A 55,728-nucleotide genomic window follows, 5' to 3' on the forward strand; every position below is an offset into this window, starting at 1 on the left:
AGAGGGTGGCGGGAATGTACGACTTCTGATCAGAGAGCGCCGGTGGACGAAAGAAAGCCGGCAGACAAGACGCCGAAGTCAAAAGGCGGCAGTCTTGCTTTTTCTGGATCAGATCAAGCGCGAAAAGGGCGTTTGGTGGATGCCTTGGCAGTAAGAGGCGATGAAGGACGTGATACTCTGCGATAAGTCCTGGGGAGTTGAGAATAAGCTTTGATCCAGGAATTTCCGAATGGGGCAACCCACCTGACAGTCATCTATTGTTTGCTTCGGCAATCAATAGGCGGCTGAACCAGGTACTTCTAACCTGAATACATAGGGTTAAAAGAGCAAACCCGGGGAACTGAAACATCTAAGTACCCGGAGGAAAGGAAATCAACAGATACTCCCCTAGTAGCGGCGAGCGAACGGGGACCAGCCGAGCCTTGAGTGTGACTAGAACCGTCTGGAAAGTCGGGCCATAGCGGGTGACAGCCCCGTATAGGAAGCATGATAGGACGCATTAAGTAGGGCGGGACACGTGAAATCCTGTCTGAAGATCGGAGGACCACCTTCGAAGGCTAAGTACTCCTTACTGACCGATAGCGAACCAGTACCGTGAGGGAAAGGTGAAAAGCACCCCGACGAGGGGAGTGAAACAGTACCTGAAACCGAACGCCTACAAGCAGTCGGAGCCTCCTTGAGAGGTGACGGCGTACCTTTTGTATAATGGGTCATCGACTTGGTCTCACAAGCAAGCTTAAGCCGTTAGGTGTAGGCGTAGCGAAAGCGAGTCTTAATAGGGCGCATGAGTTTGTGGGATCAGACCCGAAACCGAGTGATCTAGCCATGACCAGGTTGAAGGTGAGGTAACACTCACTGGAGGACCGAACCCACACCTGTTGAAAAAGGTCGGGATGAGTTGTGGCTAGGGGTGAAAGGCTAATCAAACTCGGAGATAGCTGGTTCTCTGCGAAATCTATTTAGGTAGAGCGTCAGACGAATGCCCTCGGGGGTAGAGCACTGGATGGGTAATGGGGTCCCACAGACTTACTGATCCTAACCAAACTCCGAATACCGAGGAGCACTATCTGGCAGACACACGGCGGGTGCTAACGTCCGTCGTGGAGAGGGAAACAACCCTGACCTACAGCTAAGGCCCCTAATTCATGGCTAAGTGGGAAAGCAGGTGGGACGACCAAAACAACCAGGAGGTTGGCTTAGAAGCAGCCATCCTTTAAAGATAGCGTAACAGCTCACTGGTCTAAACAAGTTGTCCTGCGGCGAAGATGTAACGGGGCTCAAGCCATGAGCCGAAGCTTAGGACTGCGTATGCAGTGGTAGCAGAGCGTGGTGTGACATAACGCCATTCCTCCTTACCGGGCTCGCCCGGATTGGAGGAGAGGCGTTTTCTGTGAAGCCGGGGCGTGAGCCATCCGGTGGAGAGATCACCAGTGAGAATGATGACATGAGTAGCGATAATGAGGGTGAGAGACCCTCACGCCGAAAGTCCAAGGGTTCCTGCTTAAAGCTAATCTGAGCAGGGTAAGCCGACCCCTAAGGCGAGGCCGAAAGGCGTAGTCGATGGGAACCAGGTTAATATTCCTGGGCCAGGAGATGGTGACGGATTGCGAAGATTGTTCGACCTTATCGGATTGGTCGGGCCGTTTAGCAGTCCCTGGAAATAGCCCTCCATATGATCGTACCCTAAACCGACACAGGTGGACTGGTAGAGAATACCAAGGCGCTTGAGAGAACGATGTTGAAGGAACTCGGCAAAATACCTCCGTAAGTTCGCGAGAAGGAGGCCCGGTTTTTACGCAAGTAGAGGCCGGGGGCACAAACCAGGGGGTGGCGACTGTTTACTAAAAACATAGGGCTCTGCGAAGTCGCAAGACGACGTATAGGGTCTGACGCCTGCCCGGTGCTGGAAGGTTAAAAGGAGGGGTGCAAGCTCCGAATTGAAGCCCCAGTAAACGGCGGCCGTAACTATAACGGTCCTAAGGTAGCGAAATTCCTTGTCGGGTAAGTTCCGACCTGCACGAATGGCGTAACGACTTCCCCGCTGTCTCCAACATCGACTCAGCGAAATTGAATTGCCTGTGAAGATGCAGGCTTCCCGCGGTTAGACGGAAAGACCCCATGCACCTTTACTACAACTTCACACTGGCATCAGGCCAAGCATGTGCAGGATAGGTGGTAGGCTTTGAAGCAGGAACGCCAGTTTCTGTGGAGCCTCCCTTGAGATACCACCCTTGCTTCGCTTGATGTCTAACCGCGGTCCGTTATCCGGATCCGGGACCCTGTGTGGTGGGTAGTTTGACTGGGGCGGTCGCCTCCCAAACAGTAACGGAGGCGCGCGAAGGTTGGCTCAGAGCGGTCGGAAATCGCTCGTTGAGTGCAATGGCATAAGCCAGCCTGACTGCGAGACTGACAAGTCGAGCAGAGTCGAAAGACGGCCATAGTGATCCGGTGGTCCCGAGTGGGTGGGCCATCGCTCAACGGATAAAAGGTACGCTGGGGATAACAGGCTGATACTGCCCAAGAGTCCATATCGACGGCAGTGTTTGGCACCTCGATGTCGGCTCATCTCATCCTGGGGCTGGAGCAGGTCCCAAGGGTATGGCTGTTCGCCATTTAAAGAGGTACGTGAGCTGGGTTTAGAACGTCGTGAGACAGTTCGGTCCCTATCTGCCGTGGGTGTAGGATACTTGAGAGGAGTTGCCCCTAGTACGAGAGGACCGGGGTGAACGATCCACTGGTGGACCTGTTGTGGCGCCAGCCGCAGTGCAGGGTAGCTATGATCGGAAAGGATAACCGCTGAAGGCATCTAAGCGGGAAGCCCCCCTCGAAACAAGGTATCCCTTGAGGACCGTGGAAGACCACCACGTCGATAGGCCGGAGATGTAAGCGCGGTAACGTGCTCAGTTGACCGGTACTAATGGTCCGATAGGCTTGATCTGATCCAGAAACAGCAAGACTGGAGACAGAAGCCGTACACTGACAGTGATGACTTGGACATGCGCTCCGAAACGAGCGCATGATGAACATGTTCCTTCCTTGATCTGGTGGTCATAGCACGAGTGAAACACCCGATCCCATCCCGAACTCGGCCGTTAAGCACCGTTGCGCTGATGGTACTGCGTCTTAAGACGTGGGAGAGTAGGTCACTGCCAGATCTAGTAAGGAACATGTCTTCTCTCTTAACGATGTCTCCCTTCCCTCTACTGATAGCTTACGCTTTGCCCGGCCCGCACGTTGTGCTGGCGGTTCTTTGCGTTGTCTGAGGACATGGCGAGGGCATGCGTTTCGGCCTTGGTAATGCTGCAACAGGATCATTTGCCTCGCGTCTCTGGCAGCACCCGACGGCCGAGGCGATGCGCCAGCTGACCGCCTGAATCCGCTCAAAATCTGACGCCAAATTTTCCTCTGATTCCTCTGCTCAGAGGGTTGTGGCCGTCGCTGAACTGACATAAATCACCGGAACTTGGCGCGGGGTGGAGCAGCCCGGTAGCTCGTCAGGCTCATAACCTGAAGGTCGTAGGTTCAAATCCTACCCCCGCAACCAAGATGGATCAGGCCGACCCCGCCAAACAGGCGGGGTTTTTTGCGTATTGTGGGAAGGTCTCTCTCTATTGCTTGATCAAGCGCCGGGCGAGATCTTTCATCTTTGTTCAGCGGATGGGACTTCTGAAGAGACGTTGTCTCGTTCTTACCTGCCGAACAGCGGTATACGCGGCTGCTCACCTGACCAACTTCTCAGGACAACGCGCGGGTTTTGATCAACTTCAGATGGCAGCGGGCCCGACTTCTCGGCGCTCCTGAAAGAGCCTCCCGCTCAGCGCAACCGCTTCGTGATAAGCCGGTTGGAACATGAGATGCGCGTCCCTTCTGCCACAGCTGTCAGTTTCGCGCTGGAGTGCTGGTTTCGGCGAGATCCGATTTGCTATCATCGCGACATTGCCGGGGAATGGAGCGACAGGTGCCAGAAAAGATGACAGGTGCAGCTGGTTTCGGCCGCACGGGGAAGGTAGCGAGGCGCCTGCTTCGGGGAGCCGCTATGGCGGTGCTGACGAGCTCCGCCGCATTGGCCCAAGAAAGCCGCCCGTATCTCAACACCTTCGGTCTTCCCGGCCTCATCGACATGCCAAGCGGAGAGGCTCTGCCGCCTGATTCACTGGCACTGACGCTCTCCTACTTCGAAGGCGAGTATCGCGCGACCATGGCCTTCCAGGTTTTGCCGCAGGTGACCGGAGTCTTCCGATACATTGCTCTACCCGATGCCGGCTATTTCGATCGCAGTTTCGACGTCCATATCCTGATCGCCGAGGAGGGGGAGTACCTTCCCTCGTTGCGCCTAGGGCTCATAGATGTTGGCGGGACAGGGCTCTACAGTTCGGAGTACATCTCGGCGACCAAGGAGATCGTTTCGGGTGTCCAGGTTACCGGTGGCATTGGATGGGGGCGGCTCGCGGGGCGGAATGCCTTCGACAACCCCCTTGCCGTGTTCGACGACTACTTTGACAACCGCCCAACCGATGGCCGGGGCATCGAAGGGACTGGCCGCATCCGTCCGGATGTCTTCTTCCGCGGCGATGCGGCGCTTTTCGGCGGCGTCCGCTGGACGCCCAGCGACAACCTTTCGTTCGCCGCCGAGTACTCCAGCGACACCTATCCTTTCGAAGCCCGTCGCCTCGGCTTCACCCAGGACTCCCCGATCAACGTCTCCGCCAGCTACCGCTTCGACGGCGGCACCGAGGTCACCGGCTACTACCTCTATGGCAACACCGTTGGCTTGACGGTCGCCCGCACCTTCTTCCCCGGCAACCTCATCAGCCCCGGCGGCCGGGCCGCCTCGCCGCCGCCGCTGGCGCCCCGGCGCAGCGCGGCCGAGCTCGGATGGTCGGCGCAGGGCTATGAGCCCGCCGCCACCGCCCGGATCGAGCGCGAGCTGAACGCGCTCGGGATGGCGTCGCAGGGCGTCACCATCTCGGGCAACGCCGCGGTGCTGCGGCTCGACAACCCGACGTACCAGCCGGAGTCGCAGGCCATCGGCCGGGCGGCGCGGGTGATGGCGAACGCGCTGCCGGCCGAGATCGAGACGCTGGTGATCGTCCCTGTCGTCCAGGGGATGCCGACCTCGGAGATCCGCTTCCGGCGGAGCGACCTCGAGGCGCTGGAGTTCGATCTCGAAGGCACGTGGTCGAGCTTCGTACGTGCCGACATCTCGGACGGCAGCGACGTGCCGGTGCCAGAGGGCTCGGGCTTCGCATGGTCCCTGCGCCCCTACACGCAGACCTCCTACTTCGACCCGGACGCGCCTGTCCGCGTGACGCTCGGCGCGGCGCTCACCGCGTCTTATGAGCCCCTGCCGGGCTTCGTCCTCTCCGGCCAGCTCCGCCAGCCGATCGTCGGCAACCTCGACGATCAGGAGCGTCGCTCCGAATCCGTGCTGCCGCGGGTGCGCTCCGACTCCGCCCTCTATGACGCCAACTCCGATACCGAGATCGCCTGGCTCACGACAGAGAAGTTCTTCCGCCCCGGGCCGGAGCTCTACGGCCGACTCACCTTCGGCATCCTCGAGCGGATGTATGGCGGCGCGTCGGCGGAGGTCCTCTGGGCGCCCGTTGCCAGCCGTCTCGCGCTCGGCGCCGAGGTCAACTACGCCGTCCAGCGCGACTTCGACGGGATCGGCTTCCAAGACTATGACATCGTCACCGGCCATGGCTCGGTCTACTACGATTTCGAGAACGGCTTCGTCGCGCAGATGGACGCCGGCCGCTACCTCGCCGGTGACTGGGGCGCGACTTTCTCGCTCGACCGCGAGTTCGACAATGGCATCAGCATCGGCGCCTTCTTCACCCTGACGGACGTCCCCTTCGACGATTTCGGCGAGGGTGCCTTCGACAAGGGCATCACGATCTCGCTGCCGATCTCGGCGCTGACCGGTGAGCCGACGCGCGACACCTTCACCGAGACGCTTCGCCCGGTCCTCAGGGACGGCGGTGCGCGCCTGAACGTGCGTAACCGGCTCTACGATCTGACGCATGATTACACGGAGCCGGAATTGGGCGACAGCTGGGGGAGGTTCTGGAGATGATCGCGCGACTTGCGGGCCTCGGCGCCCTGCTGCTCTCCTTGGGTGCCTGCACCCTGCCATCGGGCGGCACGCCCTCCATCGCGCCGCCCTTCCGCGGCATCGCCGCCGACCAGGCGGGGGCGCCCCGCCTGATTGTGGGGCTGGAGGAGCTCGGCTTCACGGGTGTCATGGCGCTGGTGCAGAGCCGTGCCGGCTACCGCACCTACATGAGCGCCGACGACATCTCGGTGACGCTGAACAACGGCATGCTCGTCGCCACGCGCGGCTTCGGCGACGACCTCGCCTCGACGGATGCCTCGCAGACCGCCGCCTACCTCGCCTCCGGGCGGACGGGTCAGGTGGAGCGCTACCACGGTTTCTACACCGGCGGCGAAGATGTGCTCCTGCGCGCCTATGTCTGCGAGATCACGCCGGGGCAGGGGACGACGATCCAGACCGCCTCCGGCCCGGTGCCCGTTCGCGCGGTCGTCGAGAGCTGCCGCAACCCGGAGCAGGCGTTCACCAACTACTATTACTTCAATGCGAGCGGGGCGCTGGTGGCCTCCGCTCAGTGGGCGGGCGAGGGACTGGGGCGGCTGCTGCTGCAGCCGCAGTGAGGGCTGGCGAGGCGAGGGCCTGCGCCGTCGCCTCGCACGCTTGCCGCTCATGAGACCGCGACGACAGCTCACGGCGAGACGTATCTCTCGATGACCTCCCACCCGCTCTCCGCCGTCAGGCTTCGCAGCAGCGCGACGTCCAATGGCGCGGTCAAAGCAGAATCGCGCGGCAACGCCAGAGCAAGGTAGTGCGGATCAAGGCGCGTGGTGCGGACCGTGAAGCTCAACGCTCCGTCCTCGTCGATCGCGTGAGACAGCACCGGCGCCGCCGCGGCCGCCATGTCGACCACGTCCTCGTCGAGCGCCGCCAAGGCGCTCGCGACGTCGGGATAGCCCCGCGTCTCGACGCCTTCGTGGCCGAGGTAGAGGGCCGTCGTGCTCCCCTCCACGACGCCGACGACGCTCTCCGCGAAGACTTCCGGCGCCTCGATCTGCCGGTTGATCCCGGAGAGCGCCACGACGGAGGCCGTCAGCGCGGCGCTCACCGCCAGGCCGACCAGCATCCAGAACATCGCCACGGCCCGGCCGGCCAGTGTCTGCGGGGCCTTGTCGCCGTAGCCGATAGTTGTCAGCGTCACGCCGGCCCACCAGAAGCCGTCGCCGAGGCCGCGGATCGGGCTGCGGGCGAACTGCTCTGAGTTGCGGCCCCGCTCAAGGAGCCAGACGAGCGCGCCCACGACCAGCAGGAGCGCCGCGAGGCCCAGCACGAGGCGGGCGAACTGCCATGAGGCGAAGCCCTCCAGGACGGAGAGCACGCGGCCTTTCGTCGGGGAGGCGACGCCCATCGTCGCCGTGTAGATCGGCTGGCTGAGGTCGAAGCGGGCGGCGAGGTCGGGCGTGGCGTAGACTGGCATGACGAGGTCGACCTCGCCGCGCTCCAGCGCGCCCGTGTCCTCTACCGGGACATATTCGTAGGCCACCCCCAGATCCTCCGCCGTGAAGCGCCAGAGGTCGATGGCCATGCCTGACCAGGCGCCATCGGACGTTTGCATCGCGAAAGGAGGGCGCTCGATGACGCCCACGGTGACGCGATCCTGCGCGAGTGCGGGGGAGGAGAGCGTGAGGAGGGCCAGAAGGGCCAGGATTGTGCGGATCATGCTCCTGAAGGATAGGCCTGCGGCAGGCCCCGTCCAGCAGAGGAAGGGCCGCCCGCAGCCTGAGCCGCGGGCGGCCGTCGTCTCAGCCCAGCTCTTCCAACCCGGCCAGCACCTTGTCGGGCGTCGCCGGCAGGTCGCGCAGGCGGACGCCGCTGGCGTGGTGGATGGCGTTGAGGATCGCGGCCGCGGCGCCGCAGATGCCGAGCTCGCCGATGCCCTTCACCTGCATCGGGCCGGTCCACGGGTCCCGCTCCTCGAGGAAATGCACCTCCAGCGGCGGTACGTCGGCATTCACCGCCACATGGTACTCCGCGAGGTCACGGTTCACCATGTGGCCGTCGCGCCGGTCGTGCACCAGCTCCTCCGTCAGCGCCATGCCGATGCCCCAGGTCATGCCGCCATGGCACTGGGAGCGCGCCGTCTTGAGGTTGAGGATGCGCCCGGCGGCGAAGCTGCCGAGCATCCGCCGCACGCGCACCTCACCGGTGACGTCGTTGACAGCCACCTCCGCGAAATGGGCGCCGAAGGTCGCCTGCTTCACCTTGCTGGAGGCATCGCCGGGCTGCACGTGGCCGTGCCCCTCGAGGCTCTCGCCGCTGATCAGCTCGGCTATGTCGCGGCTGATATTGCCGCAGGTGGCGCGGCCGTCCTTGAGCGTCAGGTCGTCAGGCTCGCAGCCCATCTCCTTCGCCAGGGCCGCGCGAACCTCCTGCGCGGCGAGCCAGACGGCGGTGCCGGTGGAGGCCGCGCCGATGGAGCCGCCGGAGCCGGAGCCGGGTGGGAAGGCGGTGTCGCCGAGGCGCACCTCCACCTTCTCCTGCGGCAGGCCGAGGAGCTCGCCGGCGATCTGGCCGAGGATGGCGTAGGTGCCGGTGCCGATATCGGTCATGTCCGTCTCGACGATGGCGCCCTCCGGCCCCAGCACCACGCGCGCCTCGGCCTCCGAGAGCATGTTGACGCGGAAGGCGCTGGCCACGCCGCTGCCGATCCACCACTCGCCCTCGCGCCGGGCGCGGGGCTCCGCAGCGCGATCCGCCCAGCCGAAGCGGGCGGCGCCGTCGTTCAGCGATTCCGCCAGCATGTGGGAGGAGAAGGGTTTGCCGGTGCCGGGCACCTCGGCGGGGATGTTGCGCAGGCGCAGCTCCACCGGGTCGATCCCCGCGGCGACGGCGAGCTCGTCCATCGCGATCTCGAACGCGGTGACGCCGACCGCCTCCCCCGGCGCGCGGACGGAGCCGGCGGCGGGGCGATGGATGCGGGCGACGCGGTGGCCGATGGTGCGGGCCGCGCCCTCGTAGTTGAAGGGCGTCGCCTGCGTCACCGGCTCGGAGAAGGGCTCCTCCGGCAGGTTGGAGACGAGCGCGTCGTGGCCAACGCCGGTCAACCGTCCCTCGCCATCCGCGGCGAGGCGAATGTGCTGCTCCGTCTCCGACCGGCGGGTGATCGTCTCGAACACCTGCCGGCGATTGAGGACGACGCGCACCGGCCGCCCCAGCTGCTGCGCGGCGATGGCCGCGGCCACCACCTCCGGCGAGACGCCGAGCTTGGAGCCGAAGCCGCCGCCCACGTAGGGCGAGAGGATGCGCACGTTCTCCAGCGGGATGCCGACGGAATCGGCCAGCTCCGCCCGGTTGTACTTCAGCATCTGGAGGGAGGCGCGGACGGTCAGCTTGTCCCCCTCCCACCACGCGAGGGCGGCATGAGGCTCCATCGCTGCACTGCTCATGGCAGAGGTGGAGTAGGTCGCATCCACCTTGTGCACTGCGGCCGCCATGGCGGCGTCGAGGTCGCCCATGCTGCTCTGCTTCTTCTCCGGCACCTCCGGCTCCACCGCGCCCGGGGAGACGGGGCGGATCTCGCCGAGGCAGCGCACCTCCATCACTTCCGCCGCGTGACGGGCCTGCTCGAAGCTGCCGGCCACGACGAGGGCGATGGGCTGGCCGACATAGTCGGCCTCCGCCACCCCCTGCACCGGTGCCTCGCCGGCCATGCCCTGGGCTGGATTGCGCAGCATCCGCTTGTCATGGATCACGGCCAGCACGCCCGGCAGTTTTTCCACCGCCGGGGCATTGCCCAGCTCCACCCGGCCCATGGCCGGCGCGCGCACGAGCACGCCGAAGGCGGTGCCCTCGGGCATGTCCTCGGCGGCATAGGTGGCACGGCCCGTCACCTTCAGCACGCCCTCGGGCCGGTCGGCGGCGGTGCCGAGCAGCCCTTGCGAGAGGCCGGCGGCGCGGTCTGTCGTTTCCTTGTCGTCGACTTTCAGCTCGTAGCTCATGCCGTGGCCTCCTCGAGAACGGCGCGCAGCACGCGGCGCGCGAGGGGAAGTTTGAAGGCGGTGCCGTCGGTCACCTCCGCCTCGCGGAGGAGGAGGTCGGCCGCCTTGTCGAAGAGCGCGCGCGAGGGCGCCTCGCCCGTCAGAGCTGCGTCCACCTCGGGGTCGCGCCACGGCATCGTGCCGAGCCCGCCGAAGGCGACGGCGGCATCGGCGATGCGCCCGTCCTCCATCTTCACCACCGCGGCGGTGGAGACGAGCGCGAAGGCATAGGAGGCGCGGTCGCGCACCTTGCGATAGACCTGCCGGTCACCGCGCGGGGCAGGCAGGTGCACGCCGGTTATCAGGTCGCCCGACTCGAGGATCGTCTCGATATGCGGCGTGTCGCTCGGCAGGAGGTAGAACTCCTCCATCGCGAAGCTGTTGGTCTCGCCGCCGGCGCCCTGCACCTCCACCTTGGCATCCAGCGCACGCATGGCGACGGCCATGTCGCTGGGGTGCAGGGCGATGCAAGTCTCGCTGGTGCCGAGCACAGCGTGGTTGCGCGTCTCGCCGCCCATCGCCGCGCAGCCCTCTCCGGGGCTGCGTTTGTTGCAGGGCGTGTCGGTGTCGTAGAAATACGGGCAGCGGGTGCGTTGCAGCAGGTTGCCGCCGGTTGTCGCCTTGTTGCGCAACTGGCCGGAGGCACCGGCGAGCAGGGCGCGGGAGAGGACGGGGTAGCTGGCGCGGATGCGGGGATCGGCGGCGAGGTCACTGTTGGTGACGGTGGCGCCGATGCGCAGGCCGCCGTCAGCCTCCTCGATCCGGTCCAGCGGCAGGCGGGAGATATCGACGAGCTTCGAGGGCGCCATAACCTCCAGCTTCATCAGGTCGAGCAGGTTGGTGCCGCCGGCGATGAAGCGCGTCTCGGCTCCTTGCCCTTCGACACTGGCGCGGGCCGTGTCCGTGGCGCGAACGTAATCGAACTCCCTCATGCCTTCTCTCCCACGCTGCGGATCGCGGCGTTGATGCCGGGGTAGCAGGAGCAGCGGCAGAGGTTGCCGCTCATCCGCTCCGACAGCTCGGCCTCGCTGAGCTCATAGGGGCCGTCGAGGCTGTCGCTCACGTGGCTGGGCCAGCCCTCCGAGATTTCCTGCAGCATGCCCGTGGCCGAGCAGAGCTGGCCGGGAGTGCAGTAGCCGCACTGGAAGCCGTCTTCCTTGATGAAGGCGGCCTGCAGGGGAGAGAGCTCGCCGTCGGACAGCCCCTCCACCGTGGTGATCTCATCGCCGTCGTGCATGGCGGCGAGGGAGAGGCAGGCGTTTATGCGCCGGCCGTTGACGAGCACCGTGCAGGCGCCGCACTGGCCATGGTCGCAGCCCTTCTTGCTGCCGGTCAGCCCCACGTGCTCGCGGATCGCGTCGAGCAGGGTGACACGGCTGTCGAGCTCCAGGCTGTAGCTCTTCTGGTTGATGGTGAGATCGATCTGCATGGCGGCTCCCGGGGTGGTCGTTCCTTAGGCAACCATGTCCCCCCGCCCGAGGTTCCCGCCCGATTGTGAAGAGACCGCCGCGGAAACCTACCAGGCGCTCGTCGCTTGTCCCCGCATAACGCCATTCGAGAAAGGACCTGCCCCATGGCCGATGCCCTCTCCGCCTTTGCCCTCACCTGCTCCCTGCGCCGCTCCGGACAGGGCAAGCCGAGCTCCACCGACCTCTTCGTCGAGCACATGTTCGACCAGCTTCGCGCTCATGGCGTGAGTTGCGACAAGGCCCATGCGGCCGATCACAACATCCTGCCCGGCGTCACCTCCGACGAGGGGGAGGGGGACGACTGGCCGGCGCTGCGCGAGAAGGTGCTGGCCGCCGACATCTTCATCCTCGGCACGCCGATCTGGCTCGGCCAGCCCTCCAGCATCTGCAAGCGCATCCTTGAGCGGATGGATGCCTTCCTCGGCGAGAGCGACGACCAGTCCCGGATGCCGCCGCTCGGCAAGGTGGCGCTCGTCGGCGTCGTCGGCAACGAGGATGGCGCCCACGCCACCCACGCCGCCTGCTTCCAGGCGCTCAGCGATGTCGGCTTCACGATCCCCGCCAATGCCGGCTGCTACTGGGTTGGCGAGGCGATGCACGGGACGGACTACGGCGACCTCGACGAGCCGCCGGAGGTGGTCACGCAGACAATGCAGCTCGCCGCCGCCAACACCGTGCACCTCGCCAAGGCGCTTAAGGGCAACCCGTTTCCGGGGAGCGCCTGACGGGTCGGGCGGCTAGTTGTCCGGCGGCTAGGCGAGCGATTTCGTTGGAGTTCTGTCAGCTCTGTCGCCCCTTTTCCCCCAACCAAGCGCTACGCCCGAGCTGTTCCCCGCCCGGAATCAAGCCGAAGGCGCCGGGCGAGCGCCTGCCCGTCCCGGCGGGCTGGCGCTCTGACTGGGCTTGGAGCTGAGCAGTCCGCGGGGAGGGGCTTGGCGGGCATAAAGCGCTGCAGCGGCCCTGTCGGAGCGCCACCCCACGGGCAGGCGCTCGCCCGGCGCTGCGATCGAACCGCGGGGTGGCAGACAGGGAGATGGGACAGCGCGTTGGATGCGGAGTGCCGGTCACAAGCTACCGGCGAGCGCTGGCTCAGGCCGCTTCCGACATCACCGTGCGGTTGCGGCCGGAGTTCTTGGCGGCGTAGAGGCGCCGGTCGATTAGCGTCAGCGCCTCGCGCCATTCCGGCACCGTATGGTTGAAGTGGGCGCCGCCAATGCTGGCCGTCACCGTCAGCGGCTCCGGCGCGTCGATGTAGACCTTCTGCTCGATGGTCCGGCGCAGACGCTCGGCGATGCGCCGGGCCTCGCGCTCGGTGACGTTCTGCAGGATGGCGGTGAACTCCTCGCCGCCGAGGCGGGCGATCAGGTCTCCGGGACGAACCGCGGCGTTGAGGGTCGCCGCCACTTGCACCAGCACGTCGTCGCCGGTGTTGTGGCCGTAGGTATCGTTGATGCCCTTGAAGCGGTCGATGTCGATCAGCAGGAACGCGGTGCCGCGCCGGGCGCTGGGCACCTGCTGCTCCAGCCGCCGCTCCAGCCCGCGTCGGTTGAGGCAACCGGTCAGCGGATCATGGTCCGCCGTGTCCGTCAGCAGCCGCTCGCGGCGGGCGATGAGGCGTTCGCGCTGGATGAGGAGGCCGAAGGTGACGGAGCCGAGGATGTTGGCGGCGAGGAGGCTGGCGACGACGATCGCGGCGCGCTCCACCGGGGTGTCCGGAATTGAGAAGACGAGGGTCGTGGGCAGCGTCGTCGCGACGCCGAAGAGGATGGCGTGGCGAATGCTGGAGCCCCGGTGCTTCATCCCCAGGGCGCCGGCGATGAGGCCGACGACGGCGGCGAAGACGATGGCGATGACGCCGTAGCTGGCGCCGACGCCGCCGATCGCGAGGCGGGCGAGGCTGACGATGACCACGCTGACCGCCGCCCCGAGCGGGCCGAGGAAGGCGGCGGCGAAGGCGATGAAAAGATTGCGCAAATCGGCGAACACGCCGGGCACGACGTGGAGCGGCTCAAGCATCACGGCGGAGGCCGTCAGGCCGAAGGCCGCGCCGATCACGAGGTGGCGCTGGTACTTGGGCCAGGGGCGCCGCTGGACGCCGCCATAGACCATGGTGGCAATCGCCATCATGCCGAGGCTGTAGGTTATCGAGACGATCGGTTCCATGGCTCAGGATTTCCCACGGGGTGGCGGCAGCAATATGGCGATGAAGGGAAATTTTACCATGTTCTCCGGGCTCTGAAAGGAGCCCCGGACTGTCCTCACACCCTCGTCAACGCCCATGCACCGGGCGTGCACACGGCGTGCACCGGGCGTGCACCGCCTGGCGGGGCTCCGGAAGGTCGCGCATGGCGCCTCCCATGGGGCCCATCGAGCCCCGGCGCCTCAGCCCTCCGCCAGCTCCAGCCGGGGGCGGGGGCCGCCGCGCCGGACGGCGAGGGGGAGGGGGTCATCGATGCCGCCGCGAAAGCCGCCCGCGCCGGCGTTGTGGAAGGCCATGAGCATCGCCCGGCCGGCGCGGTCATGGACGACGCGGCCCGCGTAGAGGCGCTCGTCCACCACCAGCTCGGCCGCCTCGACGGGCCAGCCCCCGTCCTCCTCCGCCACGGCCCAGATGCCGCCTGTCTGCCCGGAGCGGGCGCCGGTGAGCCTGGCGCTGTCGCAGGAGAAGAGGAGGAAGGACGTCCTCTCCACCTCCACGATCTGGAAGACCTCCAGATGGCCGAAGCCGGCGCCGGGGCGGCTGAGCGGGGGCTGAACCTCCCACGCCGCGAGATCGGGGGAGGTGGCGTGGGCGATGACGCCGCGGTCGTCCCCCTCGCCGTCGTTGGCGCGGGCGGTGATCAGCATCTGCCACTGCCCGTCCGCGGCGCGGCAGACCCAGGGGTCGCGCCACGCCTCCTCCGGCCAGGAGGAGGAGCCCAGCGTCTCGTACCAGCGCGGATCGGCCCGTAGCACGGGGCCGGGGCGCTTGACCCAGGCGTGCAGATCCTCGGAGACGGCCTGCCCGATGGTCTCGATATTCTCGGCGGAGGCGGGGTCGCCCGGGTCGGTGAAGGTCGTGCCCGTGTAGATGAGGTGCCAGAGCCCGTCGTCGCCGCGGACGACGCTGCCCGTCCAGGTGCAGGTGGCGTCGAAGGCGCCGGCATCGCCCGGCTCGAAGATCTGGCCGTGATCCTCCCAGCTGCGAAGATCGGCCGAGGTGGCGTGGCCGATGCGGGCATGGCGGTGGCGCAGGTCGGGATCGCCCAGCGAGGTCGGCGCGTGGAGGTAGAACATGTGGAAGGTCTCGCCATCGTCGGCGAACCACATGTCCCAGACCCAGTGGTCCGGCTTGTGAAAACTCATAAATCCATCCTCCCTGCCGGTCTTAGGCGGGGGAAATGCCCGAGTGTCAACGCCGGCGCGCCGCCCCGGGGGAGGGGCGGCGCGTGGTCGCTCAAGGGGGCGAGTCAGGCCGCGGCGGCGTCACTCTCCGCCGCGGCGATGGAGAGGACGACGTTGCCGACCTTGTGGCCCGCTTCCACGTGGGCATGGGCGGCGGAGGCCTCCGCCAGCGGATAGACACGGTCGATCACCGTCGTCAGCGCGCCGCTCGCCGCCATCGCCGTCATCTCCGCCAGCATGGGGCGCAGCACCTCGTGCTTCTGCAGCCCCGTCGCCTGGAACATCGCCCGGCGGCGGCCGAGGCGGGAGGTGAGGGTGGCGAGCATCAGACCGAGGTCGAGCACCGGGGAGAGGTAGCGCCCGCCGGGGCGCAGCGCCCGGCGCGCACGGCGGAAGGGGACCTTGCCGACGGTGTCGAAGACGATGTCGTAACGGGCGCCCTCCTTCCAGAAATCGGCGGCGTGGTAGTCGATCACCTCGTCGGCGCCGAGGCGACGGACGAGCGCGGCGTTCTTCCCAGAGCAGACGGCGGTGACATGGGCGCCGGCATCCCGGGCGATCTGCACGGCCATGGTGCCGAGGCTGCCGGAGGCGCCATTGATGAGCACCCGCTGGCCAGCTGTCATCTCGCCGAGGCGGTAGAGGAAGTTCCACGACGTCAGCGCCCCGTCGCAGAGCGGCGCCGCCGCCTGAAAGTCGAGCCCCGGGGGCAGGGGCATGACGAGGCCATCCGCGGGGACGGCGACGTATTCGGCATGGGTGGCGAAGCCGAGGGCCGTCTCGCCGAAGACCGCGTCGCCGGGGGCGAAGGCGGTGACGCCGGGGCCGACCTCCACCACCCGGCCGGCGAAGCCGGTGCCGGGAATGGCGGCCCTGGGCCGGCGCAGGCCCAGCATCAGGCGGGCGGCACGGGGGGTGCCGGCGCGCATCATCACGTCCGCCTGCGAGACGGGGGAGGCGACGTTCCGGATCAGGATCTCGCCGGCCTTGGGCGTGGGGCGGGGGGCGTCCGTCAGGGCGAGGACGTCGGGGCCGCCGTAGGCGGTGACCTTGAGGGCTTTCATGGGGGTGTCTCCTGGGAGATTGGGGTGGCGGCGGCCGGGGCGCCCGGCCGCCGGAGGCTTCAGGCGAAGGCCGGGCGGGCGGCCGGGGCGACGGGGCGCGGGCCGCGGATCGCCAGCCAGAGGGCGAAGCCGACCTCGGCGAAGGTGACGATGACGAGGAAGCCGATGCGCACCTGCCCGAGCAGCGCGGCATCCGGGAAGGCGAAGGAATAGAGGCTGTCGAGCAGGTAGCCGAAGCTGCCGACGCTCATCGCGTGGCCGAGGAAGCGCGGCAGCACGCCTGAGCGGGCGACGAGCTGGCCGAGGATCATCAGGTGCAGCCAGAAGAAGAGCTGCCAGATCCACACCCCGGCATGGTGCATGTGCAGGAGGACCTCCGCCGTCGCCGGCGAGCCGCCCGTCTGAGCGATCATCAGCAGCCCCGCCTGGAAGAAGAGCATGGTGGCCATGACGCCCACCATCATCAGCCGGGCGATGGCCGCCGCGCCCGCCAGCACCGGGGAGACATGGCGGAAGAGGACGAAGAGCATCGTCGTCGTGACCACCTCGATCAGCATCACCAGCGCATCGGCGCCGAGGCCGAGGGTGAAGAGCCCGCGGCGGGCGAGGATCGTCTCCAGCGTCGCGCCGATCTGGGGCTGGACGATCTGCGAGGGGACGTAGCCGATTGCGAAGGCGCCGAAGACGGCGATGGAGAGGTAGAGGGCCCCGGTGAGGCGGCCGAAGGCGGGGGAGGCGGGGTGGTTGAAGAGGTCAAGCATTGCGGGCTCCTGTCGTCGGGCAAGGGGAGGCCGGGCCCGGCAATGGCATCCGGGTGGCGGCCCCTTTCGAATGGGGTTGGTCCTTGTGAAAGGCGCCGTGTCGTCCGGCGCTGAGGGAGGTGTACCGCGAGGGGCGCCTCAAGGAAATTGACCTATCCCGTCGGTCTGCTATGCGGATATGCATGGATTGGCGGAACGTCAGCTTCGACTGGACGCGGGTGCGGGCCTTCCTCGTCACGGCCGAGGAGGGCTCCCTCTCCGCCGCCGCGCGGGCGCTGGGCCTCGCGCAGCCGACGCTCGGGCGGCAGGTGGATGCGCTGGAGGAGGAGCTGGGCGTCGTGCTCTTCGAGCGGGTGGGGCGGGGCCTCGCCCTCACCCCCGCCGGCCATGCGCTGATCGACCACGCGAGGGAGATGGGGCAGGCGGCGGCGCGCCTCTCCATGGCGGCCTACGGGCAGAACGAGCGGATGGAGGGGCGCGTCTCCATCTCCGCCAGCGAGGTCTACGCCGGGCTGGTGCTGCCGCCGATCCTCGCCCGGCTGCATGCCGCCGAGCCGAGGATCGAGATCGAGCTGGTGGCGACGATGGACACGTCGGACCTGCTGCGCCGCGAGGCGGACATCGCCATCCGCAACTACCGCCCGACGGAGCCGGACCTCGTCGCCCGCAAGCTGCGAGAGGCGCGGGCGCATCTCTATGGCGGGCGGGGACATCTGGAGCGGATCGGGCCGGTGGACACGCCGCATGATCTGGCGCGGGCGGATTACATCTCGCTGGGGCAGACGGAGATGATCATCGCGGTGCTCAACCGGATGGGGATCGGCGTGGGGCCGGCGAACTTTCCCTATCGGGCGGACAACATGCTGGTGCAGTGGGAGATGGTGAAGCAGGGGCTGGGCCTCGCCATCATCGACGAGCGGATCGGCGATGCGGAGCCGGCGGTGGCGAGGGCCTTCGCGGGGCTGGAGGCGTTTCCCTTCCCGGTCTGGCTGGTGGCGCACCGGGAGATCCACCAGTCGCGGCGGCTGCGGTTCGTCTTCGACTTTCTGGCCGAGGCGCTGCGGTAGGAGGCTGGGCGCCGCAGGTCGGGGCCTGGCGGCCTGCCGAAGCGCGTCAGTCGGTCGGGCGGGGGCGCCGGGACGGTGATGCCGGGCCGGCGGCGGGTCGTCTCGCACGCCCCGCCTCGGCGCCGGTCGATCACGTGGGGCGCCGACGTGAGTGGTGATCTCGCCAGGACCGGGGATGCCCGCCAGCGGCGACAAGGGCCATTGCGGGGCTGGGGGCCTTCCCCGATTGGCAGGTGGAGCACCGGGAGACAGCTGTCGCGTCGTCTTCAACGTCCGCGCGGTGCCCGGCTACCAGAGCCCGCAGATCGCGCCTTCGCGGCCGGCTTCGGCGCGCCAGTCCATCAGGCGCGGGGCGCCGCCGAGGGCGGTGATCTCGCCGCGCTGGGGGCCGATCTCCACCGTGCCGGAGCCGGTGAGCAGGTTCACGTCGCAGGTGCCGCCGGCGGAGAGATCGAGCGTGTCGTACCAGTCATAGGTGATGCCGGCGACGCGGTAATGGCCGTCGCGGTAGGCGATGGTCAGCGCCAGACGCCAGCGCTCGCGGCCGATGGACTCGTTCGCGGAGAGGATGCGCAGGGAGCCGTTTGGCGCCAGCTCCAGCGACGGCAGGGTGCCGGGGGAGGCGCCGGACCACGCGACATCGTAGAAGGTGCGCACGGGGGCGTCGCCCTCGGTGACATCGAGGAGGGCGATATTCTCCTCCGTCAGGCGCAGGGTGAAGGTCTCCGCCACGCCGTCGCCGTCGAGATCGGAGGAGACCTCGCGACCCTCCCGCGGCTCCTGCTGTGCGGCGGCCGCGCCGGCCATCACCATCCAGCCCGCCGCCACTGCCCTTGCCAGCCGCCGGCCAAGCTGCTTCCCTCGCGCCATGGTCACCGCTCTCCTGTCTCATCCCGATTGCTGGCAGCATATCAACCCGCCGGGCCACCCGGAGCAAGTCGCCCGGCTCGATGCCGTCATGGCGGCGCTGGAGGGAATGGAGCTTGCCCGCTCCGACGCCCCCCTCGCCGCAGAGAGCGACATCCTGCGCGTGCACCCCAAGCGCTATCTCGACAGCCTCCGCCGCGCCGAGCCGGAGGAGGGCTGGCGGCGGCTCGATGCCGACACGCAGCTCTCCCCCGGATCGCTCGGGGCCGCTTTCCGCGCCGCCGGCGCCGCGGTGAAGGCGGTGGAGCTGGTGCTGGGCGGCGAGGCGGGCAATGCCTTCGTCGCCACGCGGCCCCCGGGCCACCATGCCGAGCGGGAGACGGCGATGGGGTTCTGCCTGCTCTCCAACGCCGCCATCGCGGCGAAGGCGGCGCTGGATCATCTCGGGCTGACCCGCGTCGCCATCCTCGATTTCGACGTGCACCACGGCAACGGCACGCAGGATTGCGTGGAGGACGACGCGCGGATCTTCTTCGCCTCCTCCCACCAGATGCCGCTCTATCCCGGCACCGGCGACCCTTCCGAGACGGGGGAGCATGACAATGTGCTCAACGTCGCGCTGAGGGACGGCACCAAGGGGAGCGAGATCATCGACATCTGGGCGCGGGACATCCTGCCGAAGGTCCGCGACTTTTCTCCCGAGCTTCTCATCGTCTCCGCCGGCTTCGATGCACATGAGGATGATCCTCTGGCCGGGCTGCGGATGCGGACAGAGGATTACGCCACGCTGACGGGTATGATCCTCGATCTGGCGGACGAGCTCTGCGGCGGCAAGCTGGTCTCCCTGCTCGAAGGGGGATATGACCTCGCCGCGCTGGGCGAGAGCGTGGCGTCCCACGTGGGCCAACTGAAGGAGCGGTCATGAGCGAGACACCGGTGGAGAGCATGAGCTTCGAGGCCGCGCTGGCGGAGCTGGAGCAGGTGGTGACCAAGCTCGACCGCGGCGAGGTGCCGCTGGAGGAGAGCATTGCCCTCTACAACCGCGGCGCGGCGCTCAAGACGCACTGCGAGGCGAAGCTGAAGGACGCCGAGGAGAAGGTGCAGAAGATCACCCTCGCCGGCGGCAAGGCAGCGGGCACCGAAGACTTCAATGCCTGAGGCCACCCTCGCCGCGCATGGCGCGCGGGTGCAGGCACGGCTGACGGCGCTGATCCCGGGCGCGGAGGGAGAGCTCGGCCGGCTGGCCGAGGCGATGGCCTACGCGGTGGACGGCGGCAAGCGGGTGCGCGGGGCGCTGGCCATCGAGACGGCGGCGCTCTGCGGTCTGTCGCAGGAGACGGGGGAGATGGTCGCGGCGGCGGTGGAGGCCTTCCACGCCTATTCGCTCGTCCATGACGACCTGCCGGCGATGGACGATGACGACCTGCGCCGCGGGCGCCCCACCGTTCACAAGGCCTACGGGGAGGACATGGGCATCCTCGTCGGCGACGCGCTTCAGGCGCTGTCCTTCGAGGCGCTGGCCCGCATCGACGATCCCGCGGTGGTGCCCGGAGGGCTCGCCCGCGCCGTTGCCGGGCTGGCGGGCGTCGGCGGGGTGAACGGCATGGTGGGCGGGCAGTGGCTTGACCTTGCCGCCGAGCGCGGGCCCCGGCCGGCGGACCCGATGGCGCATATCACCCAGATCCAGCGGCTGAAGACGGGCGCGCTGATCCGCTACTCCGCTTCCGTCGCCGCGATGCTCTCCGGCCGCGATGCGGCGCCGCTGACGGGTTATGCCGATGCCATCGGCCTCGCCTTCCAGATCCGCGACGACCTGCTGGACGTGGAGGGCAGCCCCGAGGAGGTCGGCAAGGCGACGGGCAAGGATGCCGGCCGGGGCAAGGCCACCTTCGTCGAGCTACTCGGCCCCGAGGCGGCGCGCGCCAAGGCCGAGGCGCTCGTGGAGGAGGCGGTGGAGGCCCTCGCGCCCTTCGGAGAGGAGGCGGATGTGCTGCGCGCCCTCGCACGCTTTATCGTGACCCGTAGAAATTGACCTGATAGACGGCCCGGACGCCCTATATGGCCCATTCATGACCCAGACGCCCCATACGCCCCTGCTCGACCGCGTTCGCACCCCGGCGGACCTCAAGGCCCTCAGCTTGCGCGAGCTCGACCAGCTCGCGGAGGAGCTCAGGGCCGAGACCATCTCCGCCGTCTCCGTCACCGGGGGGCATCTCGGCGCGGGGCTGGGCGTGGTGGAGCTGACGGTGGCGCTGCATGCCGTCTTCGACGCGCCGCGCGACAAGATCATCTGGGATGTCGGGCACCAGGCCTATCCCCACAAGATCCTCACCGGGCGGCGCGACCGCATCCGCACGCTGCGCCAGAAGGGCGGGCTCTCCGGCTTCACCAAGCGCAGCGAGAGCCCCTACGATCCCTTCGGGGCGGCCCACAGCTCCACCTCCATCTCCGCCGCGCTGGGCTTCGCCATGGGGCGGGAGCTGGGGGCGGAGGGCGTGGGCGACGCCATCGCGGTGATCGGCGACGGGGCGATGAGCGCCGGCATGGCCTACGAGGCGATGAACAACGCGGGCCATCTCGGCAAGCGGATGATCGTCATCCTCAACGACAACGAGATGTCCATCGCGCCGCCGGTGGGGGCGATGAGCGCCTACCTCTCCCGCCTCTACGCCGGCGCCCCGTTCCAGGACCTGAAGGCGGCGGCGAAGGGGGCGGTGAGCCTGCTGCCCGGGCCGTTCCGCGAGGGGGCGAAGCGGGCGAAGGACGTGCTCAAGCACATGGCCGTGGGTGGCTCGCTCTTCGAGGAGCTGAACTTCTCCTATGTCGGGCCCATCGACGGGCACGACATGGAGCAGCTGATGGCCGTTCTGCGCACCGTGAAGGCGCGGGCGGACGGGCCGGTGCTGATCCATACGATCACGAAGAAGGGCAAGGGCTACGCCCCGGCGGAGGACGCGGCCGACAAGGGGCACGCGACGTCGAAGTTCGACGTGGTGACCGGCAAGCAGAGCAAGGCCAAGAGCAACGCGCCGAGCTACACGAGCGTGTTCTCGGGCGCGCTGGTGAAGGAGGCGGAGAAGGACGACCGCGTCGTCGCCGTGACGGCCGCGATGCCGGACGGCACGGGGCTGAAGGCCTTCATGGACCGCTTCGCGGACCGCTGCTTCGACGTCGGCATCGCCGAGCAGCACGCGGTGACCTTCTCGGCCGGGCTGGCGGCGGCGGGGATGAAGCCCTTCTGCGCCATCTACTCCACCTTCCTGCAGCGCGGCTACGACCAGGTCGTCCACGACGTCGCCATCCAGCGCCTGCCGGTGCGCTTCGCCATCGACCGGGCGGGGCTGGTCGGGGCGGACGGGGCGACCCACGCGGGCGCCTTCGACGTCGCCTACCTGAGCAACCTGCCGGGGTTCACGGTGATGGCGGCCGCCGACGAGGCGGAGCTGGTGCGCATGGTTGCCACGGCGGCGGCGCATGACGACGGGCCGATCGCCTTCCGCTTCCCGAGGGGAGAGGGCGTGGGCGTCGAGCTGCCCGAGGCGCCGGAGCCGCTGGAGATCGGCAAGGGCCGGGTGATCCGCGAGGGGAGCCGGGTGGCGATCCTCTCCCTCGGCACGAGGCTGGCGGAGGCGGAGAAGGCGGCGGACCTGCTCGCCCGCAAGGGCATCGAGCCGACGCTGGCCGACGCCCGCTTCGCCAAGCCGCTGGACGAGGAGCTGATCCTGAGGCTGGCCCGGGATCACGAGGCGCTGGTGACCGTGGAAGAGGGCGCCGTGGGCGGCTTCGGCAGCCACGTGGCGCAGCTGCTGGCGACGCGCGGCGTCTTCGACAAGGGCCTCGCCTTCCGCCCGATGTGCCTGCCGGACATCTTCATCGACCAGAGCTCGCCGGAGGACATGTACCGCGTCGCCGGGCTCGCCGCCGAGGACATCGCGGCGACGGTGCAGGGCGCGCTGGGCCTGTCGGTGATGGAGCGCCGGGCGTAGGCGAAGGGGAGGTGGGTTGAAGACCCGCCTTACGGTTGGTGCGCCTCGTCGGGTGGGGTTAGGACCCACGTTTCGTCGGTTTCCTTGAGGAGAGACCTCTGCGCAGTTCCCCCCGCGCGGAAACAAGCCGCAGGCGCCGCGCGAGCGCCGGCCCGTCCCGGCGGGCTGGCGCTCTGGGTGGGCTTGGTGCTTCGCGGGGAGCGAGGAGGGGCGTGACAGGCATAAAGCGTGCAGCGGAGCCGTCGGTGCGCCACCCCACGGGCCGGCGTGTGAGGGGGCGGCGGGCCGGGCGAGGTGGGTTGGAAACCCACCCTACGGGGTTCGCTCGGAACGAGGGCTTCGGAGACCCGGCCGCCGCTGCTTCCCCTCGCGCGGAATCAAGCCGCAGGCGCCGCGCGAGCGCCGGCCCGTCCCGGCGGGCTGGCGCTCTGGCTGTCGTACGCGCTGAGCGGGCCGCGGGGAGGGGCGTGGCTGGCATAAAGCACGCCGCTCAGCCGGTGCAGCGCCACCCCACGGGCCGGCGTGAGGCGGGGTCGCCTTTGGCGGATGTCTCCTAGCGGAACGGGCGCGGGCTTGGCGGGCTGCAGCCCGTCCTGCAGCCCGCCCCGCCGACCGCGCCCCTACCGGCGTGCCTCTCCGGCCGCCCGGGCCTCGCTCAGCGTCTGGCCGGGGGAGAGGGCCTCGGGGTCGAGCATCAGCTCTATGATGGCGAAGGTGCCGGAGGCCCCCGCGCGGGAGAAAGCGGCGGGGAAGTCCTCCGTCCGCTCCACCCGCTCGCCGTGGCCGCCGTAGGCTCGCGCGAGCGCCGGGAAGTCGGGGTTGACGAGGTCGGTGCCCGCCACCCGGGAGGGATAGGTCCGCTCCTGGTGGGCGCGGATGGTGCCGTAGCGGCCGTTGTTGGCGACCACGACGATCGGCGTCGCACCGTATTGCGCGGCGGTGGAGAGCTCATTGACCGTCATCTGCAGGCAGCCGTCGCCCGCCATGCAGACGACCGGCCGGTCCGGGTATTCCAGTGAGGCGGTGATGGCCGCCGGCAGCCCGTAGCCCATGGAGCCGGAGGTGGGCGCGAGCTGCGAGCGGAAGCGGCGGTAGCGGAAGTAGCGGTGCAGGAAGGCGGCGTAGTTGCCGGCGCCGTTGGTGACGATGGCCTCCTCGCCCAGATTCTCGGAGAGCCAGGAGACCACCTCCTCCATCTTCACCGCGCCCGGCGTCTGGCGGGGGGAGACCCAAGCCTCGTAATCGGCGCGGAGCGCGCTCGTCCAGCCCGACCAGTCGCGGCCGAGCGGCGCCTGCCGGGCGAGGGCGCGGATGAAGGAGATGGCGTCGGCCGTCACGCTCATGTCCGGGCGCCAGACGAGGCCGGTCTCTTCGGGGCCCGCATGCACATGCAGGATCGATGGGCCGGGGCGCCCCGGCTCCAGCGCCGTGTAACTCTTCGAGGCGTTCTCGCCGAGGCGCGTGCCGAGGAGGAGCACCCGGTCCGCCTCCGCCAGCCGGGCGAAGAGCTTGGGGTTGCCGCCGACGGAGAGGTCGCCGGCATAGCCCGGGTGGCGGTTGTCGAGGTAATCCTGCCGGCGGAAGCTCAGCGCCACGGGCAGCCCTTGGGCGGTGGCGAAGCGGCCGAGATCGGCCGCCGCCTCCTCCGACCAGTGCGGGCCGCCGGCGACGATCAGCGGCCGCTCCGCCCCGGCCAGCCAGCCGAGCGCGTCCTGCGCGGTGCTCTCGAAGGTCGGCGCCAGCTCGATGGGCGGATGCGCGAGGTCGGTGACGTCGGCGGTGCCGGAGAGCACGTCCTCCGGCAGGGCGAGGAGGACCGGGCCGGGGCGGCCGGCGGTGGCGACGTGCCATGCGCGGGCGACGTATTCCGGCAGGCGGGCGGTATCGGTCACCTCGGCGGACCACTTGCACAGGCCCCCGAAGGCGGCGCGGTAGTCGACCTCCTGGAAGGCCTCGCGATCCTTGTGGCCGCGCGGCACCTGCCCGACGAAGAGGATCATCGGCGTGGAATCCTGCCGCGCGACATGGAGGCCGGCGGCGGCGTTGGCGGCACCGGGGCCGCGGGTGACGAAGCAGAGCCCGGGGTTGCCGGTCAGCTTGGCATGGGCCTCCGCCATCATCGCGGCCCCGCCCTCCTGCCGGGCGGTGACGAGCGAGATCGGCGCGTCGTGGAGGGCGTCGAGCACGGCGAGGAAGCTCTCCCCCGGCACGCAGAAGGCGCGCCGCGCGCCGAGACGGACGAGCTGGTCGACGAGGATCTGGCCGCCGTGGCGCATGGGAGAGGCTCCTTGAGGTGCTGGGCGCACCATGAGCGAGGGGCGGAGCGGGAGCAAGGGAGGGGGCCGGGCGACTCGCTTTGGGGGCGGGAGCCATTGGTGGCACCTCCGAGCGTTGCCCCCGCCCGGTGCGCGCCAAAGGCGCAGGGCGAGCGCCTGCCCGTCCCGCGGGCTGGCGCTCTGGTGGGGCTTGGTGCTCCGCCCGGATCGGGGAGGGGTGTGGCTGGCATAAAGTGCGCCGCTCGACCGTCGGAGCGCCACCCCACGGGCAGGCGCTGGCCCTGCGCCGGAGAGGGGTGCGCGGGGTGGAGAGCGGGGAGGTGGGTTGGAAACCCACCCTACGGTGTCGGATCGGCTTGGCCCGGCGGCCTACGGGGTGAACTCGCCGGGAATGTCTGCGTGGCCGTCCAGCACCAGCTCTGCCATGCGCTCGCCGACCAGCGGGGCGAGGCCGAGGCCGATCTTGTAGCCGCCGTTGGCGATGTAGCCGTCCTGCCACCGGCCAAGAAGCAGGCGCTGGCGGGCGCGGGGGCGGAGGCCGGCCCAGCGGGTGAGGACGGGGGCCGATCCCAGCTCGGGGATCAGCGACGCGGCCTTGGCGAGGACCTTGTCGAGGCGGTGGTCCGTCCCGAGACCCTCCGCCTCCGGCTCCGTCGTCGAGCCGATGGCCACGGTGCCGTCGGCGTGGGGGACGATGTGGAGGCCGGGGGCGGAGATCTGCGGGGCGGTGCGGCGGTCGAGGCGGAGGAGCAAGGCCTGGCCCTTCACGCCGCCGCCGAGGCCGGCCTCGGACAGGCCGGCGGCGCCTGTGGCCCAGATCACCGGGCCCTCCGACGCCCCCTCCCGCAGCACCTCGCCGCCCAGTGCCGTCACCGCGGCCGCGAGGGCGGCGCAGGCGGCGGAGGGGGAGAGGCGGGCGGAGGCGGTGTCGTGGATCAGCCAGCCGGAGGGGGAGGCGGGGGCGAAGGGGCCGGCGTCGGAGGCCGGGATGACGCGCCATGTCGCCGCCGCGCCCCAGTGATCCGCAGCGCCGGCCTGCCGCTCGCGGGCGCGGGCGACGGCAGGCTCGTCGCGCAGGGGCTGGAGGCGGCCGAGGCGGGCGTAGCCGGGGGAGAGGCCGCCGGCCTCCTCGACGGCGCGCCACCAGTCCTCCGCCTTCAGCAGGGCTTCCCACTGGAAGGCCTTGAGCGCGTCCCACCCCTCCGGCGCGTGGGGGGCGAGGGCACCGACGACGCCGCCGGAGGCGCCGGCGCCGGGCCCGCCGGGGTCGATCACCCGCACGCGGGCGCCGCGGCGGGCGGCGGCGAAGGCGATGGAGAGGCCGAAGGCGCCGGCGCCCATGATGGTGAGGTCAGCCATGGGCGCCTCGGCAAGTCGAGATGCGCGCGCTCATCCTCAGGGACGGGCGAGTGCGACGTTCAGCGCCCTCGCAGAGGCGCGCCGGCGGGAGGGGCAGGCCCGCTCGCCCCGCTCTCAGGTCACGCATGGACAATTCCGGCCCTCCCCCGCATGGTCCCGCCGTTCTAGGGCAGGGTGCGATGCAGGAAAAGCGGGCTGAGGTGGCGTGGAAGGAGGGGGTGCCCGTCGCCACCCGCTTCGATGACCCGTATTTCTCCCTCGCCGACGGCGCGGCGGAGACGGCGCATGTCTTCCTCGCCGGCAATGGCTTGCCCGGGCGCTTCCGGGACGGGTTCTCCATCGCCGAGCTGGGGTTCGGGACGGGGCTGAACTTCCTCGTCACGCTTGCTGCATGGAAGGCCAGCGGCACGGCGGGCGATTTCGCCTATGCCTCCTTCGAGGCCTTCCCGATGGCGGCGGAGGATCTGGCCACCGCCCATGCCGCCTTCCCGGCGCTGGAGGAGGAGGCGGAGGCCCTGCGCGCGGCGATGGAAGCCGGCCCGCCGCCCTGGCATATCGGGCCGGCCTTCCTGACGCTGATCGAGGGGGATGCGCGCGAGACGCTGGCGCGCTGGGGCGGGCGGGCCGATGCGTGGTTCCTCGACGGCTTCGCGCCGGCGAAGAACCCCGAGCTCTGGGAGCCGCCGCTCCTTGCCGAGGTCGCCCGGCACACCGCGCCCGGCGGCAGCTTCGCCACCTATACCGCCGCCGGCCATGTGCGCCGGGCGCTGGCGGAGGCGGGCTTCACGGTGGAGCGGCGCACCGGCTACGGGGCCAAGCGCCACATGACGGCGGGAGTGCTCTGATGCAGGCGGATGCGCGCAAGGGCATCGCGCTGATGATGCTGACGACGATTATCTTCGCCTGCCAGGACGGCATCTCCCGCCATCTGGCGGAGGAGTACAACGTCTTCATGGTGGTGATGATCCGTTACTGGTTCTTTGCCGCCTTCGTCATCTCCATCGCGCGGGCCCAGTCCGGCTCCATCCGCAAGGCGGCGACGACCAGCCAGCCGGCCGTGCAGATCTTCCGCTCGCTGCTGCTGGCGACGGAGATCTTCGTCATGGTCGCCGGTTTCGTGGCGCTGGGGCTGGTGGAGGCGCATGCCATCTTCGCCGCCTACCCGCTGATCGTCGCCGCGCTCTCCGGCCCCGTCCTTGGCGAGACGGTGGGCTGGCGGCGCTGGGTGGCCATCGGGGTGGGCTTCGTCGGAGTGCTGGTGATCCTCGAGCCGGGGTTCGGCGTCTTCTCCCCCGCCGCCATCCTGCCGCTGATCGCGGCGGTGATGTTCGCGCTCTACTCGCTGCTCAACCGCTATGTCGCCCGGCGCGACAGCGCGGCGACGTCCTTCTTCTGGACGGGCGTGACCGGCGCGGTGCTGGCCACCGCCGTGGGCGCGTGGTTCTGGGAGCCGATGACGGGCGGGGACTGGGCGTGGATGGCGGTGCTCTGCGTCTCCGGCGCGGCGGGGCACTGGACGCTGATCCGCACCTACGAGGTGGCGGAGGCGAGCATGGTGCAGCCCTTCGCCTATTTCCAGCTCGTCTGGGGCAGCGCCATCGGGCTCTTCGTCTTCGGAGAGACGCTGGAGCTGCACGTGGCGGTGGGCGCGGCCATCGTCGTCTCCGCCGGGGTGTTCACGCTGATCCGGGCGCGCAAGGCGCGGCGCCGGGGCTGACGGAATTCGCGCGAATTCCGTGCACGATGTCCGCGCGGACATCGTGGGCTTTGGGCGCTACCACATGGTCTTGGCGGCGCGGCCCGGCCAGTCGGCATCGTAGGCGGCGCCGTCGAAATCGGCCTTCACGCCCGAGAGCATCTCCCCCACCGTCGGCAGGCCGGCGCTCTCGTCCCCCGCCGTCCAGAGACGGGAGCGCAGGAGCGCGCGGGCGCATTGGGAATAGACCTCGGCGATGGTGATCACCGTGACCGTGCGGGGCAGGGTGCCCGCCCGGTCGAAGCGGGCGAGCATGGCGGGATCGTCCGTCAGCACGGCGCGGCCGTTGACGCGGATGACGTTGTTCGAGCCGGGGACGAGGAACATCAGCGAGACGCGCCCGTCGCGGACGATGTTGCGCAGCGAATCCATGCGGTTGTTGCCGCGCCAGTCCGGCAGGGCGAGGGTGCGGGCGTCCAGCACCTGCACCACGGGGCCGTCGTCGCCGCGGGGGCTGGCATCCGTGCCCTCCGGCCCGACGGTGGAGAGGATGGTGAAGCGCGAGGCGGCGATCCAGCGGCGGTACTCCTCCGTCAGGTGATCCGTCACCTTGAGGAGGGCGGCCTCGCCGGGGCGGCCGTAGAGCGCCTCCAGCGCCGGGATGCTGTCGATCACTTGCATTCAGGCCTCCCGTTTCGGCAGCGAGGGGGCGGAGAAGCCGCCTTCGAGCAGCAGCCTGTCGGAGGCTGTCTCGATCTCCGCCTCCAGCCGGGCCATCAGGGCCTGGTTGGAGAGGCCGGGGGGGATGGCGGGGAGGAACTCCACCACCGCGAGGCCGGGCATCCGCATGAGGCCGCTCTTCGACCAGAAGAGGCCGACATTGGTCGCCGCCGGGATGCAGGGCTGCTTCAGCTCCTGGTAGAGCGCCGCGGCGCCGACCTTGAAGGGGGCCTTCACCCCCGGAGCGATGCGGGTGCCCTGCGGGTAGATGACCACCTGCCCGGGCAGCGACTTGCCGGCGCGCACGTCGGCCACCATGGAGCGGATCGCCTCCGCCCGCTTGCCGCGGTTGACGGGTATGCAGCCGGCGCGCCAGGCGTAGAGGCCGATGATCGGCGCCCAGAGCAGCTCCCGCTTCATGATGAACTTGCCGCGCGGGACGACGGAATAGATCATGATGATGTCGAGGAAGCTCTGGTGCTTGGCGGCGATCAGCACCTCGCCCTTCGGGATCTCGCCCCGCACCTCCGTCCGCAGGCCGACGATCACCTTCAGCAGCCACCGCGCCGTCCACGCCCATGACTTGGCCGCGGCGCTGGCGCCGAGCGGCGAGACGAGGGCGTAGGGCAGGAAGACGATCGCGTAGAGCGCCATCAGGGGATAGGCGACGATGATGAAGACGAGGGACTTCACCCCCTGCCAGCGCAGGCGCCACGTGCTCATGATTCTGCCCTCAGCCGGCTGAGCGCCGCCGCCCGCGTCGCCCAGAAGGCGGCGATGGCGGCGACGACGGGGATGGCGAGGGGCAGCAGCCACGACTGGCCGGCGAAGCCGAGGCCGGTGAGGAAGCCGCCCGCGACGTCGGAGCGGGGCAGGATGAACAGCGCCGCGACGCCCGCCGCCGTGCCGCCGGCAGCGCCGATCAGCGCCCGCAGGGTGAAGCGGCGGACAAAGGCGCGGGCGATGTAGACATCGCGCGCCCCGACGAGGCGCAGGACACGGATGATCTGGGCATTGGCGGCGAGCGAGGACTGGACGGCCAGCGTCACCATCGCCACCAGCGCCGCGCCGATCAGGATGGCGGAGACGAAGGCCAGCAGGCGCAGGCGAGAGGCGGCGGCGACGAGCGGCTCACGCCAGCGGGCATGATCGTCGAGCACGGCGCCCGGCACCTCGGCGATGAGCCGGGCGCGCAGGCCGGCGGCATCGTAGCCTTCGCCCTCTTCCACGATCTCGATCAGCTGGGGGACGGGGAGCGCCGCGAGCGGCAGGTCGGACCCGAACCAGGGGGCGAGGAGGGCCTCCTCCTCCTCGTCGGTGAGGGCATGGGCGGCGGCGATGCCGGGCGTCTGCTCCAGCACGCGGATGGCGGCGGCGGTCTGCGCGGCCATCTCCTCCGCCGGGGCGGAGATGCGCAAGGTGGATGTGCGCGCCAGCTCCTCCGACCAGCGGTCGGCGAGCCGGCCGGTGGCGGCGGAGAAGGCGAGCACGAAGACGGCGAGGAAGGCCATGGCGGCGGCGGCGCCCAGCGTCAGCCAGGCGGTGAAGCCGGAGGGCGGGACAGAGCGGTCGGCGCCGGGATCGCCGGCGATGAGGGTGAGGGCGCGGGGCAGGCGGGCCATCTAGAGCTCCGCCCCGGCCATCTGCAGCTTGCGGCCGGTCAGGCGCAGCACGCGGGCGGAGACCTGTGCCTTGGCGGCGCGGATCAGCTCCAGATCATGGGTGGCGATGAGGACGGCCTTGCCCATGCGGTTGAGCTCCACCAGCAGGCGGAGCAGGCGCTGCGACATCTCCCAGTCGATGTTGCCCGTCGGCTCGTCGGCGAGGATCACGTCGGGCGAGGTGATGACCGCCCGCGCCAGCGCCGCGCGTTGCCGCTCGCCGCCGGAGAGCTCCGGCGGGCGCTGGCCGGCCTGCTTCGTCAGGCCGACCCAGGCGAGGAGATCCTTGAGGTTCCCCTCCGCCTCGTCGCCGCGGCCGGCGACGGTGAGCGGCAGGGCGATGTTCTCGGCCAGCGGCAGGTGATCGAGGAACTGGCAATCCTGGTGCACCACGCCGATGCGCCGCCGGGTCATCGCCAGCTGATCGCGGGAGAGGCCGCGGCGCGGCTCGCCGAAGAGCGTCACCTCGCCGGAGGTCGCCGTGAGCTCGCCGTAGCACAGCTTGAGGAGGGTCGTCTTTCCAGCGCCGGAGGGCCCGGTGAGGAAGTGGAAGGAGCCGGGCGCAAGTGTCAGCCCGAGACCCGAGAAGAGCTCGGCCCCGCCGTAGGTATAGGCCACGTCCTTCAGCTCGATCACACCGGTCCCCCGCCTGACGCCGCTTAATGCCGAATATCGGCAACAGGATCAATCGCACGTGCCCCGCCTTCTTGGCGCGGGGGGGCGTGACGGCTAAGGGTTTGTAAGATGAGCAGTCGAGCGGCAGAAATCCGCCGGGAGTCCCACGCGCCATGCGCCTGATCTGCCCCAATTGCGGCGCGCAGTACGAAGTGCCGGACGACGTGATCCCCGAAGAGGGGCGCGACGTCCAGTGCTCGGCCTGCAGCCACACCTGGTTCGAGGAGCCGGGCGCCTCCGTCGCGGCGGAGGATGCGCCGTCGGCGTCGCCGTCGCCGTCGCTGCGCACACCGCCGCGCGCGATGCCGCCCCGGACGATGCCGCCGCAGACGGAGCAACTGTCGCCGCTCCGCCGGCCCGAGCCGGAGGAGGAGGCGGAGGCCCCCCTGCGCGTGCGGCCGAAGGGGGAGCGGCGCGCGCCGCCGCCGCCGCCGAGCTGGGATGACGAGGACGACGAGCCGCAGGTCTTCCGCCCCTCCGTCACCCCCGAGGTGGCCGCGATCCTGCGGGAAGAGGCGGCCCGCGAGGCCGAGAAGCGCCGGATGGAGCGCGAGGCCGGGGTGGAGACGCAGACGGAGCTGGAGCTGCCGGAGCGGCCGCGAACCGAGCCGAAGGTGGCCGAACAGCCGATCCTCAAGCCGGCGCCCGACCGGGTGGAGCCCGAGCGCCCGGCGCGGCCGGAGCCGTCCGCCGAGCGGGCCAGCCGGCGTCCCAGGCGGGAGGGCCCCGGCACCGATGAGGGCAACGTCGCCCGCCGCGAGCTGCTGCCCGACATCGACGAGCTTCATTCCTCCCTCCGCGCCGACGAGGAGCCGGCGACGCCGGCCAGCGACCGGGACGAGACGGAGAGCGCGACGCGACGGGGCTTCCGGCGGGGCTTCACGCTGACGCTGCTGCTGCTGGCGGTGTTCGCGCTCGCCTATGTCTTCGCGCCGCAGATCGCCGCCCGCGTGCCGGCGCTGTCGCCGACGCTGGCGAGCTATGTCGACGCGGTGGATGCCGGGCGGATCTGGCTGGAGCTGCGCATCCAGTCGCTGACCAACCAGATCAACACGATGGCCGGAAGCGTCTGAGGCCGGGAGCGTCTGAGCCCCCGGGGGCCGCCGCCGGGCCCTCAGGGCCGGGCGGCGACTTGCCGGGCGGTGCGCGTCAGGTCGTGCAGCAGGCTGCCGGACATGGAGCGCATGACGACCAGCTCGAAGGTCGCCGGGCCGAGGCGGGTGACGGAGGCCGTCATGTGGCCGATGAGGGTGCGGGCGGTGCGCCCCTCGGGAAAGACCTCCGCCGAGAGGTCCACCGGCACCAGCCGGGCCAGCACCGCCTCCACCGCCGGGCCGTCCACCAAGAGCACCGCCTGCGCGCCGGTCTGCCCGGTCAGCGCCGCGCGGCCGCCCAGCCATTCGGGCGGCTCGGCGCCGATCAGCAGGGCGCGGCCGGGGCCGACCCAGAGGAGACGGGCCTTGTCGCCCGTCTGGCTCTCGCCGGGGGCGGGGTAGTCGAGGCCGAAGGCCTCCTGCAGCGCGGAGGAGATCCCCTCCAGCTCGCCCTTGAAGGGTGCCACTTCCGTCACCACCCCCCACTGGCCCTCGGCCAGCGACAGGCCGGGCAGGGCCGGCAGCTCGGCGAAGGCGGGGGCCTCGAACAACCTAGGCACGCATCCGCCCTCCCGCCGGGTCGATGAAGGTGGGCTCGCAGACGAGGCAGAGCACGTCCGTCCCCCGCAGGTGATCGACGAAGCGCACCACCTCGCCGATCCGCTCCGGCCCGCGCTTGAGGAAGGCGAGCGCGATGTCGCGGCCGAGCGTGGCGGAGTGGCAGGCGGAGGTGACGTAGCCCTCGGCGTTCACCCGCTCCGCCGCCGCCCCGCGCGAGAAGAGGAAGCCGCCGGCCGTCAGCCGCGCGCCGTCCACCGGCTTGAGGCCGACGAGGCGCTCGCGCCCCGGGTCGGTCAGCCCCTCCCGCTCCGCCGCGGCGCGGCCGATGTAATCCTTCCTGGTGCTCATCATGCTGCCGAGGCCGATGTCGCCGGCGGTCGCCCTCCCGTCGATCTCGGCATGGGTGATGAAGCCCTTCTCCACCCGCAGGACGTTCAGCGCCTCCATCCCGTAGGCGCCGCCGCCGAGGCTTTCCGCCTGCGCCACGATCAGCCGCCAGAGGGCGGCACCGTAGGCCACGGGCACCGCGACCTCGAAGCCGAGTTCGCCGGAGAAGGAGATGCGGAAGAGCCGGCCGGGGACGCCCATCACCCGCGCGTCCGTCACCCCCATGAAGGGGATCTGCAGGGGCGTGTCATCCTCCATCAGCGTGCGCAGGAGGACACGCGCCTGAGGGCCGGCGACGGCGAACTGCGCCCAGGCCTCGGTGACGGAGGTGAAGGTGACATCCAGATCGGGGCGCAGGACCTGCGCGACCATGTCGAAATGCTGCATCACCTGACCGGCGGCCGCGGTGGTGGTGGTGATGAGGTAATGGCTGTCGCCGAGGCGCGCGCAGGTGCCGTCATCCATGACGTAGCCGTCCTCGCGCAGCATCAGCCCGTAGCGGACGCGGCCGGTCTTCAGCGTCGACATGGCGCCGGTGTAGACGAAATCGAGGAAGGCGGCGGCATCGGGGCCCTGCACGTCGATCTTGCCCAAGGTGGAGACGTCGCACACCCCGACCTTGTGGCGCACCATGCGCACCTCGCGGTCGCAGGCCTCGCGCCACGTCTTCTCGCCGGCGCGCGGGAAGTAGCTGGCGCGGTACCACAGGCCCGCCTCGACCATCGGCGCCCCCCGCTCGCGCACGGCGGCGTCGGAGGCGCTGCGGCGGATGGGGGCGAAGCCACTGCCGCGGGCGCCGGCGCCCATGGCGGAGATGGGGACGGGCACGTAGGGCGGGCGATACGTCGTCGTCCCCGCCGGGCCGCCGGCGACGCCGGTGGCGGCGGCGAGGACGGAGAGGGCGTTGACGTTGGACATCTTGCCCTGATCCGTCGCCATGCCTTGCGTCGTGTAGCGCTTCATGTGCTCGGGGGCGGAGAAGCCCTCGGCCGCCGATTGCTTGACGTCCTTCGTCGTGACGTCGTTCTGGAAGTCGAGCCACGCCCGGCCCGGCCCCTCGTAGACCCAGCTCGCCGGCGTGGCGCCCGCCTCTTCCTCCGCCTCGGGGAGGTCGGCGGCGGGGGCTTTGTGGCCCATGTCCTCCGCGGCGATGGCGCCGGCGCGCCAGCCTTCGGTGAGGCAGGCGGCGGTGGAGAAGGTGCCGTTGGCCGAGCCGGCGGGCGTGAGGCCGGGGACGGAGCCCTCGGGCGGCAGGAAGGCGGCGCGCTCGGCATCCCAGACGGGGCGGGCGCCCTGATGGCAGGCGATGTTGACCTGCGGGTTCCACCCGCCGGCCGTGGCGAGACAATCGGCGCGGATGTTCTGCTCGACCAGCCCGTGGGAGATCTTGACGAGCGAGAGCCCCTGCCGCCCGTGCGTGCCGATGACATGGCCGCCGGGGAAGACGGGGTAATCCTGCGCCTCGCGGGCGCCGGGATCGGGGTCGATCAGGCCGGTGACGGTGACACCGGCGTCGAGCAGCTGCTCCGCCGTCGCGCGCGCCGCCCGGCCGGTGCCGAAGATCGCCACCTCCTTGCCGGGCGCCACGGCCCAGCGGTTGAGGTAGGCGCGCACGGCGCTGGCCATCATGACGCCGGGCCGGTCGTTGCCGGAGAAGGTCATCGCCCGCTCCAGCGCCCCGGCGGCGAGGACGGCCCGCTTCGCCGTGATGCGCCAGAAGGCGTAGCGGGGGCGATCCGCCTCGGGCGCGAGGTGGGCGCCGACCCGCTCCAGCGCGCCGTAGGTGCCGCCATCGTAGGCGCCGGTGACGGCGGTGCGGGTCATGATGCGCACGTTGGGCATCGCCGCCAGCTCCGCCGCGACGGAGGCGGCCCACTCTGCGCCGGGCTGGCCGCCGACATGCTCCCGCTCCGCCAGCAGGCGGCCGCCAAGGCGGGTATCCTCCTCGGCGAGGATGACGCGGGCGCCGGCGCGGCCCGCCGCCAGCGCAGCCATCAGGCCGGCGGGGCCGCCGCCGACGACGAGGAGGTCGCAGAAGGCGAAGGCCTTCTCGTCCTCCCCCGGGCCGGGATCGCGGTGCAGGGCGCCGAGGCCGGCGGCGCGGCGGATGACAGGCTCGTAGAGCGCCTCCCACGCCTTTCGGGGCCACATGAACGTCTTGTAGTAGAAGCCGGCGCCGAAGAATGGCGAGGCGAGGTCGTTCACCGCCATGAGATCGAGACTGAGGGCGGGCCAGCGGTTCTGGCTCTGCGTCTCCAGCCCGTCCCAGACCTCCTGCACCGTGGCGCGGACGTTGGGCTCCCGCCCCGGGCCCTTGCCGACGGTGAGGAGGGCGTTCGGCTCCTCCGACCCGGCGGTGAGGATGCCGCGCGGGCGGTGGTACTTGAAGGAGCGCCCGACGAGCCGGATGCCGGAGGCGAGCAGCGCCGAAGCGACCGTATCCCCCGGATGGGCATGGACGATGCGCCCGTCGAAGCGGAAGGAGAGCTGCGTCTCCCGGTCGATCATGCCGCCGGTGGCCAGCCTCATGGCGCATCCCCCGGCTCGATCATCTCATGCGTGCGGGTGTCGCGGACGGCGCGGACCATCGCCCCGCAGGGATCGTGGTGCCACAGCTCGGCCAGCGGGCCGGCGGGGTTCTCCCTCAGGAAGACGTAGGCGTGCATCTCCTCGCCCCAGCTGCCGCCGGGACGCTCCAGCGCGGCACCCATCCAGGTGAACTCCCGGCGATCCCTCTCACCGCAATGGGGGCAGCGGATGCGCATCAGCAGGCCTCGATCAGGTGGTCGAAGAAGGCGACGCGGTTGCGCGTCACGTAGCGGATGCGCACCTGCGCGCCGAGCGCGAAGAACGCCTCCGATTCAGGGGAGCCGTCGCAGAAGACGCTGCGCATGTCCTCGATGCCGATCCGCTCGATGAAGGCCTTGTTGGCCTGGGCGATGTCGCTGGAGGAGAAGGGGAAGCGGCTCTCGATGTAGAGGACGGGGCCGATCGCCTCGATCCGCTCGACGGTGACGCCGTCGTATTCCATCTCGTCGCGGTGAAACCACATGTCATCCGCCAGAAGGCTGGCCACCTCGCAGGCGGCGGCGTTCGGGCAGTCGGCCGGCAGGGCCTCCGCCGGCGCCGCCGGGATGGGGCTGGCGGGCGGCGTCGCCTCGCAGGCGGCGAGCAGGCCGAGCGCGGCGAGGCTAGTGAAGATTGTGCTGCGCACCCTTGCCCTCCTCGTCCATCACGCCGACCCCGTCGCGGAAGCGGTTCAGCCGGAAGCGCGCCGCCGTCTCGTGCGGGCTGCCCGTCGCCATCAGGTGCGCCGTCGCCCAGCCGGAGGCGGGCACGGCCTTGAAGCCCCCGTAGTTCCACCCGCAATTGACGTAGAGCCCGTCGACATCCGTCCGGTCGATGATCGGCGAGCCGTCGGGCGACATGTCCATGACGCCGCCCCATTGCCGCAGCACCTTGGCGCGGCCGATCATGGGCATCAGCGTCATCCCCGCCTCCATCACCTGCTCGACGCCCGGCAGGTTCCCGCGCTGGGCGTAGGAGGGGTAGAAATCGAGATCGCCGCCGAAGACGAGCCCGCCCTTGTCGGACTGGCAGATGTAGAAATGGCCCATGCCGTAGGAGATGACGTGGTTGATGGCGGGCTTGAGCCCCTCCGTCACGTAGGCCTGCAGCACGTGGCTTTCGATCGGCAGGCGCATCCCCGCCAGCTCCGCCACCCGGCCGGAGCGGCCGGCGGCGATCATGGCGACCTTGCCGGCGCGGATGGCGCCGCGGGTGGTCTGCACGCCCGTCACGCGGCCATCCTCGATGTCGATGCCGGTGACCTCGCAGTTCTGGATCAGGTCCACCCCCCGCCGGTCGGCGCCGCGGGCATAGCCCCAGGCCACCGCATCGTGGCGGGCGGTGCCGCCGCGCCGGTGCAGGAGCCCGCCGTGGATGGGGAAGCGCGTCTGGTCGTAATCGAGGTAGGGGATCATCCGGCGCAGCTGGCTCTTCGTCAGCAGCTCGGCATCGTCGCCCTGGTTGCGCATGGCGTTGCCGCGGCGGGCCATCGCGTCGCGCTGGCCGTCGGAATGGAAGAGATTGATCAGCCCGCGCTGGCTGTGCATGACGTTGTAGTTGAGCTCGCTCTCCATGCTCTCCCACAGCTTGAGGGAGTGGCTGTAGAACTCGCTGTTGCCCGGCAGGTAGTAGTTGGCGCGCACCATCGTGGTGTTGCGGCCGATGTTGCCGGAGCCGATGTAGCCCTTCTCCAGCACCGCGACATTGGTAAGGCCATGGTTCTTGGCGAGGTAATAGGCCGTCGCCAGCCCGTGCCCGCCGCCGCCGATGATGACGATGTCATAGGCAGGCTTCGGGTCCGGCTCCCGCCAGACGGGCTGCCAGCCATTGCCGAGGCCAAGGGCCTGTTTGGCGATCTGGAAAGCTGAGTAACGCACGCGAGAACCCCTGTCGGAGCGATGGAAGCACGGGCCGTGACAAATGGCCAGAGGGGCACGCACCGAGGGGGCGTGACCGGCTGCCGCGGGATTGTTCCCGCGCCAAAGCGGCTGTGAAGGGTTGTGAGGAACGAGGGGCCCGAGGGGCCGTTCTGCCTGTTTTCGCGGCAGAAAATACAAGCTCTCCCCCGGCGTAACCCGCTGAAACGTTTGGCAGACGTGGCTCCGTCGAAAAAAGGAAGAGGCGATCACCGGCTCGCGACAAGTCATCACGGAGCGGTGATCGTGGCTTTTGCCGGGGGCCCGGCTTCCCCAACTCGGTCTCACGACAAGAGACGACGGCGCAGACGATCCCGGGTTAGCTCCGCACCTCGCCAGAAGGTCGCAATCAGAAACGTCCGGCCAGAGGCCGGATCATTGAGGAGTATATCCCATGACCAAGATTTTCGCCCCCATCGCCGCTGCCCTCCTTGTCACCGGCGTTTCCGCCGGTGCCGTGCAGGCCGCCGAGGATGCCTCGAACGTGACGACGGGCACGGTGACGCACTACAGCGAGAATTCGAACACCATCTGGATCCAGGGCGAAGGCGCCTACCACTTCCGCCAGTCCTACGACGATTTCCCGGATGTCTCCCGCGGTGACGAGGTGCAGATCACCTTCGTGACGCGCAACGGCGTGAAGTACATCACGAGCTTCGACGAGATCTGAGGCCCAAGGCCCCTGGAACATGCCGGGTGGTCCTCCCTGCCACCCGGGATGTCGGCACCCGCCTTCACGGAAACGTGAGGGCGGTTGTCGTTTGAGGTAACAAGAACGTGAGCACTCCTTTCCTCAGCCGAGACTCGCAACACGTCATTCCCCAAGCGGCACACAGGGCCTCCGTTGCCTTGCCCGCCGCACAATCCAAGCCGGTCCTGGACCGGCAGACATATGTGGAGCCTTATTATGACTAAGCTGTTCAAGCTTGCCCCCGCTGCCCTCGCCGCCCTGACGATCACCGGCGGTGCCGTCTACGCGCAGGACATGGACCTCGCCATCACCGGCACCGTCCAGAGCTGGGACGAAGGCGCCGGCCTGCTGCGCATCGAGGAAGACGAGACGCTGTACCACTTCCGTCTCGACGACCCGTTCCCGGAAGGTCTGGATATCGGTGACGCCGTTGAGTTCAACACCGAGATGAACGGCGACATGGTCTACATCGCCGAGTTCTTCAACATCACCGATCAGGAAGAGGCCGACCTCGAGGTCGCCGACGACGTCAGCGAGTAATCGCTTCTTCGATCTTCGGATCATGGAACGGGGCTGCGAAAGCGGCCCCGTTTCCTTTTGCGGGCCCGCTTTTCAGAGCCCCTTGGCCTGATAGCTCGCCGCCACCCGCCCGATGGAGACGATGTAGGCGGCGGTGCGCAGGTCCTTCACCTCGTCCCGTGCATGCCAGACCTCGCGCATCGACTGGTAGGCCGAGCGCATCGTGTCATCGAGGCCCGAGCGCACCAGCTCCAGCTCGCCCGCGCCCCTGAGGTACTGGCTCTTGAAGCCGGGGGAGAGCGTCCAGCCGAGGCCCTTGTCGGCCGACAGCCGCTCCAGCTCATTCACGATGAGGAGGTGCCTCGCCTCCTCCGCCCGGCGCTGCATGCGGCCGAAGCGGATATGGCTGAGGTTCTTCACCCACTCGAAGTAGGAGACGGTGACACCCCCGGCGTTGGCATACATGTCGGGGATGATGACCGTGCCCTTGCTGCGCAGGATCTCGTCGGCGCCCGCGGTGATCGGCCCGTTGGCGGCCTCGATGATCAGCGGGGCAGAGATGCGCTCGGCGTTCTCCCGGTGGATCGTCCCCTCCAGCGCGGCGGGGATGAGGATGTCGCACTCATGCTCCAGCAGGACGGCGCCGTCCTTGATGACGCTGGCGTCGGGGTAGCCGGCGATGCCGCCGTGCCGGTCGATCCACGCCTTGACGCTCTCGACGTCGAGCCCGTCTTCGTTGGAGAGCGCCCCGTCCCGCTCGATGATGCCGGTGATGCGGCAGCCATCCTCGTTCTGCAGGAAGGAGGCGGCGTGGTAGCCGACGTTGCCGAGGCCCTGCACGATGACCCGCTTGCCGTCGAGCGTGCCGGAGAGGCCGGCCGCCGCGACATCCTCCGGGTGACGGAAGAATTCGCGCAGGGCGTATTGCACGCCGCGGCCCGTCGCCTCCGTCCGGCCCTGGATGCCGCCGGAGTTGATGGGCTTGCCGGTGACACAGGCGGCGGCGTTTATGTCCGTCGTGTTCATGCGCCGGTACTGGTCGGCGATCCACGCCATCTCCCGCTCCGACGTGCCCATGTCGGGGGCGGGGACGTTCTGCGCCGGGTTGATCAGGTCCCGCTTGGCGAGCTCATAGGCGAAGCGGCGGGTGATCTGCTCCAGCTCATGCTCCTCCCAGGCGCGCGGATCGATCCGCAGGCCGCCCTTGGAGCCGCCGAAGGGCGTCTCCACCAGCGCACATTTGTAGGTCATCAGCGCCGCCAGCGCCTCCACCTCGTCCTGGTGGACGCTGGTGGCGTAGCGGATGCCGCCCTTCACCGGCTCCATGTGCTCGGAATGGACGGCGCGGTAGCCGGTGAAGGTGTGGATCGAGCCACGCAGGCGGACGCCGAAGCGCACGGTGTAGATGGCGTTGCAGACGCGGATCTTCTCCTCCAGCCCGGGGCTGAGATCCATGAGCGCCATCGCGCGGTTGACCATGATGTCGACGGATTCGCGAAAGCTCGGCTCCGGCGGCCGGCTATCCTCATTGGGCATCGGTCTCTCCTTCCGTTATGGGCGCGCGGCCGCCGCGGTCGCGGGGGTCTCGCCCTTTTCTGGCACCAGTCCTACCGCGCTATTGAGACGGGAGGCAAAATTCCTGACGATTCTCCGCCCGCCGCCGGCGGGGTGCCCCGCGCGGCAAAGGTAGGCGCGGCTGTTTCCGGTTCGGCGCCGATTCCGCCGGCTTGCGGAGGTCTGTCGCGCGAGCCTGCGATGCAGCGGGTTTAAATAAGGTTTGCCACAATTTCGCCTAAAGCCGGCACCACCACCCCTGGTGCGCGGCTGCACCGGCCGTGCGCCGACTGCCGCGAGGCATTGGGTGGGGCCAAGGTGAGCGCATGTTGCCGACGATTCCCCGGGCCTGTCCGGCCGCCCGTCACGCCCTGTCCCGCCCGCTGAGGGCCTGCGCCGCGCTGTTGCGGCGCTTCGGGCGCGACGAGAGCGGCTCGATGATCATCTTCTCGATGTTCCTGATCCTGATGATGCTCATCGTCGGCGGTGTCGCGGTGGATGTCATGCGGGCCGAGGCGCATCGCCAGCGCCTGCAGACGCTGGTGGATCGCGCCGTCCTCGCCGCCGCCGACCTCAACCAGGAGCTCGATCCGGAAGCCGTCGTGAGGGACTACTTCACCCGCGCCGACCTCCTCGACGAGCTGGAGGACGTCACCGTCAGCGATGCCTTCAACGAACGGCAGGTCTCCATCGTCGCGCGCACCCGCGTGCCTGCGACGCTGACCCGGCTGGTGGGGATCGACGAGTTCACCATGCCCGCCCTCGCCACCGCGACGGAGAGCGTGACGGATCTGGAGATCCTGCTAGTGCTCGATGTCTCCGGCTCGATGGGCGACGACAACAAGCTGGAGGACCTGAAGGACGCGGCGCAGGTTTTCGTGGACTCGATCTTCGACAGCGACACCGAGGGCAAGGTCTCCATCGGGATGGTGCCGTTCAACGGGCAGGTGAACCTCGGGCAGGCGTTCTTCGAGCAGTACAACACCCACGATTACGGCGGGGTGGCGGATAATTACTGCATCGACCTGCCGCAGGCCGCTTATGACAATCTCGATCTCTCCACCGACCTGCCGATGCCGGCGACGGGCTTCTACGACAGCTACTCGGGGCCGAACAGCACCGCCAATTCCTACGACAACCCCGCCTACAACCGGCCGCGGAGCGACTATGGCTACTACGTCAACTCGTGGTGCCCGCCGATGGACCAGAACACGGTGCTCGTCCCCTCGGGCGACCGGGCGGAGCTGCTGGCGGCCATCGAGGGGCTGCATGCCATCGGCGCCACCTCGATCAACGCCGGGATGCGCTGGGGGATGGAGCTGATCGACCCCGGCTCCGCCGGGATGCTGACGGAGCTGAACGGCGGCCCGCTCAACGGCCAGTCGCGGCCGCTGCCCTATGAGCAGGAGAATGCCGGCAAGATCATCGTGCTGATGACCGACGGCGAGCACTTCCCCGAGGAGCGGCTGAACGACGGCTACCGCGCCGGGCCCTCGCCGATCTACCTCGCCAGCGACGGCCATTACTCGATCTACCACCCGGGCATCGACGGCGGCTTCAACTTCTGGGTGCCGCACAAGGATTACTGGATGCGCGAGCCTTGGCAGGGGAGCAATCCCGGCTGGCGGGACCGCTCCTCCACCCCCGGCGGGCGGGAGTACGACGCGGGGCGCATGACGCGAGATGGCAGCGGCTTGCCGGAGGCGGTTGGCCGCGCCGAGCGGCAGGACTGGCAGGAGATCTGGCAGGACCTGCGGGTGCAGTACGTCGCCTGGCAGTTCTACGCGCGGCCCTTCGGCAGCGGCAGCTCCGGGCGGTCCGACATCTTCGACGCGCAGATGAACGCCGTCCGCATGCGGACAAGCACCGATGACATGGACAACCAGCTGCAGGGGCTGTGCAGCGATGCCAAGGCCGAGGGCGTCTCGATCTACGGCATCTCCTTCATGGCCACCGAGCACGGGGCGGGGGAGATCTGGGAATGCGCCTCCTCGCCCTCGCATTTCTACGCGGCCACTGGCGAGGGCTCGGCGGAGGGGCAGGACATCATGTCCGTCTTCCAGAACATTGCCGGCTCCATCAACACGCTGAGGTTGACGCAATGAGGGGCTTGTACCGGCAGTTTCGGCGGGGGGAGGCCGGCACGGCGACGATCGAGTTCGTCATCATGGCGCCGTTCTTCCTGATGTTCCTCGTCTCCGCCTTCGAGGTCGGGGCGCTGATGACGCGCAACGTCATGCTCGACCGGGCGCTCGACATCGCGGTGCGCGACGTGCGGCTCGGCCTCATCGGCGGCGAGGACGAGGAGGAGTATTACGACAACCTGAAGTCGCGCATCTGCGACAACGCGCTGGTGATCCCCAATTGCCGGGAAGAGATCATGCTGGAGATGCGCCGCGTGAACCCCCGCGACATGGCCGTGCTGAGCCCCGGTGCCGACTGCGTCGACCGGGAGGAGCGCGGCAAGCCGGCGCGGGAGTTCAGCACGGGCGGGGAGCATAACCTGATGATCCTGCGCGCCTGCTCGCTGTTCGACCCGTTCTTCCCCACCGGCGGCATCGGCTCGCCCATCCCGCGAATGGAGAACGGCGCCTATGCGCTCGTCTCCGTCGCCTCCTTCGTGATCGAGCCGACCTGATGACACGCCTTGCCTCCCTCATCCGCCGCCTCCGCCGCTCCGAGGAAGGGTCGGTCGTCATCGAGGGCGTGATCATGATGCCGATCATCGCCTGGTGCTTCGTGGCCTGCTACAGCTTCTTCGATGCCTTCCACGCGCGGTCGAACAACATCCGCGCCGCCTTCACCATCTCCGACACGCTGACGCGGGAGACGAACTACGTCACCCCCGGCTACATGGACGGGCTGCTGGCGTTGCAGCGCTTTTTGATGATCGGCAGCGACAATGCACGGCTGCGGGTCACCGTCTTCCATTACGACGGTGACGGCGAGGAGCTGATGCTCAACTGGAGCCAGGGGATCGGCGGCTATGCCGCGATGACGGAGGCCGAGCTGCGCGGGATGGAGGCGCAGATCCCCACGCTGGCCAGCGGCGACAGCGCCATCCTCGTGGAGACGCAGTCGGACTACGAGGTGCCGTTCAAGGTCGGCCTGGAGGACGAGACGTTCCACGAGTTCGTCGTCGCCCGGCCGCGCTTCTCCGGCCAGCTGTGCTGGAACCCGGTGGACGGCGGGGGGAGCGCGACGGCGGTCTGCTAGGGCGGCCCTAGTTGATCACGTCGCCGATCACCCGGACGAAGGCGTCGGGCACGGTCTGGATGCTGTAGGCGCCGGGGTTCTGCGTGGCGGCGTAGGCGATCAGCCCCGCCGAGAGGACGAGCATCACCAGCGCCATGATCGGCACCCGCCGGTCCATCAGCCCGCCGAAGAGCGACGGGATGGAGAGCAGGCCGATGACGACGCCGATGACGAAGGTGAGATCGGCGTCCATCACGATGTATCCTCTGGCTGCCTGCCTGCCTGACCGCCTGGCCCGGCCGGGCGGTCCGCCGACCCTATTCCGGCTCGGAGGCGAAAATCAAACGCTCCTCGCAGGGAGCGACGCGCAGGATGTTGGTGGAGCCCGGCGTGTTGAAGGGCACACCGGCGGTGACGACGATGTTGTCCTTCTCCGTCGCGAGGCCGAGCTTCTTGGCGGCGTTCACCGCCTCCACCACCGCCATCTTGAAGCGGTGCACCTGCGGGACGACCACGCAGTTGCAGCCCCAGACGAGGCAGAGCTGGCGGGCCGTCTTCTCCATGTTGGTCATGGCGACGATCGGCACGCGCGGCCGCTCGCGGGCGACCATGAGCGCCGTCGTGCCGCTTTCGGAGAAGCAGCAGATGGCCTTCACGTGGGTCTTCTCGGCGATCTCCCGCGCCGCGGCGGTGATGGCGCCGGCGACGGAGGAGCTGTCGGCCTTGCGGGAGGCCTCGATGATCTCGGTATAGGTCGGGTCGCTCTCCACCTCGCCGGCGATGTTGTCCATCGTCTGCACGGCCTCGACGGGGAAGTCGCCGGCGGCGCTCTCGGCGGAGAGCATGATGGCATCGACGCCCTCGTAGATGGCGGCGGCCACGTCACCCACCTCGGCGCGGGTGGGCATGGGGCTTTCGATCATGCTCTCGAGCATCTGCGTGGCGACGATCACCGGCTTGGCGGCGGCGCGGCAGAGGCGCGTCAGGCGCTTCTGGATCGTCGGCACGGCATGGACGGGCATCTCGACGCCGAGATCGCCGCGGGCGACCATGATCCCGTCGGAGACGGCGAGGATCTCCTCGAAGGCCCGGACGGCGGCCGGTTTCTCGATCTTGGAGAGGACATTGGCGCGGCCCTTGGCGAGGGCGCGCGCCTCCTCCACATCCGCCGGGCGCTGGACGAAGGAGAGGGCGAGCCAGTCGACGCCGAGCTCGCAGACGAACTCCAGATCCTTCTTGTCCTTCTCCGACAGGGCGGCGAGGGGCAGCACCACGTCGGGGACGTTGACGCCCTTGCGGTTGGAGATGGTGCCGCCGACCAGCACCTCGCAATCGGCGAAGTCGCCGCCGCATTCGCGCACCTTCAGGCGGATCTTGCCGTCGTTGACGAGCAGGGACGAGCCCGGCTCCAGCGCGTCGAAGATCTCCCGGTGGGGAAGCTGGACGCGGCTCGCGTCGCCCGGCTCATCGGAGAGGTCGAGGCGGAAGGTCTGGCCGACCTCCAGCTCCTCGCTGCCGTTGGCGAAGGCGCCGACGCGCAGCTTCGGCCCCTGCAGGTCGGCGAGGATGGCGATGGGCGAATCCAGATCCGCCTCGATCTGGCGGATGATCTCGTGCCGGGCGCGGATCTCGTCATGGCTGCCGTGGCTCATGTTGAGACGGAAGACATCCGCCCCGGCCTCGACCAGCTTGCGGATCACCTCGTAGGTGGAAGAGCTCGGCCCGAGCGTGGCGACGATCTTCACGTTGCGATGGCGTTTCATGGCAAGCTGCCCCTTTTTCCGGTCGTGCGGCACAGAGCCGCCGTTATCGCTAACGGCGGACCCGCGCGGCTTATCGCGCGATTTGCATTTCCCCACAACTAGCCTATGCCGCCTTTCGGCAAAGTGACAGGTGCAAGGCATGACGGAATCCGTGGCGCCGGGCGCGCCATTCGAGACGCTGGGCGAAGATCGGCCGGGCCGCTGGCTGGTGACCTGCGATCACGCCACCAATATCGTGCCGCCATGGGTGAATGGCGGCGATCTGGGCCTGCCGGAAGAAGATATGGCCCGCCACATCGCCTATGACCCCGGCGCCGCCGGCGTGACACGGGCGCTGGCCGAACTGCTCAATTCTCCGGCAATTCTCACCCGCTTCTCGCGGCTGGTGATCGACCCCAACCGAGGCGAGGACGACCCGACGCTGATCATGAAGCTCTACGACGGCAGCCTCGTGCCCGCCAACGCGCGGCTGACGCGCGGCGAGCGGGAGGCGCGGCTGGAGCGGCTCTATCGCCCCTATCACCAGGCTTATGCCGATCTCGCGGCGCGGCGACGGGACGTGGCGATCCTCGCCATCCATTCCTACACGCCGCAGCTGCGCGGCCGCCCGCCCCGGCCGTGGCACATCGGCGTCCTCTCCGCCGACGAGGATCGCCGCCTCGCGGAGCCCTTCATCCGCCGCCTGTCGGCCGAGTCGGGGCTCTGCGTCGGCGACAACGAGCCCTATGGCGGCCACCTGCCGGGCGATTCGATCGACCGGCACTGCCTTGTGCCCGGCAGGCCGAACCTGCTGGTGGAGCTGCGAAATGATCTGATCCAGACGGCGGACCAGCAGCGCGACTGGGCGGAGCGGCTGGCGCCGGCGCTGCAGGGGGCGGCGGAACAGGCGGAGGTCTGACGCCGGCGCCGGGCCCGCCTCCCGCCCACCCACCCCGGCGCGCCCGGCGCCTGCCAAGCCGCGGCGGGCGGCGGGAGGAGTTGCGGGCGGGATTTGCGGCCGGGATTTGCGGGAGGCGGGCGGCGGGCCTAGATGTCACTCCATGGACATGGAGGTGATCATGGACGAGCAGACCCGCATCGAGGTGGAGGCCGCGGCCTTCCGGCGACTGAGGCAGCATCTGATCGAGGAGCGGCCCGATGTGCAGAACATCGACCTGATGAACCTCGGCGGCTTCTGCCGGAACTGCCTGTCGCGCTGGTACCAGGAGGCGGCGGCCGAGCGGGGCGTCGAGCTCTCCAAGGACGAGGCGCGCGAGGTCTATTACGGCGAGCCCTACGATGCCTGGCGCGAGCGGCACCAGCGCGAGGCCTCGCCCGAGGCGCAGGCCGCTTTCGCGTCGCGCCCGCCGGAGGGCTGAACGGGCCCGCGCCCGCATCCACACTTTCTTAACTACGTCTCTGCCAATCTGCCGCCGAGGGCTGCCCGGCGCGGGTGGCGGATGGAGGGACGTGGAGGAAGCGGATGCGCAGCGTCATTCGGGATATCGGGCGGCTTCTCGATGTCTGGCGGCAGGAGCCGGAGAGGCTGCCGCCCGCCGTGGATCATCCGCCGGCGCTGACGCGGGCGTTTGACCCGGCCTTCTATCGGCTCACCAACCCCGACCTGCCGGCGATGGAGGATGCGGCGCTCTTCGCGCACTTCCTCTCCACCGGCTGGCAGGAGGGGCGTGACGGCGGCGCCGGCTTCTCCATCGACGATTATCTCGCGGCGAACCCCGATGTCGCCGAGGCGGGGCTCAACCCGCTCGCCCATTACGTGCTGACGGGGCGGGCCGAGGGGCGCTCCGCCTGGCTCAGCCACTGGCGGCAGGACGGGGCGACGAAGCTGGAGGCCTCTCACCTCGCGCTGGTGTCGCCGCAATTCGACAGCGCTCATTACGCCGCCGGCCTGCCGGAGGAGCTGCGGGCGCTGGGCCCGCAGGCGCTGGCGGCGCATTTCCTCATGGTCGGCTGGCGGGAGGGGCGGGACCCGAACCCAAATTTCTCCATCGCCGATTACCTTTGCCTCAACCCCGACGTGGCCGAGGCGGGGGTGAACCCCTTCCTGCACTACCTGCAGGTCGGCCATGCCGAGCAGCGGCGGCTGCATTCGCCGCTGGAGGAGGCCGCCCCCGATTCGCCCCGGCCCGAGGTGTCGCAGGAGGATCTGGCCAACATCGCCCCCTATTTCGACGCCACCTTCTACCGCGCGCGCTACCCGCACGTGCCGGGCAGCGATGCCGATCTGGCGCGCCATTACATGAGCCTCGGCTGGCGGCAGGGGTTCGATCCGTCGGAGGAGTTCTCGACCTCCTACTATCTCGTCCACGCGCCGGACCTGATCGCCGCGGACATCAACCCGCTGCTGCACTACGCGCTGGCCGGCCGCGCCGAGGGCCGCGTCTGCCGGCCGACGCGGGAGGAGATCACCGCCGCCCGGCGGGAGGACAAGGTGCTGGTGGATGTCGAAGAGGCGGCGGCGCTGAGCGAGCCGGATCTGGAGGCCGTCATCGCCCATTTCGACGCCGCTTTCTACCGGGCCAGCAACGAGGATCTGGAGGGTTCCGACGCCGAGCTGCTGCTGCATTACATGACCCGCGGCTGGCGCGAGCTGCGGGACCCGAGCGCGGATTTCTCCACCTCCTACTACCTCGAGGCGTATCGGGACATCGTGCAGAGCGGGGTGAACCCCTTCCTCCACTACGTGCTCTTCGGCCGGGCGGAGGGGCGGCGGTCGCATTCCTCCGCCGCCGTCGGCATCCACCATGAGCCGGAGGCCGATCTCGTCCCCGCCCTCAGCGCCGCGATCGAGCCGCGGCGCCCCGCCTCCCGCAGCCCGGTGCCGCCGGCGCGGGTGAACACGCGGGCGATGGATATCCACTGGCTGGTGCCCGATTTCTCCCGCGGGGGCGGCGGGCACATGACCATCTTCCGCATGGTGCGCTTTCTTGAGAGCTTCGGCCACCGCTGCACCATCTGGATCGACCGGCCGACCTTCCATGACAGCGGCGAGGCGGCATGGGAGGATATCGTCAAGTATTATCAATGCGTTCGCGCCAAGGTTCGCCTCGCCTCCGAGGGGCTGGCGGAGGCGCGGGGCGACGTGATCCTCGCCACCGGCTGGGCCACCGCCTGGCAGGTGGAGGCGCTGACGGGTTTCGCCGAGAAGTTCTACTTCGTGCAGGATCACGAGCCGGAATTCTTCCCTACCGGGGCGGAGGCGATGCTGGCGCGGGCGACCTACGGGTTCGACTTCGCCTGCATCTGCGCCAGCCCCTGGCTGAAGACCATGATGGAGGAGCGCTATGGCCGCTGGGCCCGCGCCTTCTGGCTGGCCTACGACCCGGAGCATTACCGCCTCCTGAGTGCCGCGGGGCAGGCGGGCCGTTACCGCGCCCCCTCGCCCTCGCGGCCGGCGCGAATCGCCGTCTATGCCCGGGCGCACACGGATCGGCGCTGCGTGGATCTGGCGCTGCTCGCGCTGCAGATCCTCGCCCGCGAGCGGCAGGATTTCGAGGTGCACTTCTTCGGGCAGGACAAGCTGGATTACCACGAGGCGCCGTTCCGCGCCGAGGATCACGGGGTCCTCGACGCGCCGGCTCTGGCGGAGCTCTACAACGACTGCGACGTCGGTATCTGCTTCTCGGGCACCAATTATTCGCTCGTCCCGCAGGAGATGATGGCCTGCGGCCTGCCGGTGCTGGAGCTCGATGGCGACAGCACGCGCGCCATCTTCCCCCCCGGCGTCACCACCCTTGCCGGCCCCGCACCGGCCGATATCGCCGCACGGCTGGCCGAGCTGATCGACATGCCGGAGCGGCGGCGCACCCAGGCAGAGGAGGCGCTCGCCTGGGTGCGACAATTCTCGTGGGAGCAATCGGCCCGGGAGGTCGAGGCGGCGCTCGTCGAGCGGGTCTCGGCGCGGCAGGGCCTCGCGGCGCCCGCCGGCATCACCCGGCGGCGCAAGCGGATGGACGTGGTCATCCCGACCTACAACGGCGTGGGCGAGATCGAGCCGGTGATCGCCGCCCTTCGCACCCAGCGGATGGCGGAGGAGATGCAGATCCACTGCATCGATTCCTCCTCCTCCGACGGGACGACATCGTGGCTGCGCGCGCAGCGCGACGTGTCGCTGACGGTGATCGACCAGGCCGAGTTCCAGCACGGGCGGACGCGCAACCACGGCGCCTCGCTGGGGGATGCGCCGATCATCGCCTTCCTGACGCAGGACGCGCGGCCCACCTCCGCCACCTGGGCGGGGGATCTGGCGAAGATGCTCGATCATCACGAGGGCGCCGCAGGCGTCTTCGGCCGGCACGCGCCCTATCCCGATCATCCGGTCTTCGTGCGCCGGGAGATCGAGCAGCATTTCGAGAACCTGCTGAAATACCCGCTCGCCCTCAGCCGCGACACCGATCGCGACCGCTGGGAGAGCGGCGACAGGGGGTGGCGGCAGCTGCTGCACTTCTATTCCGACAACAACTCGGCCATGCGCCGGACCGTCTGGCGGGAGATCCCCTACCCGGAGATCGACTACGGCGAGGATCAGGTCTGGGCGCGGGACATCATCGAGGCCGGCTACGCCAAGCTCTACGCGCCGACGGCGGCCGTCTATCACAGCCACGATTACGGGCCGGAGCAGACCTACGAGCGCTGCCGCATCGAGGGCGGCTTCTTCTACCGCCACTTCGGCTACCAGCTCGGTGCCGGCAGCCAGGAGGAGGTCGCGGCGCGGGTGAAGCGCGAGCAGGCGGAGGTGAAGGCCCAGGCCGCCCGGGACGAGATGAGCGAGGAGGAGGTCGCCCGCCGCCTCGCCAACATCGCCGAGAAATATCGCGGCTGGCGCGACGGGCTGGCTGAGGCCGTCCGCGCCAGCTCCTCGGCCATTCATGCGGAGTAGATTCATGTCAGGGGGAGCTGCCATGCCGAAGGATATCAGTGAGGCCAAGCGCGGCCCGGGGGGCGACGGCCCGGCGGCGGTGAGCGCCGCCTTCGGCAACGAGATCAACGCCTTCTTCCACATTTCGCTGAAGCACCGATACCTCTACGTGCAGACGCCGAAGGTCGCCTCCACGACGGTGAAATCGAAGCTCATCGAGGTGGAGATCGCCGGCTCGGGCATCCCCCGCGCGCAGGTGCCGCCGCACCCCGACAGGGTGGGCTCGGTGCACGTGAAGCCCTACCAACTGACGCCGGAACTCCTCCGCGAGGTGCTGGAGGGCGGGTTCACCCGCTTCTGCTTCGTGCGCGACCCCTTCGCGCGGGTGCTCTCGGCCTATCTGGACAAGATCCTCAACGAGCCGGCGGACCGGGCGGCCTTCTGCAAGGGGCACGGGCTGCAGGTGGAGGACGAGATCACCTTCGGGGATTTCGTCGGCGTGCTCTGGGCGCACCGCGAGAATCGCCCGAAGTGGGACCCGCATTGGCGGCCGCAATGGCTGCTCCTGCGGCCCGACCTGATCCGCTATTCGCTCATCGGCAAGATCGAGAGCTTCGACACCGATTTTGCCGCGCTCGACGCCCGGCTCGGCGGCCTCCTCGGCAGTTACGAGCACCGGGCGCCCCACCGCACCAACGCGGCGGAGCTGCTCGCCGAGCACTACACGCCGGAGATTCGCGAGACGGTGGCGCGCCTTTATGGAGAGGATTTCCGCCGCTTCGGCTACGAGGCCGGGTGACGCGATCAGATCGCGGTCGCGAGGCTCTCCGCGAGGTAGATCTCCCGCAGCCGCGTCGCGACCGGCCCGACGGTGCCGCTGCCGATGGCGGTGCCGTCGATCTCGATCACCGGCATCACGAAGGCCGAGGCCGAGGTGATGAAGGCTTCATCGGCACCTTGCGCCTCTTCGATGGTGAAGGGCCGCTCCTCGATCTTCATCTGCGCCTCGGCGGCGAACTTCAGCACCGCGGCGCGGGTGATGCCGTGCAGGATGTCCTCGCTGAGCTGGCGGGTGATGATGACGCCGTCCTTGACGATGTAGGCGTTGTTCGAGGTGCCCTCGGTGACGGCGCCGTCCTCGACCATCCAGGCGTCATCGGCGCCGGCGGCCTTGGCCATCATCTTGCCCATGGAGGGGTAGAGCAGCTGCACCGTCTTGATGTCCCTCCGGCCCCAGCGAATGTCGGGGATGGAGATGACCTTGATGCCCGTCTTCGCCACCGGGTTCTCCGCCAGCCCCGGCTTGTTCTGCGTGAAGGCGACGATGGTGGGCGCCGTGCCCGCTGGCGGGAAGGCGAAGTCCCGGTCACCCGGGTTGCCGCGCGTTACCTGCAGGTAGACCATGCCGTCCTCGATCTCGTTGCGGGCGACAAGCTCACGGAACATGGCGAGCAGCTCCTCGTCGGAGCAGGGCGCATCCATCTGCAGCTCACCCAGCGAGCGGGAGAGGCGGGCGGCGTGGCCGTCGAAATCGAGGATCTTGCCGCCGAGGACGGAGGTGACTTCGTAGACGCCGTCGGCCATCAGGAAGCCCCGGTCGAAGACGGAGACCTTCGCCTCCTCCTCCGGCAGATAGTCCCCGTTCACGTAAACGATGCGGCTCATCCCGGCGCCTCCTGTTGCTCCCGGGCGACCTTCCGCGAATGACGGGCGCCGTCAAGGGAGAGACGGCAGGCCCCGGCGCGCCGGGGTGGGCGGGCGGGAGGCAAGCCGGGGCCTGCCCGGCCCGATGAAGAGCCCAAGTCGGAGGTGAGAGCGCGCCTCGCTCAGGCGGCGAGGCCCTTGGCGCCGAGCCCGAGGTACTTGCGCCGCCGGTTGGCGCGCAGATCGTCGCCGCCCACGCCGGAGAGCTGCTTGAGCTGCCCTTCCAGCGCCTGCCCGACGGCCCTGATGGCCTCGGCCGGGTCCCGGTGGGCGCCGCCCAGCGGCTCCTTGACGATCTTGTCGATGACGCCGAGCTGCTGCAGATCCTGCGCCGTCAGGCGCAGCGCGTCGGCGGCCTCCTTCGTCTTGTCGGCATCCTTCCACAGGATCGAAGCGCAGCCCTCGGGCGAGATCACCGAGTAGATCGAATGCTCCAGCATCAGCACCTTGTTGGCGGTGGCGATGCCCACCGCGCCGCCGGAGCCACCCTCGCCGATGATGACAGAGACCATGGGCACGCCGAGCCGCAGGCAGCGCTGGGTGGCGCGGGCGATGGCCTCGGACTGGCCCCGCTCCTCCGCGCCCTTGCCGGGGAAGGCGCCGGGCGTGTCGACCAGCGTCACCACCGGCAGGCCGAAGCGGTCGGCCAGATCCATCAGGCGCACGGCCTTGCGGTAGCCCTCGGGCCGCGCCATGCCGAAGTTGCGCTCGATGCGGCTCTTGGTGTCGTGGCCCTTCTCATGGCCCATCACCACCACCGGCATGCCGCCCATGCGGGCGAGGCCGCCCATGATGGCGTGATCGTCGGCGAAGTTCCTGTCCCCCGCGAGGGGCGTGTAATCGGTGCAGAGCGCCTCGATGTAGTCCTTGCAATGCGGGCGGTCGGGGTGGCGCGCGACCTGGCACTTCCGCCAAGGGCTGAGCTCCGAATAGAGCTTGGCCAGCATGTCGGCGGCCTTCTTGTCGAGGCCGGCCACCTCCTTCTCGATGTCCATCTCCTCGTTGGCCCGGGCCATGGCACGCAGCTCGTTGGCCTTGCCTTCGATCTCCGCGAGCGGCTTCTCGAAATCGAGATAGTTGTTCATCGATCCTCCAGGGCGGGCGCCGGACTGCCCTCCTATATGCGGGGCGCGGCCGGGTTTGCAACTGCGGGGGGCCGGCGCGCCGGGCTGCGCAATGGGCGGGCGGCGGAGAAATATTCCGCCCGCCGGCCCGGCCCCTCCCCTTGCGGAGGCGGGCGTTTCCCGGCTCAGATGCGGCCAGTCTGCCGCGAATGCCAAGGGAGCCCGTATGATCACCCCGCCCTATCTCCTCTTCCTCGGCGATGCGCCGGACAGGCTGGCCGCCAAGGTCGCGCAAGGCATCCGCGACTGGCGGCCCGATTACGCCGTCGGCCAGCTGCGCCTGCCCGGTTGCAAGGCCGATCTCGGCCTGCCGGACCTGTCGCTCGAGGCCGCCCGCGAGGCGGGGGCGAAGACGCTGGTGATCGGCGTCGCCAACCGCGGCGGCGTCATCTCCGAGACATGGAAGGCCGTCCTCGGCGAGGCGCTGGCCCAGGGGTTCGACCTCGCCGCCGGCCTTCACAACCTGCTGCGCGACGAGCCGGAACTGGTGGAGGCCGCCCGCAGCCAGGGCCGGTCCCTGCACGACGTGCGCATCCCCACGGTGAAGTACCCGATCGCCAACGGAGAGCCCCGCGCCGGCAAGCGCTGCCTCGCCATCGGCACCGATTGCTCGGTCGGCAAGATGTACACCGCCCTCGCGATGGAGCGCACGATGCTCGAGCGGGGGATGAAGGCGACCTTCCGCGCCACGGGGCAGACGGGCATCCTCATCACCGGCGGCGGCGTGCCGCTCGATGCCGTGATCGCCGATTTCATGGCCGGCTCCATCGAGTACCTCTCGCCCGAGAACGATCCCGATCACTGGGACATCATCGAGGGGCAGGGCTCGCTTTTCCACCCCTCCTATTCCGGCGTGACGCTGGCGCTGATCCACGGCGGCCAGCCCGACGCGCTGGTGCTCTGCCACGAGCCGACGCGCGAGCACATGCGCGGCCTGCCGGGGCGGGACCTGCCCAGCCTCGAAGCGGTGCGCGACCTCGGCCTGACCATGGCGCAGATGGTGAACCCGGCGGCGCAGGTCACCGGCATCTCCATCAACACCTCCGGGCTGGAGGAGGAGGCCGCCCGCGACTACCTCGCCGAGGTGGAGGAGCGGATGGGCCTGCCGACGGTGGACCCGTTCCGCCACGGCGCCGGCCGGCTGGTGGATGCGCTGGAGGCGGTTTAGGCTCCGCCCCCGAAGGAGAGCCCCATGACGATATCCGTGACCGCCGAGCGCTTCCGCCTCGCCGAAGTGTTCACCATCTCCCGCGGCAGCCGGACGGAGGCGGAGGTGCTGACCGCCCGCGTCACCCGGGACGGCGTGCAGGGCGCCGGCGAATGCGTCCCCTACGCCCGCTACGGCGAGACGCTGGAGAGCGTGACGGCGCAGATCGAGGGGCTGGCGGAGGGGATGTCGCGCCAGAATCTGCAGGATGCGCTGCCCGCCGGCGCCGCCCGCAACGCGGTGGATTGCGCGCTCTGGGACTGGCAGTCGAAGCGCTCCGGCGCCCCGGTCTGGCAGCTCGCCGGGCTGGCGAAGCCGCGGCCGCTGACCTCCGCCTACACCCTGTCACTGGACACGCCGGAGAAGATGGAGGCATCGGCCGCGAAGCACGGCTCCCGCCCGCTCCTGAAGATCAAGCTCGGCACGCCGGAGGACATGCCCCGGCTGGAGGCGGTGCGCCGCGGCGCCCCGAAGGCCCGCCTGATCGTCGATGCCAACGAGGGCTGGACGGCGGAGGTCTATGCCGACCTCGCCCCCCACCTCCTCCGCCTCGGGGTGGAGCTGGTGGAGCAGCCGCTGCCGGCGGGTGAGGACGACATGCTGGGCGAGATCGAGCGCCCGCTGCCCGTCTGCGCCGACGAATCCTGCCACGACCGCGCCTCGCTGCCCGGGCTGGCCGGCAAGTACGACGTGGTGAACATCAAGCTCGACAAGACCGGTGGCCTGACGGAGGCGCTGGCGCTCCGCGATGCCGCGCGGGAGGCGGGCTACCGGGTGATGGTCGGCTGCATGGTCGGCTCCTCCCTCGCCATGGCGCCGGCGGTGCTCGTGGCACAGGGCGCCGAGTGGGTGGATCTCGACGGCCCGCTGCTGCTGGGGGAAGACAGGGACCCGCCGCTGCGCTTCGAGGGATCGGTCATCCACCCCGCCGAGCCGGCGCTCTGGGGCTAGGCGCGCGCGCCGCTCCAGCCGCGCTCCCGGCCCGAGACTGCGGGACCGGGGGGCCAGCCCCCCGGAGCCCCCCGAGGGTATTTTTGGCCAGATGAAGGGGGGGTTAACCCTTCCTTCACCACGATGTCCTACCGTGAGCCTGCGGTACAGGCTGAGGAGCCGATGACCGCGCCAGGTGAAACCCTGCCCCGGCCGCCGGTTCTCCCGGCCGTCGGGGCAGGGCGAATCCCGGGGTTCATCTGGCCGAAAATACCTCCGCCGGAGGCAGCGAAGCTCCCGGCGCGAGAGGCCCGCGTCAGGTAAGACGGTCGGGCAGCGCGGTTCCGCGGACAAGCTCCCCGGCGGACATCGGCCGCTTTCCGGCGCGCTGGGCCTGCAGGATCTCGATCGCCCCGGCGGTGGCGCCGCTGCCGCAGGCGACGCGGAGACCCGGCCCTTCCCGCAGCAGGGTGCCCGGCGGCGCCGGCGCGCCGGGCGCATCCGCCGGCCGCGCGCGGAGGAGCTTGAGGCGCTCGCCCTCCTCCCCCATCTCCGCCCATGCGCCGGGGAAGGGGGAGAGGCCGTT

The 55,728-nt window shown here is 69.4% G+C and carries 48 protein-coding genes, 1 tRNA gene and 2 rRNA genes (1 of these 51 running past the window's edge); 25 read left to right on the forward strand and 26 right to left on the reverse strand.

Translation table 11 applies throughout. The features are described 5' to 3' along the window. Positions 1-111 precede the first annotated feature (111 nt). From GY170_RS00170 to GY170_RS00190, 5 genes are all read left to right on the forward strand, one after another. Positions 112-2,939 (forward strand): 23S ribosomal RNA (locus GY170_RS00170). A 101-nt stretch (positions 2,940-3,040) separates the two neighbouring features. Next, positions 3,041-3,155 (forward strand): 5S ribosomal RNA (gene rrf / locus GY170_RS00175). A 312-nt stretch (positions 3,156-3,467) separates the two neighbouring features. Next, positions 3,468-3,544 (forward strand) — tRNA-Met (locus GY170_RS00180). A 492-nt stretch (positions 3,545-4,036) separates the two neighbouring features. Further along, the gene (locus tag GY170_RS00185; RefSeq protein ID WP_163888825.1) at positions 4,037-6,076 is read left to right on the forward strand and encodes a YjbH domain-containing protein; all 2,040 of its coding nucleotides are present in this window, start codon (positions 4,037-4,039) and stop codon (positions 6,074-6,076) included. Continuing rightward, on the forward strand, positions 6,073-6,672 hold the full coding sequence (locus GY170_RS00190) for a YjbF family lipoprotein (RefSeq protein WP_163888827.1): 600 nt from the start codon (positions 6,073-6,075) through the stop codon (positions 6,670-6,672). Before GY170_RS00185 ends, GY170_RS00190 begins: the two co-directional genes overlap by 4 nt. 68 nt (positions 6,673-6,740) lie before the next feature. Here GY170_RS00190 and GY170_RS00195 read toward each other — a convergent pair whose 3' ends face one another. From GY170_RS00195 to GY170_RS00210, 4 genes are all read right to left on the reverse strand, one after another. Beyond that, entirely contained in the window at positions 6,741-7,769 is a 1,029-nt protein-coding gene (locus GY170_RS00195) for an ion channel (RefSeq protein ID WP_163888829.1), read from the reverse strand. An 82-nt stretch (positions 7,770-7,851) separates the two neighbouring features. Further along, entirely contained in the window at positions 7,852-10,047 is a 2,196-nt protein-coding gene (locus GY170_RS00200) for a xanthine dehydrogenase family protein molybdopterin-binding subunit (protein WP_163888831.1), read from the reverse strand. Then, positions 10,044-11,018 carry an FAD binding domain-containing protein gene (locus GY170_RS00205; RefSeq protein ID WP_163888833.1) on the reverse strand — a complete coding sequence of 325 codons (975 nt, stop codon included), beginning with the start codon at positions 11,016-11,018 and terminating at the stop codon, positions 10,044-10,046. Before GY170_RS00205 ends, GY170_RS00200 begins: the two co-directional genes overlap by 4 nt. Continuing rightward, a complete protein-coding gene (locus GY170_RS00210; RefSeq protein WP_163888835.1) occupies positions 11,015-11,515 on the reverse strand; it encodes a 2Fe-2S iron-sulfur cluster-binding protein in 501 nt (166 codons plus the stop codon). The genes GY170_RS00205 and GY170_RS00210 overlap by 4 nt, the downstream gene beginning before the upstream one ends. A 144-nt stretch (positions 11,516-11,659) precedes the next feature. On the opposite strand from GY170_RS00210, the gene GY170_RS00215 reads away from it, so the two are divergent. Continuing rightward, positions 11,660-12,280: a flavodoxin family protein gene (locus GY170_RS00215; protein WP_163888837.1), complete on the forward strand. Its 621-nt coding sequence runs from the start codon at positions 11,660-11,662 to the stop codon at positions 12,278-12,280. A 364-nt stretch (positions 12,281-12,644) separates the two neighbouring features. Here GY170_RS00215 and GY170_RS18320 read toward each other — a convergent pair whose 3' ends face one another. The 4 genes from GY170_RS18320 to GY170_RS00235 all read right to left on the reverse strand — a co-directional run bounded on the left by GY170_RS18320 (position 12,645) and on the right by GY170_RS00235 (position 16,764). Next, a complete protein-coding gene (locus GY170_RS18320) occupies positions 12,645-13,718 on the reverse strand; it encodes a GGDEF domain-containing protein (RefSeq protein ID WP_163888839.1) in 1,074 nt (357 codons plus the stop codon). 219 nt (positions 13,719-13,937) lie between these two features. Next, positions 13,938-14,900, reverse strand: coding sequence for a glycoside hydrolase family protein (locus tag GY170_RS00225; protein WP_163888840.1), 963 nt, complete (start codon positions 14,898-14,900; stop codon positions 13,938-13,940). Between the two features lie 104 nt (positions 14,901-15,004). Continuing rightward, a complete protein-coding gene (locus GY170_RS00230; protein WP_163888842.1) occupies positions 15,005-16,003 on the reverse strand; it encodes an NAD(P)-dependent alcohol dehydrogenase in 999 nt (332 codons plus the stop codon). Positions 16,004-16,062: 59 nt separating this feature from the next. Next, positions 16,063-16,764, reverse strand: coding sequence for a DUF4386 domain-containing protein (locus tag GY170_RS00235; protein ID WP_163888844.1), 702 nt, complete (start codon positions 16,762-16,764; stop codon positions 16,063-16,065). 182 nt (positions 16,765-16,946) lie between these two features. Here GY170_RS00235 and GY170_RS00240 point away from each other — a divergent pair, with 182 nt between their 5' ends. Continuing rightward, positions 16,947-17,831 carry a LysR family transcriptional regulator gene (locus tag GY170_RS00240; protein ID WP_235923978.1) on the forward strand — a complete coding sequence of 295 codons (885 nt, stop codon included), beginning with the start codon at positions 16,947-16,949 and terminating at the stop codon, positions 17,829-17,831. 288 nt (positions 17,832-18,119) lie between these two features. On the opposite strand, the gene GY170_RS00245 is transcribed toward GY170_RS00240, so the two are convergent. Further along, positions 18,120-18,701 carry a hypothetical protein gene (locus GY170_RS00245; RefSeq protein WP_163888848.1) on the reverse strand — a complete coding sequence of 194 codons (582 nt, stop codon included), beginning with the start codon at positions 18,699-18,701 and terminating at the stop codon, positions 18,120-18,122. Between GY170_RS00245 and GY170_RS00250 the strand changes: the two genes are divergently transcribed. From GY170_RS00250 to dxs, 4 genes are read left to right on the forward strand one after another with little or no spacing between them, the layout of a single operon-like run. Next, entirely contained in the window at positions 18,700-19,623 is a 924-nt protein-coding gene (locus tag GY170_RS00250) for a histone deacetylase family protein (RefSeq protein ID WP_163888850.1), read from the forward strand. The genes GY170_RS00245 and GY170_RS00250 overlap by 2 nt on opposite strands. Then, positions 19,620-19,856 (forward strand): exodeoxyribonuclease VII small subunit, encoded by a 237-nt coding sequence (locus GY170_RS00255; RefSeq protein WP_163888852.1) that lies wholly within the window; start codon positions 19,620-19,622, stop codon positions 19,854-19,856. The genes GY170_RS00250 and GY170_RS00255 overlap by 4 nt, the downstream gene beginning before the upstream one ends. Then, positions 19,849-20,730, forward strand: coding sequence for a polyprenyl synthetase family protein (locus tag GY170_RS00260; protein ID WP_163888853.1), 882 nt, complete (start codon positions 19,849-19,851; stop codon positions 20,728-20,730). Before GY170_RS00255 ends, GY170_RS00260 begins: the two co-directional genes overlap by 8 nt. Before the next feature lie 37 nt (positions 20,731-20,767). Beyond that, positions 20,768-22,684, forward strand: a complete 1,917-nt coding sequence (gene dxs / locus GY170_RS00265; RefSeq protein ID WP_163888855.1) for a 1-deoxy-D-xylulose-5-phosphate synthase — start codon at positions 20,768-20,770, stop codon at positions 22,682-22,684. A gap of 620 nt (positions 22,685-23,304) precedes the next feature. Here dxs and GY170_RS00270 read toward each other — a convergent pair. Then, positions 23,305-24,960, reverse strand: a complete 1,656-nt coding sequence (locus GY170_RS00270) for a thiamine pyrophosphate-binding protein (RefSeq protein ID WP_163888857.1) — start codon at positions 24,958-24,960, stop codon at positions 23,305-23,307. A gap of 369 nt (positions 24,961-25,329) precedes the next feature. Further along, positions 25,330-26,319: an FAD-dependent oxidoreductase gene (locus tag GY170_RS00275; RefSeq protein ID WP_163888859.1), complete on the reverse strand. Its 990-nt coding sequence runs from the start codon at positions 26,317-26,319 to the stop codon at positions 25,330-25,332. 179 nt (positions 26,320-26,498) lie between these two features. On the opposite strand from GY170_RS00275, the gene mnmC2 reads away from it, so the two are divergent. Both mnmC2 and GY170_RS00285 read left to right on the forward strand, forming a co-directional pair. Further along, positions 26,499-27,164, forward strand: coding sequence for a tRNA (5-methylaminomethyl-2-thiouridine)(34)-methyltransferase MnmC2 (gene mnmC2, locus GY170_RS00280; protein ID WP_163888861.1), 666 nt, complete (start codon positions 26,499-26,501; stop codon positions 27,162-27,164). Then, positions 27,164-28,036, forward strand: coding sequence for a DMT family transporter (locus GY170_RS00285; RefSeq protein WP_203531123.1), 873 nt, complete (start codon positions 27,164-27,166; stop codon positions 28,034-28,036). The genes mnmC2 and GY170_RS00285 overlap by 1 nt, the downstream gene beginning before the upstream one ends. Positions 28,037-28,093: 57 nt before the next feature. Here the strand turns inward: GY170_RS00285 and GY170_RS00290 are convergent, their stop codons facing one another. From GY170_RS00290 to GY170_RS00305, 4 genes are read right to left on the reverse strand one after another with little or no spacing between them, the layout of a single operon-like run. Further along, positions 28,094-28,696: a pyridoxamine 5'-phosphate oxidase family protein gene (locus tag GY170_RS00290; protein ID WP_163888863.1), complete on the reverse strand. Its 603-nt coding sequence runs from the start codon at positions 28,694-28,696 to the stop codon at positions 28,094-28,096. Further along, on the reverse strand, positions 28,697-29,458 hold the full coding sequence (locus GY170_RS00295; protein WP_163888865.1) for a lysophospholipid acyltransferase family protein: 762 nt from the start codon (positions 29,456-29,458) through the stop codon (positions 28,697-28,699). Continuing rightward, on the reverse strand, positions 29,455-30,357 hold the full coding sequence (locus GY170_RS00300; protein WP_163888866.1) for a cell division protein FtsX: 903 nt from the start codon (positions 30,355-30,357) through the stop codon (positions 29,455-29,457). Before GY170_RS00300 ends, GY170_RS00295 begins: the two co-directional genes overlap by 4 nt. Next, positions 30,358-31,032, reverse strand: a complete 675-nt coding sequence (locus tag GY170_RS00305) for a cell division ATP-binding protein FtsE (protein ID WP_163888868.1) — start codon at positions 31,030-31,032, stop codon at positions 30,358-30,360. 152 nt (positions 31,033-31,184) lie between these two features. On the opposite strand from GY170_RS00305, the gene GY170_RS00310 reads away from it, so the two are divergent. Next, positions 31,185-32,144: a zinc-ribbon domain-containing protein gene (locus GY170_RS00310; protein ID WP_163888870.1), complete on the forward strand. Its 960-nt coding sequence runs from the start codon at positions 31,185-31,187 to the stop codon at positions 32,142-32,144. A gap of 41 nt (positions 32,145-32,185) precedes the next feature. On the opposite strand, the gene GY170_RS00315 is transcribed toward GY170_RS00310, so the two are convergent. The 5 genes from GY170_RS00315 to GY170_RS00335 are packed head-to-tail and all read right to left on the reverse strand — an operon-like array spanning position 32,186 to position 37,558. Then, the gene (locus tag GY170_RS00315) at positions 32,186-32,725 is read right to left on the reverse strand and encodes a sarcosine oxidase subunit gamma (protein WP_163888872.1); all 540 of its coding nucleotides are present in this window, start codon (positions 32,723-32,725) and stop codon (positions 32,186-32,188) included. Further along, a complete protein-coding gene (locus GY170_RS00320) occupies positions 32,718-35,642 on the reverse strand; it encodes a sarcosine oxidase subunit alpha family protein (RefSeq protein WP_163888874.1) in 2,925 nt (974 codons plus the stop codon). The genes GY170_RS00315 and GY170_RS00320 overlap by 8 nt, the downstream gene beginning before the upstream one ends. Further along, positions 35,639-35,878 (reverse strand): sarcosine oxidase subunit delta, encoded by a 240-nt coding sequence (locus GY170_RS00325; RefSeq protein WP_163888876.1) that lies wholly within the window; start codon positions 35,876-35,878, stop codon positions 35,639-35,641. The genes GY170_RS00320 and GY170_RS00325 overlap by 4 nt, the downstream gene beginning before the upstream one ends. After that, on the reverse strand, positions 35,878-36,327 hold the full coding sequence (locus GY170_RS00330) for a hypothetical protein (RefSeq protein WP_163888878.1): 450 nt from the start codon (positions 36,325-36,327) through the stop codon (positions 35,878-35,880). The genes GY170_RS00325 and GY170_RS00330 overlap by 1 nt, the downstream gene beginning before the upstream one ends. After that, positions 36,305-37,558, reverse strand: a complete 1,254-nt coding sequence (locus GY170_RS00335) for a sarcosine oxidase subunit beta family protein (protein WP_163888880.1) — start codon at positions 37,556-37,558, stop codon at positions 36,305-36,307. Before GY170_RS00335 ends, GY170_RS00330 begins: the two co-directional genes overlap by 23 nt. 433 nt (positions 37,559-37,991) lie before the next feature. Here GY170_RS00335 and GY170_RS00340 point away from each other — a divergent pair, with 433 nt between their 5' ends. Continuing rightward, the gene (locus GY170_RS00340; protein WP_163888882.1) at positions 37,992-38,267 is read left to right on the forward strand and encodes a hypothetical protein; all 276 of its coding nucleotides are present in this window, start codon (positions 37,992-37,994) and stop codon (positions 38,265-38,267) included. 237 nt (positions 38,268-38,504) lie between these two features. Then, on the forward strand, positions 38,505-38,828 hold the full coding sequence (locus GY170_RS00345; protein ID WP_163888884.1) for a hypothetical protein: 324 nt from the start codon (positions 38,505-38,507) through the stop codon (positions 38,826-38,828). 72 nt (positions 38,829-38,900) lie between these two features. Here GY170_RS00345 and GY170_RS00350 read toward each other — a convergent pair whose 3' ends face one another. Then, positions 38,901-40,343: a Glu/Leu/Phe/Val family dehydrogenase gene (locus tag GY170_RS00350; RefSeq protein ID WP_163888886.1), complete on the reverse strand. Its 1,443-nt coding sequence runs from the start codon at positions 40,341-40,343 to the stop codon at positions 38,901-38,903. 344 nt (positions 40,344-40,687) lie between these two features. Here GY170_RS00350 and GY170_RS00355 point away from each other — a divergent pair, with 344 nt between their 5' ends. Genes GY170_RS00355 through GY170_RS00365 form a run of 3 tightly spaced genes read left to right on the forward strand, consistent with a single transcriptional unit; the run spans position 40,688 to position 43,577 of the window. Continuing rightward, positions 40,688-42,466, forward strand: coding sequence for a TadE/TadG family type IV pilus assembly protein (locus GY170_RS00355; protein WP_163888888.1), 1,779 nt, complete (start codon positions 40,688-40,690; stop codon positions 42,464-42,466). Continuing rightward, entirely contained in the window at positions 42,463-42,999 is a 537-nt protein-coding gene (locus GY170_RS00360; protein ID WP_163888889.1) for a TadE/TadG family type IV pilus assembly protein, read from the forward strand. Before GY170_RS00355 ends, GY170_RS00360 begins: the two co-directional genes overlap by 4 nt. Beyond that, positions 42,999-43,577, forward strand: a complete 579-nt coding sequence (locus GY170_RS00365) for a TadE/TadG family type IV pilus assembly protein (RefSeq protein ID WP_163888891.1) — start codon at positions 42,999-43,001, stop codon at positions 43,575-43,577. The genes GY170_RS00360 and GY170_RS00365 overlap by 1 nt, the downstream gene beginning before the upstream one ends. A gap of 7 nt (positions 43,578-43,584) precedes the next feature. Here GY170_RS00365 and GY170_RS00370 read toward each other — a convergent pair whose 3' ends face one another. Beyond that, on the reverse strand, positions 43,585-43,809 hold the full coding sequence (locus tag GY170_RS00370; protein ID WP_163888893.1) for a hypothetical protein: 225 nt from the start codon (positions 43,807-43,809) through the stop codon (positions 43,585-43,587). A gap of 64 nt (positions 43,810-43,873) precedes the next feature. Then, entirely contained in the window at positions 43,874-45,319 is a 1,446-nt protein-coding gene (gene pyk / locus GY170_RS00375) for a pyruvate kinase (RefSeq protein ID WP_163888896.1), read from the reverse strand. 139 nt (positions 45,320-45,458) lie between these two features. Between pyk and GY170_RS00380 the strand changes: the two genes are divergently transcribed. The 4 genes from GY170_RS00380 to GY170_RS00395 all read left to right on the forward strand — a co-directional run bounded on the left by GY170_RS00380 (position 45,459) and on the right by GY170_RS00395 (position 50,976). Further along, a complete protein-coding gene (locus GY170_RS00380) occupies positions 45,459-46,217 on the forward strand; it encodes an N-formylglutamate amidohydrolase (RefSeq protein ID WP_163888898.1) in 759 nt (252 codons plus the stop codon). A gap of 160 nt (positions 46,218-46,377) precedes the next feature. Continuing rightward, on the forward strand, positions 46,378-46,677 hold the full coding sequence (locus GY170_RS00385; protein WP_163888900.1) for a DUF1244 domain-containing protein: 300 nt from the start codon (positions 46,378-46,380) through the stop codon (positions 46,675-46,677). Positions 46,678-46,781: 104 nt separating this feature from the next. Beyond that, positions 46,782-50,198, forward strand: a complete 3,417-nt coding sequence (locus tag GY170_RS00390) for a rhamnosyltransferase WsaF family glycosyltransferase (RefSeq protein WP_163888902.1) — start codon at positions 46,782-46,784, stop codon at positions 50,196-50,198. A 22-nt stretch (positions 50,199-50,220) separates the two neighbouring features. Continuing rightward, a complete protein-coding gene (locus GY170_RS00395) occupies positions 50,221-50,976 on the forward strand; it encodes a sulfotransferase family protein (protein ID WP_163888904.1) in 756 nt (251 codons plus the stop codon). A gap of 5 nt (positions 50,977-50,981) precedes the next feature. Here the strand turns inward: GY170_RS00395 and GY170_RS00400 are convergent, their stop codons facing one another. Both GY170_RS00400 and GY170_RS00405 read right to left on the reverse strand, forming a co-directional pair. Continuing rightward, positions 50,982-51,842 (reverse strand): D-amino-acid transaminase, encoded by an 861-nt coding sequence (locus GY170_RS00400; protein ID WP_163888906.1) that lies wholly within the window; start codon positions 51,840-51,842, stop codon positions 50,982-50,984. A 161-nt stretch (positions 51,843-52,003) separates the two neighbouring features. Beyond that, positions 52,004-52,966 (reverse strand): acetyl-CoA carboxylase carboxyltransferase subunit alpha, encoded by a 963-nt coding sequence (locus GY170_RS00405; protein WP_163888908.1) that lies wholly within the window; start codon positions 52,964-52,966, stop codon positions 52,004-52,006. A 205-nt stretch (positions 52,967-53,171) separates the two neighbouring features. Between GY170_RS00405 and dgcN the strand changes: the two genes are divergently transcribed. Then, positions 53,172-54,173: an N-acetyltransferase DgcN gene (gene dgcN / locus GY170_RS00410; RefSeq protein ID WP_163888910.1), complete on the forward strand. Its 1,002-nt coding sequence runs from the start codon at positions 53,172-53,174 to the stop codon at positions 54,171-54,173. 24 nt (positions 54,174-54,197) lie between these two features. Next, a complete protein-coding gene (gene dgcA, locus GY170_RS00415; protein WP_163888912.1) occupies positions 54,198-55,163 on the forward strand; it encodes an N-acetyl-D-Glu racemase DgcA in 966 nt (321 codons plus the stop codon). Positions 55,164-55,458: 295 nt separating this feature from the next. On the opposite strand, the gene fmt is transcribed toward dgcA, so the two are convergent. Continuing rightward, positions 55,459-55,728 carry the end of a methionyl-tRNA formyltransferase gene (gene fmt / locus GY170_RS00420; RefSeq protein WP_163888914.1) on the reverse strand. Its footprint extends 666 nt past the window's final position, so only the last 270 of its 936 coding nucleotides appear in the window; its start codon lies beyond the right edge, outside the window — the gene reads right to left on this strand; the stop codon is at positions 55,459-55,461.

The organism is Pseudoroseicyclus tamaricis (assembly GCF_012070395.1).
Lineage (GTDB): Bacteria > Pseudomonadota > Alphaproteobacteria > Rhodobacterales > Rhodobacteraceae > Pseudoroseicyclus_A > Pseudoroseicyclus_A tamaricis.

Bases quoted from the DNA above. Each gene is read 5' to 3' on its own strand.
- dgcN (WP_163888910.1), top strand. From the start codon at position 53,172: ATGATCACCCCGCCCTATCTCCTCTTCCTCGGCGATGCGCCGGACAGG.
- GY170_RS00400 (WP_163888906.1), bottom strand. From the start codon at position 51,842: ATGAGCCGCATCGTTTACGTGAACGGGGACTATCTGCCGGAGGAGGAG.
- GY170_RS00405 (WP_163888908.1), bottom strand. From the start codon at position 52,966: ATGAACAACTATCTCGATTTCGAGAAGCCGCTCGCGGAGATCGAAGGC.
- GY170_RS00365 (WP_163888891.1), top strand. From the start codon at position 42,999: ATGACACGCCTTGCCTCCCTCATCCGCCGCCTCCGCCGCTCCGAGGAA.
- dgcA (WP_163888912.1), top strand. From the start codon at position 54,198: ATGACGATATCCGTGACCGCCGAGCGCTTCCGCCTCGCCGAAGTGTTC.
- GY170_RS00195 (WP_163888829.1), bottom strand. From the start codon at position 7,769: ATGATCCGCACAATCCTGGCCCTTCTGGCCCTCCTCACGCTCTCCTCC.
- GY170_RS00215 (WP_163888837.1), top strand. From the start codon at position 11,660: ATGGCCGATGCCCTCTCCGCCTTTGCCCTCACCTGCTCCCTGCGCCGC.
- GY170_RS00340 (WP_163888882.1), top strand. From the start codon at position 37,992: ATGACCAAGATTTTCGCCCCCATCGCCGCTGCCCTCCTTGTCACCGGC.
- GY170_RS00285 (WP_203531123.1), top strand. From the start codon at position 27,164: ATGCAGGCGGATGCGCGCAAGGGCATCGCGCTGATGATGCTGACGACG.
- GY170_RS00225 (WP_163888840.1), bottom strand. From the start codon at position 14,900: ATGAGTTTTCACAAGCCGGACCACTGGGTCTGGGACATGTGGTTCGCC.
- GY170_RS00250 (WP_163888850.1), top strand. From the start codon at position 18,700: ATGGTCACCGCTCTCCTGTCTCATCCCGATTGCTGGCAGCATATCAAC.
- mnmC2 (WP_163888861.1), top strand. From the start codon at position 26,499: ATGCAGGAAAAGCGGGCTGAGGTGGCGTGGAAGGAGGGGGTGCCCGTC.
- GY170_RS00260 (WP_163888853.1), top strand. From the start codon at position 19,849: ATGCCTGAGGCCACCCTCGCCGCGCATGGCGCGCGGGTGCAGGCACGG.
- GY170_RS00325 (WP_163888876.1), bottom strand. From the start codon at position 35,878: ATGCGCATCCGCTGCCCCCATTGCGGTGAGAGGGATCGCCGGGAGTTC.
- GY170_RS00350 (WP_163888886.1), bottom strand. From the start codon at position 40,343: ATGCCCAATGAGGATAGCCGGCCGCCGGAGCCGAGCTTTCGCGAATCC.
- GY170_RS00395 (WP_163888904.1), top strand. From the start codon at position 50,221: ATGCCGAAGGATATCAGTGAGGCCAAGCGCGGCCCGGGGGGCGACGGC.
- GY170_RS00290 (WP_163888863.1), bottom strand. From the start codon at position 28,696: ATGCAAGTGATCGACAGCATCCCGGCGCTGGAGGCGCTCTACGGCCGC.
- GY170_RS00205 (WP_163888833.1), bottom strand. From the start codon at position 11,018: ATGAGGGAGTTCGATTACGTTCGCGCCACGGACACGGCCCGCGCCAGT.
- GY170_RS00360 (WP_163888889.1), top strand. From the start codon at position 42,463: ATGAGGGGCTTGTACCGGCAGTTTCGGCGGGGGGAGGCCGGCACGGCG.
- GY170_RS00370 (WP_163888893.1), bottom strand. From the start codon at position 43,809: ATGGACGCCGATCTCACCTTCGTCATCGGCGTCGTCATCGGCCTGCTC.
- pyk (WP_163888896.1), bottom strand. From the start codon at position 45,319: ATGAAACGCCATCGCAACGTGAAGATCGTCGCCACGCTCGGGCCGAGC.
- dxs (WP_163888855.1), top strand. From the start codon at position 20,768: ATGACCCAGACGCCCCATACGCCCCTGCTCGACCGCGTTCGCACCCCG.
- GY170_RS00275 (WP_163888859.1), bottom strand. From the start codon at position 26,319: ATGGCTGACCTCACCATCATGGGCGCCGGCGCCTTCGGCCTCTCCATC.
- GY170_RS00385 (WP_163888900.1), top strand. From the start codon at position 46,378: ATGGACGAGCAGACCCGCATCGAGGTGGAGGCCGCGGCCTTCCGGCGA.
- GY170_RS00185 (WP_163888825.1), top strand. From the start codon at position 4,037: ATGGCGGTGCTGACGAGCTCCGCCGCATTGGCCCAAGAAAGCCGCCCG.
- GY170_RS00230 (WP_163888842.1), bottom strand. From the start codon at position 16,003: ATGAAAGCCCTCAAGGTCACCGCCTACGGCGGCCCCGACGTCCTCGCC.
- GY170_RS00380 (WP_163888898.1), top strand. From the start codon at position 45,459: ATGACGGAATCCGTGGCGCCGGGCGCGCCATTCGAGACGCTGGGCGAA.
- GY170_RS00245 (WP_163888848.1), bottom strand. From the start codon at position 18,701: ATGGCGCGAGGGAAGCAGCTTGGCCGGCGGCTGGCAAGGGCAGTGGCG.
- GY170_RS00240 (WP_235923978.1), top strand. From the start codon at position 16,947: ATGGATTGGCGGAACGTCAGCTTCGACTGGACGCGGGTGCGGGCCTTC.
- GY170_RS00255 (WP_163888852.1), top strand. From the start codon at position 19,620: ATGAGCGAGACACCGGTGGAGAGCATGAGCTTCGAGGCCGCGCTGGCG.
- GY170_RS00190 (WP_163888827.1), top strand. From the start codon at position 6,073: ATGATCGCGCGACTTGCGGGCCTCGGCGCCCTGCTGCTCTCCTTGGGT.
- GY170_RS00310 (WP_163888870.1), top strand. From the start codon at position 31,185: ATGCGCCTGATCTGCCCCAATTGCGGCGCGCAGTACGAAGTGCCGGAC.
- GY170_RS00345 (WP_163888884.1), top strand. From the start codon at position 38,505: ATGACTAAGCTGTTCAAGCTTGCCCCCGCTGCCCTCGCCGCCCTGACG.
- GY170_RS00390 (WP_163888902.1), top strand. From the start codon at position 46,782: ATGCGCAGCGTCATTCGGGATATCGGGCGGCTTCTCGATGTCTGGCGG.
- GY170_RS00270 (WP_163888857.1), bottom strand. From the start codon at position 24,960: ATGCGCCACGGCGGCCAGATCCTCGTCGACCAGCTCGTCCGTCTCGGC.
- GY170_RS00300 (WP_163888866.1), bottom strand. From the start codon at position 30,357: ATGGCCCGCCTGCCCCGCGCCCTCACCCTCATCGCCGGCGATCCCGGC.
- GY170_RS18320 (WP_163888839.1), bottom strand. From the start codon at position 13,718: ATGGAACCGATCGTCTCGATAACCTACAGCCTCGGCATGATGGCGATT.
- GY170_RS00320 (WP_163888874.1), bottom strand. From the start codon at position 35,642: ATGAGGCTGGCCACCGGCGGCATGATCGACCGGGAGACGCAGCTCTCC.
- GY170_RS00210 (WP_163888835.1), bottom strand. From the start codon at position 11,515: ATGCAGATCGATCTCACCATCAACCAGAAGAGCTACAGCCTGGAGCTC.
- GY170_RS00295 (WP_163888865.1), bottom strand. From the start codon at position 29,458: ATGAGCACGTGGCGCCTGCGCTGGCAGGGGGTGAAGTCCCTCGTCTTC.
- GY170_RS00355 (WP_163888888.1), top strand. From the start codon at position 40,688: ATGTTGCCGACGATTCCCCGGGCCTGTCCGGCCGCCCGTCACGCCCTG.
- GY170_RS00200 (WP_163888831.1), bottom strand. From the start codon at position 10,047: ATGAGCTACGAGCTGAAAGTCGACGACAAGGAAACGACAGACCGCGCC.
- GY170_RS00235 (WP_163888844.1), bottom strand. From the start codon at position 16,764: ATGCTTGACCTCTTCAACCACCCCGCCTCCCCCGCCTTCGGCCGCCTC.